The 56794-nt window shown below is 69.6% G+C and carries 52 protein-coding genes and 1 riboswitch (2 of these 53 only partly in view); of the genes, 29 read left to right on the forward strand and 23 right to left on the reverse strand.

All coding sequences use genetic code 11. The annotated features are described in order from the left end of the window. The 3 genes in view from cydD to AB0A69_RS21415 are tightly spaced (at most 45 nt apart) and all read right to left on the reverse strand, a layout consistent with a single transcriptional unit that may run on beyond the window. A protein-coding gene (cydD, locus tag AB0A69_RS21405; protein WP_361424063.1) for a thiol reductant ABC exporter subunit CydD crosses the window boundary here: on the reverse strand, positions 1 to 1445 show its beginning. The gene continues 2155 nt to the left of window position 1, outside the view; the window shows 1445 of its 3600 coding nt (coding positions 1-1445); it begins with the start codon at positions 1443 to 1445; its stop codon lies beyond the left edge, outside the window. A 45-nt stretch (positions 1446 to 1490) separates the two neighbouring features. Then, a complete protein-coding gene (gene cydB, locus AB0A69_RS21410; RefSeq protein WP_361424066.1) occupies positions 1491 to 2495 on the reverse strand; it encodes a cytochrome d ubiquinol oxidase subunit II in 1005 nt (334 codons plus the stop codon). A 32-nt stretch (positions 2496 to 2527) separates the two neighbouring features. After that, positions 2528 to 4045 (reverse strand): cytochrome ubiquinol oxidase subunit I, encoded by a 1518-nt coding sequence (locus tag AB0A69_RS21415; protein WP_361424069.1) that lies wholly within the window; start codon positions 4043 to 4045, stop codon positions 2528 to 2530. Between the two features lie 197 nt (positions 4046 to 4242). Here AB0A69_RS21415 and AB0A69_RS21420 point away from each other — a divergent pair, with 197 nt between their 5' ends. Further along, a complete protein-coding gene (locus tag AB0A69_RS21420; RefSeq protein ID WP_361424072.1) occupies positions 4243 to 4617 on the forward strand; it encodes a cyclophilin-like fold protein in 375 nt (124 codons plus the stop codon). A 20-nt stretch (positions 4618 to 4637) separates the two neighbouring features. Here AB0A69_RS21420 and hisC read toward each other — a convergent pair whose 3' ends face one another. Next, positions 4638 to 5756, reverse strand: coding sequence for a histidinol-phosphate transaminase (hisC, locus tag AB0A69_RS21425; protein WP_361424075.1), 1119 nt, complete (start codon positions 5754 to 5756; stop codon positions 4638 to 4640). Between the two features lie 392 nt (positions 5757 to 6148). Between hisC and AB0A69_RS21430 the strand changes: the two genes are divergently transcribed. From AB0A69_RS21430 to AB0A69_RS21440, 3 genes are all read left to right on the forward strand, one after another. After that, the gene (locus AB0A69_RS21430; RefSeq protein WP_361424078.1) at positions 6149 to 7255 is read left to right on the forward strand and encodes a LacI family DNA-binding transcriptional regulator; all 1107 of its coding nucleotides are present in this window, start codon (positions 6149 to 6151) and stop codon (positions 7253 to 7255) included. A gap of 208 nt (positions 7256 to 7463) precedes the next feature. Further along, positions 7464 to 8540: a metallophosphoesterase gene (locus AB0A69_RS21435; RefSeq protein WP_361424081.1), complete on the forward strand. Its 1077-nt coding sequence runs from the start codon at positions 7464 to 7466 to the stop codon at positions 8538 to 8540. Positions 8541 to 8699: 159 nt separating this feature from the next. Beyond that, positions 8700 to 9554 (forward strand): hypothetical protein, encoded by an 855-nt coding sequence (locus tag AB0A69_RS21440; protein WP_361424084.1) that lies wholly within the window; start codon positions 8700 to 8702, stop codon positions 9552 to 9554. Between the two features lie 69 nt (positions 9555 to 9623). Here the strand turns inward: AB0A69_RS21440 and thiC are convergent, their stop codons facing one another. Then, positions 9624 to 11405: a phosphomethylpyrimidine synthase ThiC gene (thiC, locus tag AB0A69_RS21445; RefSeq protein WP_361424087.1), complete on the reverse strand. Its 1782-nt coding sequence runs from the start codon at positions 11403 to 11405 to the stop codon at positions 9624 to 9626. Next, a riboswitch (TPP riboswitch) is annotated at positions 11399 to 11533 on the reverse strand. (Overlaps the previous gene by 7 nt.) A 71-nt stretch (positions 11534 to 11604) precedes the next feature. Between thiC and AB0A69_RS21450 the strand changes: the two genes are divergently transcribed. Further along, the gene (locus AB0A69_RS21450) at positions 11605 to 12960 is read left to right on the forward strand and encodes a YibE/F family protein (RefSeq protein ID WP_361424090.1); all 1356 of its coding nucleotides are present in this window, start codon (positions 11605 to 11607) and stop codon (positions 12958 to 12960) included. Between the two features lie 30 nt (positions 12961 to 12990). Here the strand turns inward: AB0A69_RS21450 and AB0A69_RS21455 are convergent, their stop codons facing one another. From AB0A69_RS21455 to AB0A69_RS21465, 3 genes are all read right to left on the reverse strand, one after another. After that, positions 12991 to 13425, reverse strand: a complete 435-nt coding sequence (locus AB0A69_RS21455) for an SsgA family sporulation/cell division regulator (RefSeq protein ID WP_361424341.1) — start codon at positions 13423 to 13425, stop codon at positions 12991 to 12993. A 290-nt stretch (positions 13426 to 13715) separates the two neighbouring features. Further along, positions 13716 to 13943, reverse strand: coding sequence for a DUF5326 family protein (locus tag AB0A69_RS21460; protein ID WP_361424093.1), 228 nt, complete (start codon positions 13941 to 13943; stop codon positions 13716 to 13718). Positions 13944 to 14068: 125 nt separating this feature from the next. Beyond that, complete coding sequence (locus AB0A69_RS21465; RefSeq protein WP_361424096.1) at positions 14069 to 14386, reverse strand: cupin domain-containing protein; 318 nt, start codon at positions 14384 to 14386, stop codon at positions 14069 to 14071. 53 nt (positions 14387 to 14439) lie between these two features. On the opposite strand from AB0A69_RS21465, the gene AB0A69_RS21470 reads away from it, so the two are divergent. From AB0A69_RS21470 to AB0A69_RS21485, 4 genes are all read left to right on the forward strand, one after another. Next, a complete protein-coding gene (locus AB0A69_RS21470) occupies positions 14440 to 14820 on the forward strand; it encodes a phage holin family protein (protein ID WP_361424099.1) in 381 nt (126 codons plus the stop codon). Then, positions 14820 to 15968, forward strand: a complete 1149-nt coding sequence (locus AB0A69_RS21475; protein ID WP_361424102.1) for a cystathionine gamma-lyase — start codon at positions 14820 to 14822, stop codon at positions 15966 to 15968. The genes AB0A69_RS21470 and AB0A69_RS21475 overlap by 1 nt, the downstream gene beginning before the upstream one ends. A gap of 227 nt (positions 15969 to 16195) precedes the next feature. Next, positions 16196 to 17092: a LysR family transcriptional regulator gene (locus AB0A69_RS21480; protein ID WP_361424105.1), complete on the forward strand. Its 897-nt coding sequence runs from the start codon at positions 16196 to 16198 to the stop codon at positions 17090 to 17092. A 42-nt stretch (positions 17093 to 17134) separates the two neighbouring features. Next, complete coding sequence (locus tag AB0A69_RS21485) at positions 17135 to 17614, forward strand: NUDIX hydrolase (protein WP_361424108.1); 480 nt, start codon at positions 17135 to 17137, stop codon at positions 17612 to 17614. Between the two features lie 15 nt (positions 17615 to 17629). Here the strand turns inward: AB0A69_RS21485 and AB0A69_RS21490 are convergent, their stop codons facing one another. Together AB0A69_RS21490 and AB0A69_RS21495 are read right to left on the reverse strand one after the other, a co-directional pair. Continuing rightward, on the reverse strand, positions 17630 to 19177 hold the full coding sequence (locus tag AB0A69_RS21490; RefSeq protein WP_361424112.1) for a globin domain-containing protein: 1548 nt from the start codon (positions 19175 to 19177) through the stop codon (positions 17630 to 17632). Between the two features lie 484 nt (positions 19178 to 19661). Next, positions 19662 to 20876 carry an MFS transporter gene (locus tag AB0A69_RS21495; protein WP_361424115.1) on the reverse strand — a complete coding sequence of 405 codons (1215 nt, stop codon included), beginning with the start codon at positions 20874 to 20876 and terminating at the stop codon, positions 19662 to 19664. A 141-nt stretch (positions 20877 to 21017) separates the two neighbouring features. Between AB0A69_RS21495 and AB0A69_RS21500 the strand changes: the two genes are divergently transcribed. Continuing rightward, positions 21018 to 21485, forward strand: a complete 468-nt coding sequence (locus AB0A69_RS21500) for a MarR family transcriptional regulator (RefSeq protein WP_361424118.1) — start codon at positions 21018 to 21020, stop codon at positions 21483 to 21485. 10 nt (positions 21486 to 21495) lie between these two features. Beyond that, positions 21496 to 21948 carry a GNAT family N-acetyltransferase gene (locus AB0A69_RS21505; RefSeq protein WP_361424121.1) on the forward strand — a complete coding sequence of 151 codons (453 nt, stop codon included), beginning with the start codon at positions 21496 to 21498 and terminating at the stop codon, positions 21946 to 21948. A 42-nt stretch (positions 21949 to 21990) separates the two neighbouring features. Here AB0A69_RS21505 and AB0A69_RS21510 read toward each other — a convergent pair whose 3' ends face one another. Continuing rightward, positions 21991 to 23367: a serine hydrolase domain-containing protein gene (locus AB0A69_RS21510; protein ID WP_361424124.1), complete on the reverse strand. Its 1377-nt coding sequence runs from the start codon at positions 23365 to 23367 to the stop codon at positions 21991 to 21993. Between the two features lie 159 nt (positions 23368 to 23526). On the opposite strand from AB0A69_RS21510, the gene AB0A69_RS21515 reads away from it, so the two are divergent. The 3 genes from AB0A69_RS21515 to AB0A69_RS21525 all read left to right on the forward strand — a co-directional run bounded on the left by AB0A69_RS21515 (position 23527) and on the right by AB0A69_RS21525 (position 25939). Continuing rightward, positions 23527 to 24198 carry a HEAT repeat domain-containing protein gene (locus AB0A69_RS21515; protein ID WP_361424127.1) on the forward strand — a complete coding sequence of 224 codons (672 nt, stop codon included), beginning with the start codon at positions 23527 to 23529 and terminating at the stop codon, positions 24196 to 24198. Positions 24199 to 24201: 3 nt separating this feature from the next. Next, positions 24202 to 25206 carry a MerR family transcriptional regulator gene (locus AB0A69_RS21520; RefSeq protein WP_361424130.1) on the forward strand — a complete coding sequence of 335 codons (1005 nt, stop codon included), beginning with the start codon at positions 24202 to 24204 and terminating at the stop codon, positions 25204 to 25206. A 292-nt stretch (positions 25207 to 25498) separates the two neighbouring features. Then, positions 25499 to 25939: a pyridoxamine 5'-phosphate oxidase family protein gene (locus AB0A69_RS21525; protein WP_361424133.1), complete on the forward strand. Its 441-nt coding sequence runs from the start codon at positions 25499 to 25501 to the stop codon at positions 25937 to 25939. Between the two features lie 75 nt (positions 25940 to 26014). Here the strand turns inward: AB0A69_RS21525 and dnaB are convergent, their stop codons facing one another. Further along, the gene (gene dnaB, locus AB0A69_RS21530; RefSeq protein ID WP_361424136.1) at positions 26015 to 27505 is read right to left on the reverse strand and encodes a replicative DNA helicase; all 1491 of its coding nucleotides are present in this window, start codon (positions 27503 to 27505) and stop codon (positions 26015 to 26017) included. A 423-nt stretch (positions 27506 to 27928) separates the two neighbouring features. Here dnaB and AB0A69_RS21535 point away from each other — a divergent pair, with 423 nt between their 5' ends. Next, positions 27929 to 29266, forward strand: coding sequence for an MATE family efflux transporter (locus tag AB0A69_RS21535; RefSeq protein ID WP_361424139.1), 1338 nt, complete (start codon positions 27929 to 27931; stop codon positions 29264 to 29266). Positions 29267 to 29359: 93 nt separating this feature from the next. Here AB0A69_RS21535 and rplI read toward each other — a convergent pair whose 3' ends face one another. The 4 genes from rplI to rpsF form a co-directional block, all read right to left on the reverse strand. Next, positions 29360 to 29806, reverse strand: a complete 447-nt coding sequence (rplI, locus tag AB0A69_RS21540; RefSeq protein ID WP_361424142.1) for a 50S ribosomal protein L9 — start codon at positions 29804 to 29806, stop codon at positions 29360 to 29362. Positions 29807 to 29824: 18 nt separating this feature from the next. Continuing rightward, positions 29825 to 30061 (reverse strand): 30S ribosomal protein S18, encoded by a 237-nt coding sequence (gene rpsR / locus AB0A69_RS21545; RefSeq protein WP_005315025.1) that lies wholly within the window; start codon positions 30059 to 30061, stop codon positions 29825 to 29827. Positions 30062 to 30139: 78 nt separating this feature from the next. Beyond that, positions 30140 to 30715, reverse strand: coding sequence for a single-stranded DNA-binding protein (locus tag AB0A69_RS21550; protein WP_361424145.1), 576 nt, complete (start codon positions 30713 to 30715; stop codon positions 30140 to 30142). 71 nt (positions 30716 to 30786) lie between these two features. Then, positions 30787 to 31077: a 30S ribosomal protein S6 gene (gene rpsF / locus AB0A69_RS21555; protein WP_003956532.1), complete on the reverse strand. Its 291-nt coding sequence runs from the start codon at positions 31075 to 31077 to the stop codon at positions 30787 to 30789. A 271-nt stretch (positions 31078 to 31348) separates the two neighbouring features. Between rpsF and AB0A69_RS21560 the strand changes: the two genes are divergently transcribed. From AB0A69_RS21560 to AB0A69_RS21570, 3 genes are all read left to right on the forward strand, one after another. Continuing rightward, positions 31349 to 31663 carry a hypothetical protein gene (locus tag AB0A69_RS21560; protein ID WP_361424148.1) on the forward strand — a complete coding sequence of 105 codons (315 nt, stop codon included), beginning with the start codon at positions 31349 to 31351 and terminating at the stop codon, positions 31661 to 31663. 152 nt (positions 31664 to 31815) lie between these two features. Then, the gene (locus AB0A69_RS21565; protein WP_361424151.1) at positions 31816 to 32934 is read left to right on the forward strand and encodes a peptidoglycan bridge formation glycyltransferase FemA/FemB family protein; all 1119 of its coding nucleotides are present in this window, start codon (positions 31816 to 31818) and stop codon (positions 32932 to 32934) included. Positions 32935 to 33006: 72 nt separating this feature from the next. Next, on the forward strand, positions 33007 to 34038 hold the full coding sequence (locus AB0A69_RS21570; protein ID WP_361424154.1) for an alanine racemase: 1032 nt from the start codon (positions 33007 to 33009) through the stop codon (positions 34036 to 34038). A 74-nt stretch (positions 34039 to 34112) separates the two neighbouring features. Here the strand turns inward: AB0A69_RS21570 and AB0A69_RS21575 are convergent, their stop codons facing one another. Both AB0A69_RS21575 and AB0A69_RS21580 read right to left on the reverse strand, forming a co-directional pair. Further along, positions 34113 to 35621, reverse strand: a complete 1509-nt coding sequence (locus tag AB0A69_RS21575; RefSeq protein WP_361424157.1) for a glycosyltransferase 87 family protein — start codon at positions 35619 to 35621, stop codon at positions 34113 to 34115. A 149-nt stretch (positions 35622 to 35770) separates the two neighbouring features. After that, positions 35771 to 38143: a transglycosylase domain-containing protein gene (locus AB0A69_RS21580; protein ID WP_361424160.1), complete on the reverse strand. Its 2373-nt coding sequence runs from the start codon at positions 38141 to 38143 to the stop codon at positions 35771 to 35773. A 42-nt stretch (positions 38144 to 38185) separates the two neighbouring features. Here AB0A69_RS21580 and AB0A69_RS21585 point away from each other — a divergent pair, with 42 nt between their 5' ends. The 4 genes from AB0A69_RS21585 to AB0A69_RS21600 all read left to right on the forward strand — a co-directional run bounded on the left by AB0A69_RS21585 (position 38186) and on the right by AB0A69_RS21600 (position 42035). Beyond that, entirely contained in the window at positions 38186 to 38341 is a 156-nt protein-coding gene (locus tag AB0A69_RS21585) for a hypothetical protein (RefSeq protein WP_361424163.1), read from the forward strand. A gap of 510 nt (positions 38342 to 38851) precedes the next feature. Continuing rightward, positions 38852 to 39544, forward strand: a complete 693-nt coding sequence (locus tag AB0A69_RS21590) for a helix-turn-helix transcriptional regulator (protein ID WP_361424166.1) — start codon at positions 38852 to 38854, stop codon at positions 39542 to 39544. Positions 39545 to 39594: 50 nt separating this feature from the next. Continuing rightward, complete coding sequence (locus AB0A69_RS21595; RefSeq protein WP_361424169.1) at positions 39595 to 40677, forward strand: inositol-3-phosphate synthase; 1083 nt, start codon at positions 39595 to 39597, stop codon at positions 40675 to 40677. 89 nt (positions 40678 to 40766) lie between these two features. After that, the gene (locus AB0A69_RS21600) at positions 40767 to 42035 is read left to right on the forward strand and encodes an MFS transporter (RefSeq protein WP_361424172.1); all 1269 of its coding nucleotides are present in this window, start codon (positions 40767 to 40769) and stop codon (positions 42033 to 42035) included. A 100-nt stretch (positions 42036 to 42135) separates the two neighbouring features. Here the strand turns inward: AB0A69_RS21600 and AB0A69_RS21605 are convergent, their stop codons facing one another. Beyond that, the gene (locus tag AB0A69_RS21605) at positions 42136 to 43617 is read right to left on the reverse strand and encodes a CCA tRNA nucleotidyltransferase (RefSeq protein WP_361424175.1); all 1482 of its coding nucleotides are present in this window, start codon (positions 43615 to 43617) and stop codon (positions 42136 to 42138) included. A gap of 162 nt (positions 43618 to 43779) precedes the next feature. Between AB0A69_RS21605 and AB0A69_RS21610 the strand changes: the two genes are divergently transcribed. The 7 genes from AB0A69_RS21610 (at position 43780) to trxA (ending at position 53359) form a co-directional block, all read left to right on the forward strand. Further along, the gene (locus AB0A69_RS21610) at positions 43780 to 46086 is read left to right on the forward strand and encodes a DUF6049 family protein (RefSeq protein WP_361424178.1); all 2307 of its coding nucleotides are present in this window, start codon (positions 43780 to 43782) and stop codon (positions 46084 to 46086) included. Positions 46087 to 46132: 46 nt separating this feature from the next. Beyond that, positions 46133 to 48358 carry a murein biosynthesis integral membrane protein MurJ gene (gene murJ, locus AB0A69_RS21615; RefSeq protein WP_361424181.1) on the forward strand — a complete coding sequence of 742 codons (2226 nt, stop codon included), beginning with the start codon at positions 46133 to 46135 and terminating at the stop codon, positions 48356 to 48358. 129 nt (positions 48359 to 48487) lie between these two features. Beyond that, on the forward strand, positions 48488 to 50221 hold the full coding sequence (locus AB0A69_RS21620; protein WP_361424184.1) for a protein kinase family protein: 1734 nt from the start codon (positions 48488 to 48490) through the stop codon (positions 50219 to 50221). A gap of 27 nt (positions 50222 to 50248) precedes the next feature. Continuing rightward, positions 50249 to 50956: an RNA polymerase sigma factor SigM gene (gene sigM / locus AB0A69_RS21625; RefSeq protein WP_361424187.1), complete on the forward strand. Its 708-nt coding sequence runs from the start codon at positions 50249 to 50251 to the stop codon at positions 50954 to 50956. Beyond that, positions 50953 to 51861: a hypothetical protein gene (locus tag AB0A69_RS21630; RefSeq protein ID WP_361424190.1), complete on the forward strand. Its 909-nt coding sequence runs from the start codon at positions 50953 to 50955 to the stop codon at positions 51859 to 51861. Before sigM ends, AB0A69_RS21630 begins: the two co-directional genes overlap by 4 nt. Before the next feature lie 126 nt (positions 51862 to 51987). Continuing rightward, on the forward strand, positions 51988 to 52962 hold the full coding sequence (trxB, locus tag AB0A69_RS21635) for a thioredoxin-disulfide reductase (RefSeq protein WP_361424193.1): 975 nt from the start codon (positions 51988 to 51990) through the stop codon (positions 52960 to 52962). Positions 52963 to 53011: 49 nt separating this feature from the next. After that, positions 53012 to 53359 (forward strand): thioredoxin, encoded by a 348-nt coding sequence (trxA, locus tag AB0A69_RS21640; protein ID WP_361424196.1) that lies wholly within the window; start codon positions 53012 to 53014, stop codon positions 53357 to 53359. Positions 53360 to 53425: 66 nt separating this feature from the next. Here the strand turns inward: trxA and AB0A69_RS21645 are convergent, their stop codons facing one another. The 4 genes from AB0A69_RS21645 to rsmG form a co-directional block, all read right to left on the reverse strand. Continuing rightward, positions 53426 to 54043: a GNAT family N-acetyltransferase gene (locus tag AB0A69_RS21645; protein ID WP_361424199.1), complete on the reverse strand. Its 618-nt coding sequence runs from the start codon at positions 54041 to 54043 to the stop codon at positions 53426 to 53428. Positions 54044 to 54347: 304 nt separating this feature from the next. Then, positions 54348 to 55454: a ParB/RepB/Spo0J family partition protein gene (locus AB0A69_RS21650; RefSeq protein ID WP_361424202.1), complete on the reverse strand. Its 1107-nt coding sequence runs from the start codon at positions 55452 to 55454 to the stop codon at positions 54348 to 54350. Further along, entirely contained in the window at positions 55451 to 56527 is a 1077-nt protein-coding gene (locus AB0A69_RS21655; protein WP_361424344.1) for a ParA family protein, read from the reverse strand. Before AB0A69_RS21655 ends, AB0A69_RS21650 begins: the two co-directional genes overlap by 4 nt. A 254-nt stretch (positions 56528 to 56781) precedes the next feature. After that, positions 56782 to 56794 carry the end of a 16S rRNA (guanine(527)-N(7))-methyltransferase RsmG gene (rsmG, locus tag AB0A69_RS21660; RefSeq protein ID WP_355352183.1) on the reverse strand. The gene runs 698 nt beyond the window's last position, so only the last 13 of its 711 coding nucleotides appear in the window; its start codon lies off the right edge, out of view — the gene reads right to left on this strand; the stop codon is at positions 56782 to 56784.

The following is a 56794-nucleotide window of genomic DNA, read 5'->3' on the forward strand; positions in this document are numbered from 1 at the left end:
AGCCGCTGCCGCTGCCCCGCCGACAGCCCGGCGCCGTCCTCGCCCAGCACGGTCCCGGCCCCCGCCGGCAGCGCGTCGACGAACTCCGCCGCTCCGGCGTCCCGCAGCGCCCGCGCGACCGCCGCGTCGTCCGCGTCAGGCCGGGCCAGGCGCACGTTCTCCGCGACGGTCCCGGCGAACAGGTACGGCCGCTGCGGCACCCACGCCACCTGCTCCCGCCACCGCTCCAGGTCCAGCGACCCGAGCTCGACGCCCCCGACCAGAACGCGGCCGCCATCGGCCACCGGCTCCGCGAAGCCCAGCACCACATCCAGCAGCGTCGACTTCCCGACCCCGCTCGGCCCGACGAGGGCCACGGTCTCGCCCTCCTCCACGACCAGGGACGCCGCGTCGAGCGAGGGCTCGGCGCGCCCGGCGTGGCGTACGGTCACGGCGTCCAGCTCAAGGCGCACCCGCCCGGCGGGCACGGTGCCTGTACCCCCCGCCCGCACCGGGGTCTCCAGGACGTCGAAGATCTCCTCCGCGGCCGAAAGCCCCTCCGCCGCCGCGTGGTACTGCGCCCCCACCTGCCGCAGCGGCAGATACGCCTCGGGCGCCAGGACCAGGATCACGAGCCCCGTGTAGAGGTCCAGGTCCCCGTGGACCAGGCGCATGCCGACACCGACGGCCACCAGCGCCACCGACAGCGTCGACAGCAGTTCCAGGGCGAACGACGACAGGAAGGCGATCCGCAGGGTCCGCACGGTCGCCTGCCGGTACTCCGACGTGATCGTCCGGATCGACTCGGCCTGCGCCTTCGCCCGCCCGAAGACCTTCAGGGTCGGCAGCCCCGCCACCACGTCCAGGAAGTGCCCGGACAGCCGGGACAGCAGCTTCCACTGCCGGTCCATCCGGGCCTGGGTGGCCCAGCCGATGAGCACCATGAAGATCGGAATCAGCGGCAGCGTCCCTACGATGATCGCCGCGGACACCCAGTCCTCGGTGACGATCCGCGCGAGGACGGCCACCGGGACGACCACGGCCAGCCCGAGCTGCGGCAGGTACCGGGCGAAGTAGTCGTCGAGGGCGTCCACGCCCCGGGTGGCCAGGGCCACCAGCGATCCGACGCGCTGCCCGCTCAGCCACCCCGGCCCCAGCTCGGCCGCCCGCTCCAGCAGCCTCCCCCGCAGCTCGGACTTGACCGCCGCGCTGGCCCGATGGGCGGCGAGCTCGGTCAGCCAGGACACGAGCCCCCGCCCTGCCGCGACCGCCGCCAGCAGCAGGATCGGCGTCGTCAGGTCGGACGCCCCCAGCCCACGCTGGAAGGCGCCCACCACCACCTCGGCGATGAGCATCGCCTGGGCGACGACCAGACCCGCGCCGAGCAGACCGAGCACCACCACCGCCGCCAGGAAGAGGCGAGTGGCGCGGGCGTACCGGAGCAGGCGCGGGTCGATCGGTTTCACGTGAAACATTCCCTACGAGCGACTAGTGAGCGGCGTCACGAGCGACTAGTGAGCGGCGTCGGCGATGTGCTGCGTACCGATGCGCTTGCGGAACACCCAGTACGTCCAGCCCTGGTACAGCAGCACCAGCGGCGTGGCGATCGCCGCACACCAGCTCATGATCTTGAGCGTGTACGGGCTGGACGCCGCATTGGTGACCGTGAGGCTCCACCGCGGGTCCAGCGAGGACGGCATGACGTTCGGGAAGAGGGTCAGGAAGAGCATCGCGACCGCGGCCGCGATCGTGACGCCGGACAGCGCGAACGACCAGCCCTCGCGCCCCGCCTTGATGGCCACGACCGCACCGATGAGCGACACCACGGCGACGACCATCACCACCAGGCTCGACCCGTCACCCCGCGAGGCCTGCGTCCAGCTCAGGAAGGCCAGAGCGAGGGCGGCGGTGATCAGCCCGAGCGTCAGCGCCAGCTTGCGCGCCCGCACCCGGATGTCCCCCACCGTCTTCAGCGCGGTGAAGACCGTGCCGTGGAAGGTGAACAGGGTGAGGGTGACGAGCCCGCCCAGAAGAGCGTACGGGTTGAACAGGTCCGCGAGCGTGCCCACGTACTCCTTGGTGGCGTCGATCTTCACCCCGCGCACGATGTTCCCGAAGGCCACGCCCCACAGGAAGGCGGGGATCAACGAGGTCCAGAAGATCGCCTGCTCCCAGTTGTGCTGCCACCGCTCCTCCGGCCGCTTGGCGCGGTACTCGAAGGCCACGCCGCGCACGATCAGGCACACCAGGATGAGCAGCAGCGGCAGGTAGAAGCCGGAGAAGAGCGTGGCGTACCAGTCCGGGAAGGCGGCGAAGGTCGCACCGGCGGCGGTGAGCAGCCACACCTCGTTGCCGTCCCAGACGGGTCCGATGGTGTTGATCAGCACGCGCTTCTCGACCCGGTTGCGGGCGAGCAGCTTGGTGAGGACACCGACTCCGAAGTCGAATCCCTCCAGGAAGAAGTAGCCCGTCCACAGGACGGCGATGACGACGAACCAAACGTCGTGGAGTTCCATGCCTCAGCTCCCAGTCCTTGAGTGAAGGGCCATCAGTACGAGAAGGCCATCGGCCGGTCGGCGTCCTGACCGGCGCTCCGGTCGTGGCCGCCGATCTTCGTGGGCGGGTTCAGGTCCGCCTCGGTGAGCTCGGGCGGCCCGGCCTTGACGTACTTGACCAGCAGCTTGACCTCGACCACGGCGAGCACCGCGTACAGGGCGGTGAAGACGATCATCGAAATGAGGATCTCGGCCTGGGAGACACCGGGGGAGACGGCGTCGCGGGTGCGCAGCACGCCGTAGACCGCCCAGGGCTGGCGGCCCATCTCGGTGAAGATCCAGCCCCAGGAGTTGGCGATCAGCGGGAAGGCCAGCGTCCACAGGGCGACGAGCCAGTACAGCTTGGCGAACTTCGCGCTCAGCGGCTTGCGGAAGAGGACCAGGTTCGGCACCTCGTCGTCGCCGGTCCGCAGCCGCTCGGGCAGCAGGAACCGCTTCCGGGTCAGCCACAGCCCGAGGAGGCCGAGCGAGAAGGACGCCATGCCGAAGCCGATCATCCAGCGGAAGCCCCAGTAGGCGACGGGGATGTTGGGCCGGTAGTCGCCGGGACCGTACTTCTCCTGCAGCGCCTCCTGGGTGTCGTTGATCCCGGGGACGTACGACTCGAAGTCGCTGTGGGCGAGGAAGGACAGCAGGCCCGGGACCTCGATGGCGACCTTGTTGTGGCCCTTGTCGACGTCTCCGTACGCGAAGACCGAGAAGGGCGCGGGGCTCTCGCCGTCCCACAGGGCCTCGGCCGCGGCCATCTTCATCGGCTGCTGCTCGTACATGACCTTGCCGAGGAAGTCACCGCTGATCGCGGTGAACATGCCGCCGATCACGACGGTGACCAGGCCCAGCCGCAGCGAGGTGCGCATCACCGGAACGTGCTTCTTGCGGGCCAGGTGGAAGGCGGCGATGCCGACCATGAACGCGCCGCCGGTGAGGAAGGCCGCGGACATGGTGTGGAAGACCTGCGTGAGGGTGGTGTTCTGGGTGAGCACCAGCCAGAAGTCGGTGAGCTCGGCCCGCCCGGTGGCGGTGTTGATCTTGTACCCGACGGGGTGCTGCATCCAGGAGTTGGCCGCCAGGATGAAGTAGGCCGACAGGATCGTGCCGATCGACACCATCCATATGCAGGCCAGGTGGATCCGCTTCGGCAGCTTGTCCCAGCCGAAGATCCACAGGCCGATGAAGGTCGACTCGAAGAAGAAGGCGATCAGCGCCTCGAAGGCGAGCGGGGCGCCGAAGACGTCACCGACGAAGCGCGAGTAGTCGGACCAGTTCATGCCGAACTGGAACTCCTGCACGATGCCGGTGACGACACCCATCGCGATATTGATCAGGAAGAGCTTCCCCCAGAACTTCGTCGCCCTGAGGTACTTCTCCTTCTCGGTCCGCACCCAGGCGGTCTGAAGACCGGCGGTGAGGGCGGCGAGGGAGATCGTCAGCGGAACGAAGAGAAAGTGGTAGACGGTAGTGATACCGAACTGCCACCGCGCCAGGGTCTCTGGCGCCAGAGCCAGGTCCACGACATCTTCTCCTTACGGCCTTGCATCTACGGTCTGTCCGCCCTCACCGCCCTCTGATTCCGGTGGATCACGGGAGGAACCAGGCGAGCTTGTGAATGCGTTCACAATCACAAGCAATTATGACTCACACGAAATCCGTAGCACTACCCGGGGGTCCCTCTTCCCTAGAACTTCAACATATTGTTGAATTTCTCGGTATGAAGATCCGCATCTCCTGGCCCGCCGGCCACACCACCGCGACCATCGAAGAAACCCCCACGAGCAAGGCGCTCGCAGGGGTTCTCCCGATCACCTCCACCGCCCGTACCTGGGGCGAGGAGGTCTACTTCGACACGCCCGTCTCCACGTCACCGGAGCCCGACGCCCGCCAGGTGGTGGAGCCGGGCACCGTCGCCTTCTGGACCGAGGGCGACGCGCTGGCCCTCCCGTATGGACCCACGCCGATCTCGCGCGGCGACGAGTGCCGCCTCGCGAGCCCGTGCAACGTGCTCGGCAGCCTCGACGGCGACCCCCGCGTCCTCGCCACCGTCCGCGACGGCGACCCGATCCGCGTGGAACTCGCCGGCGACTAGGGCCTGTCGTAGAGGTCCCGTCAGAACCTCTCCTTGCGGAACGACTCCGCCACCCGCAGGAAGACGTCGTTCCCCTCGCTCTCGCCGATCGTCACCCGCACACCCTCGCCGGGGAACGGCCGCACGACCACGCCCGCCTCGTCGCAGGCCTCCGCGAAGGCCACGGTCGCCTCACCCAGGCGCAGCCAGACGAAGTTCGCCTGCGTCTCGGGCACGGTCCACCCCTGGGCCACCAGCCCCTCGTACACCCGCGTGCGCTCGCACACCAGCGAGCCCACCCGCCCCAGCAGCTCGTCCTCGGCGCGCAGCGAGGCCACCGCCGCGTCCTGCGCCAGCTGGCTGACGCAGAAGGGCAGCGCCGTCTTACGCAGCGCCGCGGCGACCGGCTCGTGGGCGATGGCGAAGCCCACCCGCAGACCGGCCAGGCCGTACGCCTTCGAGAACGTCCGCAGCACGCAGACGTTCGGCCGGTCGCGGTAGATCTCGATGCCGTCGGGCACGTCGCTGTCGCGGATGAACTCGCGGTACGCCTCGTCCAGCACCACCAGCACATCGGACGGCACCCGGTCCAGGAACCGCTCCAGCTCCGCCCGCCGCACCACCGTGCCGGTGGGGTTGTTGGGGTTGCAGACGAAGATCAACCGCGTCCGGTCGGTGATCGCGTCCGCCATCGCGTCCAGGTCGTGCACATCGCCATCGGTGAGCGGGACCTGCACCGGCGTGGCACCGCTGATCCGGGCGATGATCGGGTACGCCTCGAAGGAGCGCCACGCGTACATCACCTCGTCGCCGGGGCCGGCGGTCGCCTGCACCAGCTGCTGGGCCACGCCCACCGAGCCGGTGCCCGTGGCCAGGTGGGACACGGGAACCCCGAAGCGCTCGGAGATCTCGGCCATCAGGCCGGCGCACGCCGCGTCCGGGTAGCGGTTGAAACCGGACGCGGCGGCGACCGCGGCCTCCATCACGCCCGGCAGCGGGGGGTACGGGTTCTCGTTCGAGGACAGCTTGTACGCGACCGGGCCACCCGCGCCGGGCGCCGCGGCGGGCTTGCCCGGCTTGTAGGTGGGGATGTCGTCCAGCGCGGCCCGCAGCCTCGGGCCCGTAACGCTCGCGCCGCTCGTCCCGCTCGTCTCGCTCACCGTGGTCCTCCTCGACCGTCCGTACCACCAATACTGCTCACCTTATGAGGATTCCGCCGCCCTGCGAATGCCCTGCGGGCAACGGTCACGACACGCGGGCGTAGGCGCGACGGGAGAGGCGGCGGCACAGGCGGGGGCGCGCGGCAGGGTGGCGCGCGCCGGTGGCTCACGCCGTGGCGCGCATCCCCCGTAGTGGTGAGTTGAGCCCTCTCCGAGACCTCGGGCATATGGCATGCGCGTACGCGCCGACAAGTTGCGGAGCCCTGCCCATCCGCTGAACGACCTGTGTTTTTAAGGTCGTTGGGGGTCGGACACCATGCAGAAACGTCCCTGTCAACGGATGAATACGCGACCGGCTCAACCTGCCGCCCTCGCCCTACTATCGGCACGCCATGACAGCAGCAGGGAAGCACCAGGTGAGCCGGGCACAGACCCGGGGAAGCCGGCAGGGTCGAGCGGGCATCCGGGACGTGGCCGCCGCAGCCGGGGTCTCCATCACGACTGTCTCCGACGCGCTCAACGGCAAGGGCCGGCTCCCGGACGCCACCCGCCGCCATGTCCGCGAGGTCGCCGACCGACTGGGCTACCGCCCGTCCGCCGCGGCCCGCACGCTCCGTACCGGCAAGTCCGGCCTCATCGGCCTGACCGTGACGACCTACGGGGATGAACCTTTCACCTTCACCGAATTCGCGTACTTCGCCGAGATGGCCAGGGCCGCCACCTCCGCCGCGCTCGCCCGCGGCTACGCCCTGGTCATCCTGCCCGCCACCTCCCGCCATGACGTCTGGTCGAACGTCGCCCTCGACGGCACCGTCGTCATCGACCCCTCCGATCACGACCCGGTCGTCACCGAGCTCGTCCGCCAGGGCCTGCCCGTCGTCTCCGACGGCCGCCCGGCCGACACCCTCCCGGTGACCGCCTGGGTCGACAACGACCACGAAGCCGCCGTCCTCGACCTGCTCGACCACCTCGCCGCCGCCGGCGCCCGCCGGATCGGTCTGCTCACCGGCACCAGCACCGACACCTACACCCGCCTCTCCACCACCGCGTACCTCAACTGGTGCGAGCGGGTCGGACAGGACCCGGTCTACGAGGCGTACCCGGCCCACGACCCGTGCGCCGGCGCCGTCGCGGCCGACCGGCTGCTGGCCCGCCCGGACCGCCCGGACGCCGTCTACGGCCTTTTCGACCCCAACGGCACCGACCTGCTCGCGGCAGCGCGGCGCTACGGGCTGCGCGTCCCCGACGACCTGCTCCTGGTGTGCTGCAGCGAGTCCACCGTGTACGCCGCCACCCAGCCGCCCATCACCACGCTCTCCCTCAAGCCGCGCCGGATCGGCACCGCGGTCGTCCAGCTCCTCATCGACGCCATCGAGGGCATCGACTCGGACCGGCCGGTCGAGCAGGTCATACCGACCGAGCTGATCGTGCGGACGTCGTCCCAGCGGCGCTCCACCCGTACGACCGTCAGCCCTCCCCGATCGCCCTCCCAGGAGTGAAAGCGGACCCGCCCCGCGCCATGACCAGGGGCAGATCTTCCCAATTGGGGCGAAACAACCAGTAGCCCAGGGGTGGACCCGGATTCACCACCCCTGGTGCGTCACACAGCTGGGGCCTCATTCCTATGATGGGCGGACGACACCGCGGGCCGCCCCGACCAGGCCGGTCTGCCAGGTGTAGGGCGTCGCGACGGTGGTGGAGGGGTCGATGACTCAGGGGGCCGGTCAAGGACCCGTGGTGCGGACGGCGACGTTGCGTGACTTCCGCGTACCGCCGTACGCGCAGGTTCCGGTGCAGGGTCACGCCGGGCACCCCGGCAACGCGTTCCCGGAGGGGGAGTTCCCCGAGGGGTACACGCCCACCGAGCGCGACCTCCCGGTGATCAACAGAGGCGACACCGTGCAGGTCGCCACCGCCCCGCCGCCGGCTCCGGCACCCCTCACCGAGCCCGCCCCCGTACCGGGCCCCGGCCCGCTCTACGTGGTCGGGGACGTCCACGGGTACCTCGAGGAGCTGGTCGCCGCCCTGCGCGAGCAGGGCCTCATCGACGCCGACGGTCACTGGGCCGCGGGCAACGCCCGCCTCTGGTTCCTCGGCGACTTCACCGACCGGGGCCCCGACGGGATCGGCGTCATCGACCTCGTCATGCGGCTCTCCGCCGAGGCCGCGGCGGCCGGCGGCTACTGCAAGGCCCTGATGGGCAACCACGAGCTGCTGCTGATCGGCGCCAAGCGGTTCGGTGACACCCCGGTCAACTCCGGCGCGGGCACCGCCACCTTCCAGGCCGCCTGGCTCCTCAACGGCGGACAGAAGAGCGACATGGACCGGCTCCAGGACGTCCACCTGCAGTGGATGTCCCGGCTGGACGCGATCGTCGAGGAGGACGGCCATCTGCTGCTGCACTCCGACACCACCGCCTACCTGGAGTACGGCTCCACCATCGAGGACGTCAACGACACCGTCCACGAGATCCTCACCCGCAACGACGCGGACGAGTGCTGGGACCTGTTCCGCAAACTCACCAAGCGCTTCGCCTTCCGTGACGAGGGCGGCCACCTGGCCGTAGGCGAGTTGCTGGCGGCCTACGGTGGACAACGCATCGTGCACGGCCACAGCCCGATCCCGTACCTGCTCGGCGAAGTGGGCTCCGAGGACGGCGAGGACGGCGGCGGCCCGTCCGTCGAAGGGCCGCACGTGTACGCGGACGGGCTCGCGATCGCCATGGACGGCGGTGTGACCATGGCCGGAAAGCTGCTGGTCGTGCAACTCCCCTTGTACAACTGAGCCCTGCCTCGTCGCGAGCCGGTCAGGCGATTTCCGGAATTCCCCTGTCACCTCCTGCCATAACCGCTCTACCATCGGGCTATCCGTAGCAGGCTCTCCTCCGTTTCCGCCCACCTGCCCGTTCTACGCGGGCAAACCGGCCCTACGGAGCATCGGGGGATGCACATGAACAGCGCTCCGCACCTGCTGACCGAGGACCGCTCCGAGTACGAGCGCCTCCTCGACGAGGCACTGCGCAACGCGCAGGAACGTCCGGAACTCGCCGCGATCGGGCAGCGGCTCAACGCCGAACAGCTGCGCACCATGGCCCTGAACGCGACGGCGCTCATCACCGGGGCCGCCGCCGCCGAGTACGACCACTTCGTGAAGGTGCGCGAGGAGTCGCGCAAGCCCACGCGCCTGTCCGCCCTCGACTCCGTGCTGTCCGGCTCCGACGACGGGACGGTGAGCGGCCCGGGCGCCGGTCTCGGCGTCGTCGTCACCGTGCTCGCGCCGGTGCTCGCCGGCACCGCCGCGCTCATCTTCCTGCTCGTCGGCTATCTGCTCATGGCCCTCGATCCGGCGCCGTCCTTCGCGAAGCCGCTGCTCACCGCCGGGTGGTTCTTCGCCGGCGTGACGGCTCTGAGCATCCTGGCCGCCGCCATCGGCCTGCTCATCGCCGCCCTGCGCAACAGCTCGACGCAGGTGCCCGCCCAGGAGCCCGGCGGTGAACTGCCGGATGAGATAGCGCGGGCACGCGAGGCCTGGCGGCATGCGCTGCTGGAGCGGGGCATCGTCCCGTTCCTGCGCGACGCCCTGGCCGACCCGGGCGCCGATCCGGACTCGAGCACCCCGCCGCGCCCGCTCGGGCGGATGCCGAAGGTCGGTTACAGCGGCCCGGACTTCTCCAGCCCGAGCGAGGGCGGTTCGGCGTCGCGGCCGGCCTTCACCAGCCCGGACTTCACCAGCCCCGACTTCGCCGGTCCGGAGTTCGGGAGCCGGGACTTCGGCGGCCCCGAGCACCGGTCGGAATGACCGGTGCTTCGGGGCGCGTGTTTCACGTGAAACATCCGTTCGGCACCGCGAGAGCGGATGGCCGCCGGGTCAGTCCGCCAGCGGCAGGTAGACCCGGTTTCCGGCAGCGGCGAACTCCGCGGACTTCTCCGCCATCCCGGCCTCGATCTCGTCCTGCTTGAGATCGCCGCCGTGCTCCCGCCGGATGTCCTGCGAGATCTTCATCGAGCAGAACTTCGGACCGCACATGGAGCAGAAGTGCGCCGTCTTCGCCGGCTCCGCGGGCAGCGTCTCGTCGTGGAACTCCCGCGCGGTGTCCGGGTCGAGAGCCAGGTTGAACTGGTCCTCCCACCGGAACTCGAACCGCGCGTCCGACAGCGCGTCGTCCCACTCCTGCGCGCCCGGGTGCCCCTTGGCCAGGTCCGCCGCGTGCGCAGCGATCTTGTACGTGATGACACCGGTCTTCACGTCGTCCCGGTTCGGCAGGCCGAGGTGCTCCTTCGGCGTGACGTAGCAGAGCATCGCGGTGCCCCACCAGGCGATCATCGCCGCGCCGATACCGGAGGTGATGTGGTCGTAGGCCGGGGCCACATCCGTGGTGAGCGGGCCGAGCGTGTAGAACGGCGCCTCCTCGCAGATCTCCTGCTGGAGGTCGATGTTCTCCTTGATCTTGTGCATCGGGACGTGACCCGGGCCCTCGATCATCGTCTGCACGTTGTGCCGCTTGGCGATCTGGTTCAGCTCGCCGAGCGTACGCAGCTCCGCGAACTGCGCCTCGTCGTTGGCGTCCGCGATCGAGCCGGGCCGCAGACCGTCACCGAGCGAGAACGTCACGTCGTACGCGGCGAGGATCTCGCAGAGCTCCTCGAAGTTCTCGTACAGGAACGACTCCTTGTGGTGCGCCAGGCACCACGCGGCCATGATGGAGCCGCCGCGGGAGACGATGCCGGTCTTGCGGCGCGCCGTCAGCGGCACGTAGCGCAGGAGCACACCGGCGTGGACCGTCATGTAGTCGACGCCCTGCTCGGCCTGCTCGATGACCGTGTCCTTGTAGATCTCCCAGGTGAGCTCCTCGGCCCTGCCGTCGACCTTCTCCAGCGCCTGGTAGAGCGGCACGGTGCCGATCGGCACGGGCGAGTTGCGCAGCACCCACTCGCGGGTGGTGTGGATGTTCCGGCCGGTGGAAAGGTCCATGACCGTGTCGGCGCCCCAGCGGGTGGCCCAGGTCATCTTCTCCACCTCCTCCTCGATGGACGAGGTGACCGCGGAGTTGCCGATGTTGGCGTTGACCTTCACCAGGAACCGCTTGCCGATGATCATCGGCTCGATCTCCGGGTGGTTGACGTTCGCCGGCAGCACCGCGCGGCCCGCCGCGATCTCCTCGCGGACGACCTCCGGGGAGACGTTCTCGCGCAGCGCGACGTACTCCATCTCCGGCGTGATCTCGCCGCGGCGGGCGTACGCCAGCTGCGTCACCGCCTGTCCGTCCCGGCCCCGGCGGGGCTGGCGCGGACGGCCCGGGAAGACGGCGTCGAGGTTGCGCAGCCCGCCGCGCGGCGAGGTGTGCTTGATCCCGTCGTCCTCGGGGCGGACCGGGCGGCCGGCGTATTCCTCGGTGTCGCCGCGTCCGATGATCCAGTTCTCCCGCAGCGGCGGCAGGCCGCGGCGTACGTCGGTCTCGACATTCGGATCGGTGTACGGCCCTGACGTGTCGTACAGCGTCACGTCCTTGCCGTTGGTGAGGTGCACCTTGCGGACCGGCACACGGAGGTCGGGGCGCGAGCCCTCGAGGTACCCCTTGTGCCATCCGATGGACTTCCCGGCCTCGTCGTTCTGGTTCGAGGCAGGCGTGCGTGCGTCCTGAACGGTCATCGTGACCTACTCCCTACGCCGGCATTACCCGGTAACAGGTTCGGCGGTCGACGCAGCGGTTCCCGTACGTCTCGTACGGAGATCAGCGCCCTCTCAGCCCGGTGCTCCGAGCTCCCGCGTGTGCAAAGGTGTCACCACGCTAGCGTCCTTGCGGCCGCGCTGAACAGAGGGGGCCCCACGTTCTTGCGATGATCGGTCCGTGACTTCCTCGCACGAGACTCCCGAGCCGGACCGGCACACACTCGGTCATGCGCACGGCCATGCGCACAGCCACGGCCCCGCCGCGCCGGTCTCCCGGCATCTGCGCAAGGTCATCGCGGCCGTACTGATTCCCTTCGCCACGGCGGTCGTCGTCGGACTGGCCATCCTGTGGCCGGGCGGCGCCCCGGCGCACGAGCGCACCGGCGTGGGCTTCGACCGGCAGACCGAGCAGGGCACGGTCGTCCGCGTCGAGCGGGTGGACTGCAAGGACGTGAACGCCGCCCAGGTTCCGCCGACCGGCGACACGACGACGCCCCAGGGGCGCGAGGCGGTCAACGCGCAGCAGGGCAAGTGCGCGAAGGCGACGGTCGAGGTCACCACGGGCAAGGACAAGGGCCGCAGGTTCGTGGAGGTGGTCCAGCCGGACTCGCCCCGCCAACTCGACGAAGGCCAGGGCGTCGTGGTGGCGTTCGCGCCCGACGCACCCCGCGATCTGCAGTACTCCGTCACGGACGTGGACCGCAGGATCCCGGTGGCGCTCCTCGCCGGTGTCTTCGCGCTGGCGGTGGTGGCCGTCGGCCGGATGCGCGGCCTGATGGCGCTGACCGCCCTCGCCCTGAGCTTCCTCGTCCTGACGCTCTTCATCCTCCCGGCGATCCTGCAGGGGTCCAACCCGCTGGTCGTGGCGGTGGTGGGGTCGAGCGCGATCATGCTGATGGCGCTCTACCTGTGCCATGGCCTGACCGCCCGCACATCGGTGGCGGTGCTGGGCACGCTCATCTCGCTGCTGCTGATCGGCCTGCTCGGCTCCGCGTTCATCGGCTGGGCGTCGCTCACCGGCAACACCGACGACTACACCGGCCTGATCCACGGGCTCTACCCGAACATCGACATGTCCGGTCTGCTGCTGGCCGGCGTGATCATCGGCTCGCTCGGCGTGCTGGACGATGTGACGGTGACCCAGACGTCGGCCGTGTGGGAACTGCACCAGGCCGACCCGAAGATGGGCCCACGGGCGCTGTACCGGGCCGGCATCCGCATCGGCCGCGACCACATCGCCTCGGTGGTCAACACGCTGGTGCTGGCCTACGCGGGCGCGGCCCTCCCGCTGCTGCTGCTCTTCTCCATCGCGGAGAGCAGCGTGGGGACGGTCGCCAACAGCGAGATCGTGGCCCAGGAGATCGTACGGACGCTGGTCGGCTCGATCGGGCTGGTCGCCTCGGTACCGGTCACCACCGCGCTGGCCGCACTCGTCGTCTCCGCCGACCGCCCGGGCGCCACCGGAGTGCCCGGTCCCGCCGCCGCGACGGCGACGGCGGGACGGGGCGGCCGGGGCCGGCGGCGCAAGAGGTGACGGGTTCGGGGAGGTGGCCGGTCCGGAGGGTCAGCCGGCGTTCTCCTCGGCGAGGATCCGGCCGAGCGCATCCTCCAAGTCCTGCTCGAAATCACCGAGCGTGAGCTCCTGGCCCAGCGGCACCAGCTTGTCGGTGCGGTCCAGGAACGCCACCAACGGCGGCGCGCTCGCCCGGAACAGCGCCCGGTCGGCGCCGACCTGCAGGCGGATGCTGACGTCCGACAGGTCCTCCGGCCCGGTCGGCGCGATGTGCACATCGCCCTCGCCGCTCGGCGCGTTGATCCCGTCCAGCAGCAGTTCCCGGCCGAACGTCCAGGTCACCGGCGCGTCTCCGGGCAGGTGGAAGGTCATCCGGACCGCGAAGGGATCCTTTGTCTCGTAGCCGAGCTCGACCGGAATCCTGAAGCAGAGCTCCTCGGAAACGATGAAACTCATCAGGACCTCGGCCTGAACGGACTCGCGCATCATGTACCCCGCAGTGGATGAAGCAGTGGTGAACAACGCCCTCTTGGTTTAATCGTCATCGTCCGGGAGGGACTGGAGGATCACAAGGAGTGAGTTTTCAGGTACTGCGGGCGACTCGATCTTGCTGCGACGATTCTGCACAGCCGCGCCGCGTCGCCGAGGAAGGAAGGCTGCCACTCTAGTGGCAGCCTTCTGCGGGGGTGAGGTTTCGCGGGGACCGTTCCCCCGCCCGGGCTAACGCCCGTTCTGGTGGCCGGAAACGTGAAGGGGCGAAGGGCAGACCGCCGCCGTCACCAGTCGTCGCGGGACGACGAGGACGACGAGGACGACGTGAACTTCCGTACGACGTAGATCAGTCCGCCGACGAGCGCGACGAAGACCAGCACCTTGAACAGCAGCCCGACCAGCATCATGACCGCGCTCGTGATCAGACCACCGAAGACCAGCACCGCGATGAGGGGTATGGCAACCCACTTCACCCACCACGGCAGCCCCGCCAGAAGCTCCTTCACCGCCATCGTCCCTGCCTCGTCTCTCTGCGCCGCCGGATCTGTGGACCTTGACGTCTTCGATGCTAGGCGCGCGCGGGCGGCCGGCGGGGACTCCGCACCCCTCGCTCTTCCCTGATCCTTCCCCTAGGGAGTCAGCTCTCGGGGGGAGAGAACACCACCAGGACCCGCAGGTCCTCGGTGATGTGGTGGAACTTGTGCGCCACGCCGGCCGGGACGTACACCACGCTGCCCCGCCCCACCTGTGTCGTCTCCAGCCCCACCGTGATCGACGCCCGGCCGCTGACGATGACGTACACCTCGTCCTCGTTGTGCGGCTTCTGCGGGTCGAGTTCGCCGGCGTCGAGCGCGTACAGGCCGACCGACATGTTCCGCTCGCGCAGGAACTGCAGATACGCGCCGTCGTTGGCGGCGCGTTCCGCCTCCAGCTCGTCCAGTCGGAATGCCTTCATCGCCGTGTCCCGCCCCTGCGCTCGCTCCGGTCCTGTCTGCCACGATCAGACACATGATGAATTTCGTAGTCAAGACGATCGCGAACGCGGCCGCCCTGGCGGTGGCGATCTGGCTGCTCCAGGACATCACGCTCACCGGTGACAGCACGGGCAAAAAGGCGCTGACGCTGGTCCTGGTCGCCCTGGTCTTCGGCGTGGTGAACTTCCTCGTCAAGCCGGTGGTGAAGCTGCTCACCCTGCCGCTGTTCATCCTGACGCTCGGCCTGTTCACGCTGGTCGTGAACGCGCTGATGCTGCTGCTCACGTCCTGGCTCGCCGACGAGCTCGACCTGAGCTTCCACGTCGAGGGCTTCTGGACCGCCGTCCTGGGCGGCCTGATCATCTCGATCGTGTCGTGGGCCCTCAACGTCATCCTTCCCGACGGCAGGGACTGATGGACGACACCCGCCATGGAGAGGGCACCAGAGCGGTACGGGCCGGGCTGCCCGAGCCGCGCAAGTACGAGCCCACCCTGCCCGGTCCGGTGTTCGCCGCCCACTACCACCTCCCGGGCGAGCCGACCGGCCCGTACACGTACGGGCGGGACGAGAACCCGACCTGGACACGGCTGGAGCAGGCCATCGGGGAACTCGAGGCGCCCGAGGAACCGGACGGCGTCGAGACCGTGACCTTCGCCTCCGGCATGGCGGCCATCTCGGCGGTGTTGTTCTCGCAGCTCAAGGCCGGGGACGCGGTCGTCCTGCCGGCCGACGGCTACCAGGCGCTGCCCCTGGTGCGCGAGCAGCTGGAGGCGTACGGGATCGAGGTGCGCACCGCACCGACCGGCGGCGACGGGCAGCTGACCGTCCTGGAGGGCGCGCGGCTGCTGTGGATCGAGACGCCGTCCAACCCGGGCCTGGACGTGTGCGACGTCCGGCGGCTGGTACGAGCGGCGCACGCCGGGGGCGCGCTCGTCGCGGTCGACAACACCCTCGCCACCCCGCTCGGACAGCGCCCGCTGGAGCTCGGCGCGGACTTCTCCGTGGCCAGCGACACCAAGGGCATGACCGGCCACGGCGACATCCTGCTCGGCCACGTCACCTGCCGCGACGCACGGCTGGCCGCCTCGGTACGACGCTGGCGCAAGATCGTCGGAGCGATTCCGGGCCCCATGGAGGCCTGGCTCGCGCACCGTTCCCTGGCCACGCTGGCGCTGCGCGTCGACCGCCAGTGCGCGAACGCGCTGGCACTCGCCGAGGCCCTGGACGGCCGCGACGACGTCACCGGACTGCGCTACCCCGGGCTGCCGGGAGACCCGTCCCATACGGTGGCCGCGGGTCAGATGAGGCGCTTCGGGTCGGTCGTCTCCTTCGTCCTGCCCGACCGGGCGTGGGCCGAGCGCTTCCTCGACGCGCTGCGGCTCGTGGACGACGCCACCAGCTTCGGTGGCGTGCGCTCCACGGCGGAGCGCCGCGCGCGATGGGGCGGGGACGCGGTGCCGGAGGGCTTCGTCCGCTTCTCCGTCGGCGCCGAGGACACCCGCGACCTGGTGGCGGACGTGCTGCGGGCGCTGGACGAGGCGGCGTCGGCTCAGCCGGGATGACCGGGGACGGTACGCGGACAGGGCGGTCCGAGCCTCCCCCCTCGTGGCTCGGACCGCCCCGCTTGACGCGCGGAGACTCCGCGTGAACAAGGCTAGTTGACTCAGCGTCAGTGTCCAATCACAGTAGCGACAGCGACCTATCGACTTATTTATAGTTGGACGGTCCTGAGGAGCCGTCAGGCAAGCGCTGTCCTGCCGACGCGACGGGAAGGTGGGAGGGGTCGGGCATGGACCTTGCCCTGCTGCGCACGTTCGTCGCGGTGCACCGGGCCGGCTCCTTCACCCGCGCCGCCGCCCTGCTGGGCCTCTCCCAGCCCGCCGTGACGAGCCAGATCCGCACCCTGGAGCGGCAGCTGGGGCGTCCACTGTTCCTGCGCCAGGCTCGCGGCGTCACGCCCACCACCATCGGCGACGAGCTCGCCCACCGGGCGGCCCCGCACCTGGACGCACTGGTCGAGATCGTGGAGACGGGACTCGACGAACAGACCGGCGTCCGCACGCTCCACCTCGCCGGGCCGCCGGAGTTCACCGCCGTACGCGCCCTGCCCGCCCTCACGCCACTGATCTCGCAAGGGCTCACACTGCGGACGTCCCTGGCCGGGGCCACGGAGGAGCTCCTGGAAGGGCTGGCCGCCGGGCACCACGACCTCGCCCTCACCACGGCCCGGCCCCGCGGCGGCCTGCTCACCGCCACCCCGCTCTGCGACGAGGAGCACGTACTGGTCGCCTCCCCGCGCTGGGCCGCCCGGCTCGGGCCCGGCGTCCTGCTCCGCAAAGGCGCGGTCGTCCTGGAGCAGCTGCCCGTGGTCGAGGTCCACGAATCGCTCCCGTTCGTCACCCGCTACTGGGCCGCGGTCTTCGACTCCAAGCCGGCCGCCGCGGCCACCGTCATCGCCCCGGACCTTCGCGCCGTCCTGGAGTCGGCCGCCTCGGGCGCGGGACTCGCCGTACTGCCCCGCTATCTGTGCGAGGACGACCTGGAGCGGGGCCGGCTGGTGGCGCTGCTCGACCCGCCCGTGCCACCGCTGCGTACGTACTTCCTCGTCGTGCGCACCGGCACGCTGGGCCTGCCGTACATCGCGCGGGCGCACGAGTCGCTGCTGCGGGCCGCCGCCGACTGGTGACGAAGGAGTTTCAGGAGGGGCGATGCGGGCCATTTTGAAGCCATGACCGAACGTCCAGTGGTCAAGCGCACCGCACGCGCCATCCTCCTCGACGGCGACGACCTGATCCTGATCAAGCGTACGAAGCCCGGTATGGATCCGTACTGGCTGACGCCGGGCGGCGGAGTCGAGCCGGATGACGCCACGGTCGTCGACGCGCTGCACCGGGAGGTCCACGAGGAGCTCGGCGCCAAGATCACCGATGTGGTGCCCTGCTTCGTCGACACCGTCGAGCACATCGTCGACGGCGGTGTCTCGGGTGTGAAGGTGCAGCACTTCTTCGTCTGCCGGCTGGAGTCCATGGACCCGGCCCAGCGGCACGGCCCCGAGGTGGACGAGCCACAGGGCGAGTACGAGGTCGTGCGGGTGCCCTTCAGCCGCGTCGGTATCGCCGCCGTCAACCTCGTACCGCTGTCGCTGCGGCACTACCTGGACGGCAACATCGAGGGCGTGCGCGCGATGCACGCCCCCGACCTGGGGTAACCGGGCCGCCGTCGATCAGCCCGCCGCGGCGACCAGCTCCTCGAGCGAGTCGTGCCGGATGCGCTCGTACGGCATGCCGACGCCCCGCAGCGCGTCGACGCCGCTGCGGATCATGCCGGGCGGACCGGAGAGGTACGCGTCGTACTCGTTCCACGGCCCGTACTCGCGCACCATGTCGGGCAGCTGCGTCTTGCCGTCGATGACGGCTCGTACCTCCAGCCACGGGTGCGACTGCTGGAGCCGCAGCATCGTGTCGATCTCGTACAGGTCGTGGTCGGAGCGTGCGCCGTAGAAGACCTCGACGGGGCGTCGCGCACCGTGCTCGGCGACGTCCTCGACCAGCGCCTTGATGGGCGCGATGCCGGTGCCGCCGCCCACGCAGAGCAGGCCGCTGTCGGTGGTGTGGTCGACGGTCATCGAGCCGGCGGGCGGGCCCAGGCGCAGGACGTCGCCGGGTCGGGCGTGCTGGACCAGCGCGTTGGACACCCAGCCGGCGGGGACGGCTTTGACGTGGAAGGTGAGCAGGCCGTCCGGGCGCGGCGCGGAGGCGAACGAGTAGTTCCGCCAGATCCGCGGCCACCACGGCGTCTCGACGCTCGTGTACTGCCCGGCGAGGAAGGGGTACGGCTGGTCGGGACGGACCGTGATGACCGCGATGTCCGGCGTTCTCAGATCGTGCGAGACCACCTCGGCGTGCCACCAGGCGGGGGCGTGCTTCTCGTTCTCGGCGGCGGCGTCGATCATGATCTGGGAGATGGTGGTGTACGTACGGACCCAGGCGGCCTCGGTCTCGTCGTCCCAGGTCGTCGTCGCGTACCGGCTCAGCGCGCCGAGGAGGGCCTCGCCGACGGCCGGGTAGTGCGACGCCTCGGTGCCGTACTTGCGGTGGCCGCGGCCCAGATGCTGGAGGTACCCGGTGAGGACGGCGGGGTCGTCCATGTGCTCGGCGGCGGTCAGCAGCGCCTTGAGGAGCCGGTCGCGCTGGGCGTCCATGGCGGCGGGGAAGAGGGACCGCAGCTCGGGGTGGCGGGTGAAGAGCAGGGCGTAGAAGTACGAGGTGACCTTGTCGGCCACGGGGGCCACCTCGGCGAGCGTGCGCCGTACGCGTCGGGCGTCGGGAGAGCCGGTCTCCGGGGCTTCGGGCCGGGGAGCTTCGGACCGGGCGCCCTCGGACGCCTGGGAACTGGTCTGGGGCGCTGCGGCGGGTGCTGTGGTGGGTGCCGCCGCGGCCGCGGCGGACTCCGGCGCCGCGTGGTCCTCGGCGGCGGGGTGCTCGGCGGCACGGCCCTGACCCGGCCAGTCCCCGGGAGCGGCGGGCTCGTCGGCCGGGTGCCCGGCGGGCGGGGGTGTGCGGGTCGCGTTGTCGCGCACCATCCGTATCGACGTCAGAGGGCGGCGGGGGGCGCCTATTCGCTCCTGGGGCGCCCCCTCCTCCCGTCCCGGCTCGGCGTCGGAAGGGGCCGGGGCGACCGTGACGGGTTTGCGCGGCGTGAACCAGCCGCTGCCCCCGCCGCTGTCACCGGAAGTGGCGTTGTCGGCCGACGTGGTGGTCGGAGCGTCCATAGAGTGCCTCGCCTCGAACATCTTTCGGTCGGTGTCCGGACTTCCATGGGCCCGGAACGTGGCTCACATACCCGCTCTGCCCATGTCATCTCATCGCTGCCCGCCGCCACAGTAGCCTCGGCGCGCTGCGGGCCTGGATGAGCGTCATCCTTTGTGACGTTGACCGCAGCTGGTTTGTCGCAGCATGGCACCAGTCACCGGTTCGCCGGAGTGAGTGTGGAAAGCCCGGATTTTCGCACCCGCTTCCCGTTAGGCTCCTTTGCCTCCATGTCCTGCCGACCGAATCTCCGCGTCGGACATGGAATCACCGAATGCAACACACTCGTCCAGCTCCACCTCCAACTCTGCACAGAGCTGGTGCCTGATCTTCACGTCTACGAGGGGCACGGACGATGTTTCACGTGAAACCACCCACACGCACGTCCTCCCGGCCCGGGTAGCGCCCGGGCCGGGAGGACGGAGGCGAAGGAAGCCGCCCGACGTCTCACACGGCCGCCGTCTTGGTGGCCGGCTCCTGGGTCGTCGCACCGGCGACGACCCGGCTTGTGCGGCGGCCGGCCCGGCGCTCCAGGGCGCTGGACAGGACGGCCAGAGCGAGCGCGGAGGCGGCGAGCACGGCGCCGACCCAGTTCGGAGCGGTGAAGCCGAAGCCGGCCGCGATCACGATGCCGCCGAGCCAGGCGGAAAGCGCGTTGCCGAGGTTGAAGGCGCCGATGTTGACGGCGGAGGCGAGGGTGGGCGCGCCGGAGGCCTGGTCCAAGACCCTCTTCTGCAGCGGCGGTACGGTCGCGAAGCCGAGGGCGCCGATCAGGAAGATCGTGACCGCGGCAGCGATCTGCTGGTGTGCGGTCACCGTGAAGAGGGCGAGCACCAGGGCGAGGGCGCCCAGCGACCCGTACAGCAGCGGCATGAGCGCCCGGTCGGCCAGCCTGCCGCCGATCAGGTTGCCGCCGACCATGCCGAGGCCCAACAGGACGAGCAGCCAGGTGACGGAGGACTCCGCGAAACCGGCCGCCTCGGTCATCATCGGCGTGATGTAGGTGATCGCGGCGAAGACGCCACCGAAGCCGAGCACGGTCATCGCCATGGCGAGCAGCACCTGCACGTTGCGGAACGCCGCGAGCTCATGGCGCAGCCGTACGCCTTCGGGCCTGGGCTGTTCGGGCACCAGCTTGGCGACGCCCAGCAGGCCGAGCACGCCGAGGGCCGCGACGACGAAGAAGGTCGCCCGCCAGCCGACGGTCTGACCGATGAACGTGCCGGCCGGTACGCCGACGACATTGGCCACGGTCAGACCGGTGAACATCATCGCGATTGCGCCGGCCTTCTTCTCCGGGGCGACCAGGTCGGCCGCGACGACCGAGCCGATGCCGAAGAAGGCGCCGTGGGCGAGCGAGGCGACGACCCGGCCGAGGAGCATCAGGCCGAAGGCGGGCGCGATGGCGGACAGGAGATTGCCGACGATGAACAGCCCCATGAGCAGCATCAGCATGCGTTTGCGGGAGACCCGGGTGCCCAGGACGGTCATCACCGGGGCACCGAGGACGACGCCGAGGGCGTAGCCGGTGACGAGGTAACCGGCTGTAGGGATCGACACTCCGTAGTCACCGGCGACCTGGGGCAGCAGTCCCATGATCACGAACTCAGTGGTTCCGATACCGAACGCCCCGATGGCCAGGGCGAGGAGCGCTAGCGGCATGGGTTCTGCCTCCAAGACGATTGCGTGTGCGCCTTACAAGCGTTGACAATAATTGCAAACGCCGGTTAATTGCAAGCGCGGGCTATTGCAGAAGTCGTCTATCCTGGTGGGCAAGCCGCTCCGGGACGGAGGAGAGACCCCATGACAGCGACAGACCCGGCCCTCACCGCCCTCTCGCAGGGCTGGTGCGCACTCTCCCTCCTGCACGGGAAGATCGAGGCCCATATCGAGCGGGCGCTCGAGGGACAGCACGGCCTGAGCGTGCGTGAGTACTCCCTGCTCGACGTCCTCAGCCGCCAGCACAACGGTCCGGGCGGCCATCTCCAGATGAAGCAGGTGGCCGACGCCGTCGTCCTGAGCCAGAGCGCGACCACCCGCCTGGTCACGCGCCTCGAGGACCGCGGCCTGCTCACGCGGTATCTGTGTGACACCGACCGGCGGGGCATCTACACGGACGTCACGCCGGCCGGCCTGGCCCTCCTCGAGAAGGCCCGGCCCACCAACGACGCCGCACTGCGCGAGGCGCTCGACGAGGCCGCGAAGAATCCAGACCTCGCCCCCCTCGTCAAGGCGGTGGAAGAGCTGCGCGCTCCCGCCACCCTCCCCTAACGTGCGGGCCATGAACGATCTTCACATCAGGCCCGCACGCTCCGCCGATCTCCCCGCGATCGTGGCGATGCTCGCCGACGACCCCCTGGGAGCCCAGCGCGAATCGCCCGACGACCTCTCCCCTTACACAGCCGCCTTCGAGCGGCTGTCCAGCGACCCCAACCAGCAGCTGGTCGTCGCCGTACGCGACGACCAGGTGGTCGGAACGCTGCAGCTGACGATCATCCCGGGGCTTACTCTGCGCGGCTCCACCCGGTCGGTCATCGAGGGAGTACGGATACACGCCGACGAGCGGGGCCATGGACTCGGCACACAGCTCATCGAATGGGCGGTCGAGGAATCACGGCGCCAGAACGTCCAACTGGTCCAGTTGACGTCCAATGCCTCGCGCACCGATGCCCACCGCTTCTACGAGCGGCTCGGCTTCACGGCATCGCACGTCGGATTCAAGATGGCCCTCTAGAGAGCCGCTCCTGTGTTTCACGTGAAACACAGGAGCGGAGCCTCACAGGCCACGCCAGCCGCCCTCGTCCACGCCACCGGGCACGGCGTCGCCGGCCTCGTACGGCTCCCGAGTGAACGCGAACGACCCCAGGTCGAGATGGCTCACCGAGCCGTCCTCCCGCCGCACCACCCGCAGCGTCTCTCCCGCGTAATAGCCGTCGAGGCCGATCCAGGTGGACTCGCTCTCCGCCAGGAAGCGCGACGCTCGCCCTTGACCCCGCAGCGGGCGCAGTTCCACTCCTCCGTCGGCCACCACCGCCAGACCGTAGGCGTACGTCCCCCAGTACCAAGGGCCGGTCAGCTCCAGCAGCGCCGGATCGACGCCGGGCAGCGGCCGCCACGGCTCGGGGATGCGCGGCTCGGCCTCCGCCACGATCCGTACGAGATCGGCGGCGACGGCGCCGGGCAACAGTCCGGAGGTGGCGTTGGCGAGCACCACGGCCGCCAGTCCGTCCGCCACGCTCACCCACAGCCCGGCGAGGAAACCCGGCAGTGAGCCGCTGTGCCCGATGAGTGTGCGGCCGTCCCTGCGGACCAGCTGTAGTCCGAGGCCGTACCCGCTGTCCCAGTCGCCGCTCTCCGGCGGCGCGGCAGGCGTACGCATCTCCCGTACCGACTCCGCGCGCAGCACACGGTCGTCGCCCTCGGCGAGAAAGACCGCAAACCGGCAGAGGTCACCGGCCGTCGACCAGAGCTGCCCGGCCGGCGCCATCAACCCGAGATCCTCCACCGGTTCCGGCAGCATGACGTCCGCCCAGGGATGCACCGCCCAGCCGCCGGCGTGCGGCGCCACGGGCTGCGTGCTCGTACGGTGCAGCCCCAACGGCTCCAGGATCTCGGTGCGCAGCGCCTCTTCCCACGGCACCCCGCGCACTGCCTCCACGAGCGATCCGAGGAGCGTGTAACCGGTGTTGGAGTAGTGGTGCCGTCGGCCCGACGGGTGCAGACGTGGGCGCTCCCCGAGCACGTCGGCGAGCTCAGGCCGCAGCGCCCCCGGCGTCCGCTCCCACCAGGGGGCGGGTGACTCGGCGGCGAGTCCTGCGGTGTGACCGAGCAGCTGAGCGATCGTCACCTCACCCACTCCCGTACCCGGCAGGTGCTTCTCCAGCGGGTCCGCCAGGTCGAGCAGCCCCTCATCCCGCAGCCTCAGCACCAGCACGGCCGTGAACGTCTTGGTGATGGAGCCCACGCGGTACTGCGTATCGGCGTCCGGCGCATGCCCGTCCACACAGCTGCGCGAGCCCGTCCACACCACCTCGCCGTCCCGGACGACGGCACCGACGAGGGAGGGCGTACGGCCCTCGGCCTGGGCGGTGGCCACCCGGTGCAGGAGGGCCCGTTCGGTGCTGGGCAGCAGAGCTTCGAAGGTTGAGGTCATGCCCCAGGTGTATCGGCCGGGGCCGCTGGGCGTCGACCGGCTTTCCGTCCCCCGGAAAATCCCTCAGCTCCCCCAGTCCTCGGAAAATCCGAGTTTCGGATCCAGCTTGACCTTGACACGGTGGCAGGCCCTTCACTGCTTGCCGAGGAGGTGGTCACGATGACGACCACACAACGGGAAGCGGACACCGTAGGAACGCTCCAGGGGTTGGAGGACGGCCGTTCGTCCACGCGGCTGCGGGCAGCTCTGGCAGTCGGCACGACGCCTGAACCGCGCTTCGTCGACAAGCTCGTCGAACGGTGCGCGATCGAGCCGGAGTTCTTCGTCCGCGACATGCTGACCTGGGCGCTGGCCCGCCACCCGGTGTCCGTGACGCTTCCCCGACTGCTCCGCGAAACCCGCTCGGAGCGGGCGCAGGCACGGAGCCAGGCGCTGCACACGCTGTCCAAGATCGGTGATCGGCGGGCATGGCCGGCGATCACCAGGACACTCCTGACCGACGCCGACGAGGAGGTGGCGCGAAGCGCCTGGCGGGCCGCGGTCGTGCTCGTGCCGGAAGGCGAAGAGGCCGCTTTGGCCACGGTACTGGCGACACAGCTCGGGCGCGGTGAACGGGAGACTCAGCTGAGCCTCAGCCGGGCGCTGGTCGCGCTGGGTGATGTGATGGTGCCGACGCTGCTTGCCGCAACGGCGGCCCCCGACCCGCGCGTGCGCGTGCACGCGCTCGCCACACAACGACTGCTGCGCGACCCGGACACCGGGTTCGAGTTCGCGATCGAGGAGGCGAAACGGGTCGTGGCTCTCGGCGGGTCCGGACAGGAGGGACTGTAGGACGTGTTGATCGGCGAGGTGGCGCGACGGTCCGGGGTCAGTGCCCGCATGCTCCGGCACTACGAGTCACTCGGTCTGGTGCGCCCTTCCGGTCGTACCGACTCGGGCTATCGGCAGTACTCGGGGGAGGACATCCAGCGGATCTTCCATATCGAGACCCTGCGGTCGCTGGGGCTGTCACTGCGGGAGATCGGGCGTGCGTTCGTCGATCCCGGCTTCACACCCTCGGCCCTCGTCGACGACCTCATCCAGCAGACGCGGGAGCGCATCGCGGCGGAGACCGAACTGCTCACGCGGCTGCGCCGGATCGATGCCGCGGACCCCGCCGGCTGGGAGGACGTCCTCCAGGTCGTCGCACTCCTCCAGGCCCTGGCGTCGAAGAGCCCCAGCGCGCGTCAGCGCGCGGCCATGTCCTCGGTCGACGAGGTTCCGCCGCCGACGGAGGCCCTGGTCGAGGCGGCACTGAACGAGACGGACCCGAACGTCGCCGGGGCCCTTCGATGGGCGCTGGCGAGATCGGGTGACCACGCCTCGGCGCTGCTGGCCCAGGGCCTCGGCTCGCCCGTGGCCGCGGTGCGGGAACGTGCCGTTCGCTCCCTCGCCGAGATGCCCGGCGGCGGAGCGACCGCGCATCTGCGGGATGCCCTCGCCCACCCCGACGTCGTGGTCCGCGGGCATGCGGCTGTGGCGCTCGGAACGCATGGGATGACCGACACGCTCCCGACGCTCATCGAGATGATCGTGGAGGGCAGAAACGACACCGACGCGGCCGATGCGCTGAGCGTGCTGGCCGGCGACGCCACGACGGCGGACCGGATCGCGACCACACTCGTCGACCACCTCGCCCGTGACACGACTGCGGCGCCCGCACGCGGACGACTGACGCAGGCGCTGGCGGGCATTCCCGGGACGAGAGCGTCACATGCCCTCGCGGAGCTGGCGCACGACGCGGACCCTTCCGTGGCGCTGACCGCCGCGTACCTTCTTCAGCTGCGCGACGCGGGCTGACTGTCGGGTCTCGTCGCGCGTGGCATAGGCAGCGCTCGCTGACCAGAGGCTCTTCCGCCGTCCCAGATCGACGGCACCAGCCCCTCAGTCTCACCAACGAGCGATCCGGTCCAGTAGGCCCGCAAGCGGAACCTTAAAAAGAGACCGAACCAAATAGTCTGCAACAAAACTATCTGCTACGGTCTTCTTTGTTGCGGCAGCCGGCCGGGTTAGGCCACACGCTGGCCGCGCAGCCGACTGACCTGCCCGCCCATCGACCCGCCTCACCCAGACCACCGAAAGGCTGACCGCCTTGACCGAGCTGACCGCCACCGGGACCACCGCCAGTACCACCCAGAACGACGGCCCGGCCCCCCGAGGGCTCAGCGCCCAGGAGCTCTCCCAGCTATTGAGCCGGCAGCAGTTCGGCGTACTCGCGAGCGTCAGGAGCACCGGCCACCCGCACCTGTCGACCGTCCTCTACGACTGGAACGCCGAGGAGCGCGTACTGCGGGTCTCCTCCACCGCCGACCGCCTCAAGGTCCGCCAGTTGCGCCGCGATCCGCACGCCTCGCTGCACGTCAGCGGCCCGGACGTCTGGTCGTTCGCCGTGGCGGAGGGAGAGGCGGAAATAGTGGACCCGGCCGACGGGGCGGCCCCCGGCGCGCAGCCGCTGCCTGACCGGCGCGTGACCATCCTGCTCCGGGTCTCGCGCCTGTACGGGACCGCCCTGGACGTCCCCGCCCAGGACTGAGGAACCCTCGCCGGAAACCTCATGTACGGGGCTGAGACTGCGCCACGAGCGATGAGACCCTGCACAACTGACGGCTCACGTCTGCGCCATGTCGACGAAGCGGGAGTAGTGGCCCTGGAAGGCCACCGTGATCGTCGCCGTCGGACCGTTACGGTGCTTCGCCACGATCAGATCGGCCTCGCCCGCACGCGGTGACTCCTTCTCGTAGGCGTCCTCACGGTGCAGCAGGATCACCATGTCCGCGTCCTGCTCGATCGAACCCGACTCACGGAGGTCCGAGACCATCGGCTTCTTGTCGGTGCGCTGCTCGGGCCCACGGTTCAGCTGGGAGAGGGCGATGACCGGGAGCTCCAGCTCCTTCGCCAGCAGCTTCAGGTTTCGCGACATGTCCGAGACCTCCTGCTGGCGGCTCTCGGCGCGCTTGGAGCCGCCCGACTGCATCAGCTGGAGGTAGTCGATGACGACGAGCTTCAGATTGTTGCGCTGCTTCAGGCGCCGGCACTTGGCCCGGATCTCCATCATCGACAGGTTCGGCGAGTCGTCGATGTAGAGCGGCGCCTGGGAGACGTCCGGCATGCGGCGCGCCAGGCGGGTCCAGTCCTCGTCCGTCATCGTGCCGGAACGCATGTGGTGCAGCGCCACGCGCGCCTCCGCGGAGAGCAGACGCATGGCGATCTCGTTACGGCCCATTTCGAGCGAGAAGATCACGCTCGGCAGGTTGTGCTTGATCGAACACGCGCGGGCGAAGTCGAGGGCGAGCGTCGACTTACCCATGGCGGGACGGGCCGCGATCACGATCATCTGGCCGGGATGGAGGCCGTTCGTCAGGGCGTCGAAGTCGGTGAAACCGGTGGGAACGCCGGTCATCTCGCCGCTGCGCGAGCCGATCGCCTCGATCTCGTCGAGCGCGCCCTCCATGATGTCGCCGAGGGGGAGGTAGTCCTCGCTGGTGCGCTGCTCGGTGACGGCGTAGATCTCCGCCTGGGCCTGGTTGACGATCTCGTCGACGTCCCCGTCGGCCGCGTATCCCATCTGCGTGATCTTCGTGCCCGCCTGCACGAGGCGGCGCAGCACCGCGCGCTCGTGGACGATCTCCGCGTAGTACGACGCGTTGGCCGCGGTCGGGACCGACTGGACCAGGGTGTGCAGGTAGGGGGCGCCGCCGACACGGTTGATCTCGCCGCGCTTGGTCAGCTCGGCACCGACCGTGATGGGGTCGGCGGGCTCGCCCTTGGCGTAGAGGTCGAGGATCGCGGTGTAGATGGTCTCGTGGGCCGGCTTGTAGAAGTCGTGGCCCTTGATGATCTCCACGACGTCCGCGATGGCGTCCTTGGAGAGCAGCATGCCGCCGAGCACCGACTGCTCGGCGTCCAGGTCCTGCGGCGGCACCCGCTCGAAGCCGCCGGCACCGCTGTCCCACGGGCCGTCTTCGCTGCCGCGCTCGTGCTGCTCCTCGCGACTCCGGGCACGGCCGCGGGCATCGCTGCCGCGCTGGCGGGTGACGGGCAGACGGTCACCGGGACCGGCGTCGGCCCAGGGGTCGTCCAAGGGCTCGGGGATGTTCACCGGCCCACCTCCTCCCGTCCGCTCCGCGGACCTCGCCGTGCCACTCTTTCTACGGCACGGCACTGACAAAACGAGGCGCTCGACTCCGCTTTTCGCGTGCCGAGCGCCGGACCACGTTAGGCCCGCGGGCACCGTCAGCCAATCTGGTTATCCACAGGGCCTGTGGGTGAAGAGCCAGATGCTGTGGAGAACCCCACAGAACCTGTGCACGGAGCGGGGGACAGCCGTGTGGACAAACTCATAGCCACGCCTCGACACCGCCGCTGACCTGGAGTTTTTCCATCCACCGGCTGTGGGGGAGAAAAACTTTCCCCACGCCGACAAGATCAGAACAAACGGCCCACAGCCGAAGCGACCACACCATCACAGGTAAGGATCAGTAAGCCATTGTGTCTCTTACCTGTGGACGGTTAGATTAAAACCATGACCCAGGCCCCCGCGCCCCCCGGCAGCTCCCGCCGCCGACACGACCGCGAGATCATCGCGCTCGCCGTCCCCGCGTTCGGAGCGCTCGTCGCCGAACCGCTCTTCCTGATGGTCGACAGCGCCATCGTCGGCCACCTCGGCACCCCCCAGCTCGCCGGCCTCGGCATCGCGGCCGCCCTGCTGGCGACCGCCGTGAGCGTCTTCGTCTTCCTCGCGTACGCCACCACGGCCGCCGTCGCCCGCCGCGTCGGCGCGGGAGACCTCCCGGCCGCCATCCGCCAGGGCATGGACGGCATCTGGCTCGCGCTCTTCCTGGGCATCGCCGTCATCGCCGTCACCCTGCCGATGGCACCCGGGCTGGTCGACGTCTTCGGCGCGTCCGACACCGCGGCTCCCTACGCCGTCACCTATCTGCGCATATCCAGCCTCGGCATACCGGCCATGCTTGTCGTGCTGGCCGCCACCGGCGTCCTGCGCGGCCTCCAGGACACTAGGACACCGCTGTACGTGGCCATCGGCGGATTCGCCGCCAACGCGGCCCTGAACGCGGCCCTGGTCTACGGCGCCGGCCTCGGCATCGCGGGCTCCGCCTGGGGCACGGTGATCGCCCAGTGCGGCATGGCCGTCGCCTATCTCGTCGTCGTCGTACGCGGAGCACGACGCCATGGCGCCTCCCTGCGGCCCGACGCCGCCGGCATACGCGCCAGCGCCCAGGCCGGAGTCCCGCTGCTGGTCCGTACGCTGTCGCTGCGCGCGATCCTGATGATCGCCACGGCCGTCGCGGCACGCCTCGGCGACGTCGAGGTCGCCGCTCACCAGATCATCCTCTCCCTGTGGAGCCTGACAGCCTTCGCCCTGGACGCGATCGCCATCGCCGGGCAGGCCATCATCGGGCGCTACCTCGGCGCCGGCGACACCGAAGGGGCCCGCCAGGTATGCCGGCGCATGGTCCAGTGGGGCATCGCCTCCGGCCTGGTCCTCGGCGCGCTGATCGTGCTGGCGCGACCGCTGTTCATCCCGCTGTTCACGGGCGACGAGACCGTGCAGGACACGCTGCTGCCCGCGCTGCTCGTGGTGGCGCTGTCCCAGCCGGTCTCCGGAGTGGTCTTCATCCTCGACGGCGTCCTCATGGGCGCGGGCGACGGACCGTATCTGGCGGGCGCGATGGTGGTGACACTGGCCGTCTTCGCGCCGGTCGCCCTGCTGGTTCCCGCCCTCGGCGGCGGCCTGACAGCCCTGTGGTGGGCCATGGCGCTGATGATGACCGTCCGCATGCTGACGCTCTGGCTGCGCACCCGCTCAGGGCGCTGGCTGGTCACCGGTGCCACCCGCTGAAACGGCATGTTTCACGTGAAACACGACAGAAGGGCCGCACCCTGCTGGGTGCGGCCCTTCTGCACTGCTGAGCGCAGAACGCGAACGCGTCGCTTAGGCGGCGACGATCTCCACGTTGAGCTTCGCGACGACCTCGGCGTGCAGACGCACGGAGACCTGGTGCGAGCCCAGCGTCTTGATCGGCGAGCCGAGCTCGACACGGCGCTTGTCGACGTCCGGGCCACCGGCAGCCTTGATCGCCGAGGCGATGTCGGCCGGAGTCACGGAGCCGAAGAGACGACCGGAGTCACCGGCGCGCACGGCGTGACGCACCTTGACGCCCTCGAGCTGGGCCTTGACCTCGTTGGCCTGCTCGATGGTCGCGATCTCGTGGATCTTGCGGGCGCGGCGGATCTGCGCCACGTCCTTCTCGCCACCCTTGGTCCAGCGGATCGCGAAACCACGCGGGACCAGGTAGTTGCGAGCGTAGCCGTCCTTGACCTCGACGACATCGCCGGCGGTGCCGAGACCGGACACCTCGTGCTTGAGGATGATCTTCATGATTCGGTCACCCTCTCCTTAGCGCGCGGTGGACGTGTAGGGCAGCAGCGCCATCTCACGGCTGTTCTTGACGGCCGTGGCGACGTCACGCTGGTGCTGCGTGCAGTTGCCGGTCACGCGGCGGGCACGGATCTTGCCACGGTCGGAAATGAACTTCCGCAGCATGTTCGTGTCCTTGTAGTCCACGTAAGCGGTCTTGTCCTTGCAGAATGCGCAGACCTTCTTCTTCGGCTTGCGCACAGGCGGCTTCGCCATGATGTATCTCCTGTGTGATCAAGAAGTTGTGGTGCGAGCCATGGCCCGTGAAGGCCTGACCCCACAAGGCCCTGAGGCCTAGAAGGGGGGCTCGTCCGAGTAGCCGCCGCCGGAGCTTCCGCCCCAGCTGCCACCGCCGCCGGCACCCTGCTGGCCGCCACCGGCCGGCGCGCTGGTCGCCCAGGGGTCGTCGGCGGGAGCGCCGCCACCCTGCTGGCCACCAGCCGGGGCTCCGCCCCAGTTGCCGCCGCCCTGCTGGCCGCCACCGTAGCCACCCTGGCCACCGCGACCGGTGGTCTTGGTGACCTTGGCCGTGGCGTTCTTGAGGCTGGGGCCGACTTCCTCGACGTCCAGCTCAAAGACCGTGCGCTTGACGCCCTCGCGGTCCTCGTAGGACCGCTGCTTCAGCCGGCCCTGCACGACGACGCGCATGCCGCGCTGGAGCGACTCGGCGACGTTCTCCGCCGCCTGGCGCCAGACCGAGCAGGTGAGGAAGAGGCTTTCGCCGTCCTTCCACTCATTGGTCTGACGATCGAAGGTGCGGGGAGTGGACGCGACACGGAACTTCGCGACCGCCGCACCGGACGGGGTGAAGCGCAGCTCGGGGTCGTCGACAAGATTGCCGACGACCGTGATGACGGTCTCGCCTGCCATGGGGAACCTCTCGGCGGGATTGCTTCTGGCTGCTTGCTGCTACTCGAACCCGACGACCTCTGAGCGGAAGCTCAGTGGGTCTCGGGACGGAGGACCTTGGTCCGGAGGACCGACTCGTTCAGGTTCATCTGGCGGTCGAGCTCCTTGACGACCGCAGGCTCGGCCTGCAGGTCGATGACCGAGTAGATGCCCTCGGGCTTCTTCTTGATCTCGTAAGCGAGACGACGACGGCCCCAGGTGTCGACCTTCTCCACCTTTCCGTTGCCCTCACGGACGACGGAGAGGAAGTTCTCGATCAGGGGGGCGACAGCGCGCTCCTCCAGATCGGGGTCGAGGATGACCATCACCTCGTAGTGACGCATGTGGAACCCACCTCCTTTGGACTCAGCGGCCACGGTCGTTCCGTGGCAGGAGGGTCGTGATGCGTAAGCAACGGTATCGGCCGCCACTGACAATCGCCCTCAGTGAGTGAGAGCTCGTGATCAGGGCATGGGCAGACACCGGCGCAGACCGTACAGAGTACCCGCAAGGCGGCTTCCGGTTGAAATCCCGTGGTGAGGGGACGCAATCTGTACACATCGGGTGCGTGCGGCGCTACGATGCGCCGCCTTCGGCACAGCCAGGAGGTACCTCATGGCTCAGGCATTTCACCGTCATCCCTCCTCGTCCCTCTTCGCCACGGACGGCAAGCCCCATCCGGTCCAGGACACGCTGATGGTCGTGACCCTGGTCCTGGGCGCTCTCGCCTTCATCACCGCGCAGTTCCACAGCCTCCACCTGGTGAGCTCCTGGGCGGGGCTGGTGGGCATCCTCACCGGCGCCTACGGCCAGTACATCTCCGAGACGACCCGTGAACGGACGCTGCTGATCATCGGTCTGGGAGCGTCGGCGGTCGGCTTCTTCCTCGGGATGGCGCGCGGAGGCCTGTTCGGCGGTGTCCTCGGCTAGCGCCGAACCGCCCGCGCACACACGCTGATCCAGCCGTACAGCGCACACTCCACCTCCACCAATACGGGGCGCTCCCCGGTGCCAGTAGGCTTCGGCGCGAGAGCCGGAGCCCCTGATCCCATGGGGACACACCTGCCGAGGAGCGCCCCGCAATGAGCCTGACCCTGAGGACCATCAGCCGTGAGCAGCATCTGGCGTACATCCAGAGCCTGCCGTCGGCGAGTCACTGCCAGGTCCCTGCGTGGGCGGACGTGAAGACGGAGTGGCGCTCGGAGAACCTGGGCTGGTTCGACGCGAGCGGCCAGCTCGTCGGCGCCGGCCTGGTGCTGTACCGCCAGCTCCCGAAGATCAAGCGGTACCTCGCGTACCTCCCCGAGGGTCCGGTGATCAACTGGTACGCGCCGAACCTGGACGACTGGCTGCAGCCGATGCTGGCGCACCTGAAGAACCAGGGCGCCTTCTCGGTGAAGATGGGCCCGCCGGTCGTCATCCGCCGCTGGGACGCGGGCGCGATCAAGTCCGGCATCCAGGACCCGGACGTCAAGCGCCTGCGCGACGTCGAGGCCACCCACATCGAGCCGCGCGCCTTCGAGGTGTCGGACCGGCTCCGCAAGATGGGCTGGCAGCAGGGCGAGGACGGCGGCGCCGGCTTCGGTGACGTACAGCCCCGCTACGTCTTCCAGGTCCCGCTGGCGAACCGTTCGCTCGACGACGTCCTCAAGGGCTTCAACCAGCTGTGGCGGCGCAACATCAAGAAGGCCGAGAAGGCCGGCGTCGAGGTCGTCCAGGGCGGTTACCACGACCTGGAGGAGTGGCAGCGGCTGTACGAGATCACCGCCGTCCGTGACCGCTTCCGCCCGCGGCCCCTCTCCTACTTCCAGCGCATGTGGACCGTCCTCAACAACGAGGACCCCAACCGCATGCGGCTGTACTTCGCCCGCCACAACGGCGTGAACCTGTCGGCCGCGACCATGCTCGTCGTCGGCGGGCACGTCTGGTACTCCTACGGCGCCTCCGACAACATCGGCCGTGAGTTCCGGCCGTCGAACGCGATGCAGTGGCGCATGCTGCGCGACGCCTACGCGATGGGCGCGACCGTCTACGACCTGCGCGGCATCTCCGACTCGCTCGACGAGACCGACCACCTCTTCGGCCTGATCCAGTTCAAGGTGGGCACCGGCGGCGAGGCCGTCGAGTACATCGGTGAATGGGACTTCCCGCTGAACAAGCTGCTGCACAAGGCGCTCGACATCTACATGTCGCGTCGCTGAGGCCCGCGTAGTCTCGTAAGCCTCGTACACACCGTCGATACACCGCAGCCACAGAAAGGTTCCGGGCCGGCCATGGCGCTCTCCCTCTACGTCGACACCGCTCGCTGGCGGGCGCACCAGAAGACCGTGATCGACCAGTTCCCAGGTCTGGTCCCGGTCTGCAAGGGCAACGGCTACGGCTTCGGCCACGAGCGGCTGTCGGACGAGGCGTCCCGCTTCGGCGCCGACATGCTCGCCGTGGGCACGACGTACGAGGCGGCGCGCATCAAGGACTGGTTCGGCGGGGACCTGCTGGTCCTGACGCCGTTCCGGCGCGGTGAGGAGCCGGTGCCGTTGCCGGACCGGGTGATCCGGTCGGTGTCGTCGGTGGACGGCGTGCACGCGCTGGTCGGCGCCCGGGTCGTCATCGAGTGCATGAGCTCGATGAAGCGGCACGGCATCGGCGAGCACGAGCTGGGCCTGCTGCAGAGCGCCATCGAGGACGTACGCCTGGAGGGCTTCGCGCTCCACCTCCCGCTGGACCGTACGGACGGCACCGACGCCGTCGAGGAGGTCATCGGCTGGATGGACCGGCTGCGGGCGGCCCGGCTGCCGCTGCACACCATGTTCGTCAGCCACCTGAAGGCCGAGGAGCAGGCGCGGCTCCAGCAGCAGTTCCCGCAGACCCGGTTCCGCGCGCGGATCGGTACGCGGCTGTGGCTCGGCGACCACGAGGCGACGCAGTACCGGGGCGCCGTCCTGGACGTGACGCGCGTGTCGAAGGGCGACCGCTTCGGCTACCGCCAGCAGAAGGCGGCGTCGGACGGCTGGCTCGTCGTCGTCGCGGGCGGTACGTCGCACGGAGTGGGCCTGGAGGCCCCCAAGGCGATGCACGGCGTGATGCCGCGCGCCAAGGGCGTGGCCCGCGCCGGTCTGGCGACGGTCAACCGCAACCTCTCGCCGTTCGTCTGGGCGGGCAAGCAGCGCTGGTTCGCGGAGCCGCCGCACATGCAGGTGTCGATCCTGTTCGTCCCGTCCGACGCGCAGGAGCCGAAGGTCGGCGACGAGCTGGTGGCCCACCTGCGGCACACCACGACGCAGTTCGACCGCCTGGTCGACCGCTAGGGCCTGACCCGGAAGACAGGCCCTGGGGCCACCAGGCCCCGCGCACGGCCCCGCCCGGCCCTCGGCGCGGGGCCTCAGTCGCGTACGGCGTCCCGCCGGACGTCCCGTCCCACGCCCCACTCCACACGCGGTCCCTCGACCGCGTGTGCCGCGTGCTGCGGGGGATGCGCACCGCGCCCCAGCGCGAAGACGTCCTCCGCGCCGTCCAGGACGCCGCCGGACGGATCGTCGCTTCCGTCGCGGCGTACCGGGTCCCGCTCCGGCAGCAGGATGTCGCGTACGACCATGGCGCACAGGAACAGCGTCCCGACGAGATGCAGGACGATCGCGAACTGGTAGCCCTCGGTCGGCAGCCCCTGCTTGTTGCCGCTCGACGTGTACGCCAGGTACATCCAGATCCCGAGGAAGTACATGACCTCGCAGCCCTGCCAGATCAGGAAGTCCCGCCAGCGCGGGCGGGCGAGGGCGGCGAGCGGGATCAGCCACAGCACGTACTGCGGCGAGTAGACCTTGTTGGTGAGGATGAACGCCGCGACCACGAGGAACGCCAGCTGCGCGAAACGCGGGCGGCGCGGCGCGGCGAGGGCCAGCGCGGCGATTCCGGCGCAGGCCAGCACCATCAGCAGGATCGCGTACGTGTTGACGGCCTCGACGTCGATGTCCACGCCCGTGCGCTGCGTGATGATCAGCCAGAAGGAGCCGAAGTCGATGCGGCGCTCCTGGCTGAAGGAGTAGAACTTCTTCCAGCCCTCGGGGGCCATCACCATCACCGGCAGGTTGACCGCCAGCCAGGAGGCGGCCGTGCCCAGCAGGGCGGCCCCGAACTGCCGCCACCTCCAGGCCCGCCAGCACAGCAGGAACAGCGGCCCGAGCAGGAGGAACGGGTAGAACTTGGCGGCCGTGGCGAGTCCGAGGAGCAGCCCGCACGCGAACGCCCGCCCCCTGGACCACATCAGCATGGCGGCGGCGGTGAGGGCGACGGCGAGCAGGTCCCAGTTGATGGTGGCGGTCAGCGCGAGCGCCGGCGCCAGGGCGACGAGCAGCGCGTCCCAGGGGCGACGGCGGTGCGTGCGCGCGACGCAGACGGCGAGCACGGCGGCGCAGACCATCAGCATGCCGGCGTTGACCATCCAGTACGCCTGCTCGCGTGACTGGACGTCTCCTCCGAAGGGACCGGTGATCCACGCGGCGACCTGCATGAACAGTCCGGTCAGGATGGGGTACTCGAGGTACTCCATGTCGCCGCCGAGCCGGTCGAAGTAGGGGATCAGGCCGTCGGCGAACCCACGCGCCAGGAACAGGTGCGGGATGTCGGAGTAGCAGGCGTGGGTGTACTGCGAGCTGGTGCCCCGGAACCAGGCCCAGTTGTAGCAGGGCAGCTTCTGGACCATCCCCAGCGCGAACATCCCGATCGCGACGAGTGCGACGACCCGCACGGGTGTGAGCGGACCGCCACCGGACCGCGCCCAGCGGCCGAACGGTCCGCCGATCAGCTCGCTGCCGGCGGCCGCGACCTCGTCCCGCCGCGTCGGGGGCACGACGGGCAGGTCCGGGTGCACGTGCGTCTCCTGTGGGCTCGGCATGGGGGACATCCTGCCGTACACCTCTGTGGATCCGTGCGGCCTGTGGACAACCCCGGGCAACGGCGAGGGCCGCCGCACCCGCCCGCGTACGTCGTGTACGCGGCAGGTGCGGCGGCCCTCGTCCGGCTCGTCCGCGGGTTGGTCCGGCGCTAGCCGTCCACCCCGCCGAACCAGCCTCCTCCGTTGCCTTCACCGCCGTTGCCGTTGCCACCGTTGCCGTTGGTGCCGCCGCCTGTCGGCGGTGTCGGTGTGGGTGTCAGGCCTCCGGTGGTACCGGCGTCGGTCGTTCCGCCGGTGTCCGTATCGCCGCCGCCGGTGTCCGTATCGCCGCCGCCGGTCTGGCCGCCGTTCTGCCCCTTGCAGTCCCAGTCGAGCGGGCCGCAGGAGTCGGAAGGCGTGGGGCTCGGGGACGGCGTGGTCTCCGACGGGGACGGGGACGGCGTCTCCGACGGGCTCGCCGACGGCGTCGGGGACGGCGTGGGCTTCGGGCTCTCGGCCCCGCCGCCCCACACGGGCTCGGCGCCCAGGTCCTCGGGCTGCGGGAACCTCAGGACCTTCTCGCCCTTGAGCGCCGCGGACATGTACTTCTGCCAGATCTCGGACGGGAACGACGAGCCGTGGATCTTGTCTTGACCACCTGTGCCGAACATCTTCTCGAACTCGCGGTTCTTGTTCGACGCGTTGTCGTCCATCCGGTACATGTCGATGGCGGTGGACAGCTGCGGGGTGTACCCCACGAACCAGGCCGACCGGTTGCCGTCGGTCGTACCCGTCTTGCCGGCGACATGACGGCCCGGGATGGCGGCGTTGTTACCGGTGCCATCCGGGTGCTCCACGACGTCCCGCAGCACATCGGTGACGTTGCTCGCGACGGCGGAGGAGAACTTCCTGGAGGCCTTGTCCTCGTGCTTGTAGACGGTGCGGCCGCTCTTCTTCACTTCCTCGACGGAGTACGGCTCGCGCTGCTCGCCGTTGGCCGCGAAGGTCGCGTACGCACCTGCCATGCGGATGGCACTCGGGTCGGAGATACCGATCGAGAAGGACGGCACATTGCCCTTGGCGAGGCTCTCCGGGCGCAGACCGGCGTCGATGGCCGCCTGCCGCACCTGCGGAATGCCGACGTCCATGCCGAGCTGCACGAAGGGCGAGTTGGCGGAGTGGATCATGGCCTTGCGGAGGTTGATGTCGCCGTAGCTCTCATCCCCGTCGTTGACCTGCAGCCACTCCTTGCCCTCTTCGTTCTGCCAGACGGTGCCGTCGTAGTCCCTAATCTTGAGCTTGTTGTCGCCGTTGTAGATCGCGGTGTCCGGGTCGATGATCCGGCGCTCGCTCGGGCCCTGCTCGGCACCGAGTTCGGGGTTGCGGACGCCGTCGCGCATCGCCGCCGCCAGGACGAACGGCTTGAAGGTCGATCCGACCTGGGCACCGGTCTGGTCGGCGTTGTTGGTGAAGTGCTTGGTGGCGTCGGCACCGCCGTAGATGGCGACGATCGCACCCGTCTTCGGGTCGACCGAAGCGCCGCCGAACTGGACGTGCGTGTCCGTCTTCGGGCGCTTCTCGGGGTCGATGTGCTTGTCGTAGACGCTCTTCACGGCGTCTTCGAGCTGCTTGACCTTCTTCTTGTCGAAGGTCGTGTGGATCTCGTAGCCGCCCTCGGCCAGCTTCTGAGCCGTGATGTTCTGGTCGTTGTTGTTGATGAAGTAGGCCTTCGCCAGGTCGACCAGGTAACCGGTCTGGCCGCTCAGCGTCGCGCTCTTCTTCGGCGGCTCGATCTGGGGAAGCTCGGTGTACTTCGCACGCTCCGAGGCGTCGAGGTGCCCGTCCTTGACCATCTCGTCGAGGATCCACCTCCACCGCTTGGTGGCGCGCTCGGTGTTGTCCTTCGCGTTGGCGGCCGGGTCGATCTCGGGGGCGCCGGCAGGGTCGTAGTACGTGGAGCCCTTCAGGAGCGCGGCGAGGAACGCGCACTGGTCGGGCTTCAGTTCCTTCGCGTCCGTGTCGAAGTACGTCCGGGCCGCGGCCTGGATGCCGTACGCCCCGCGGCCGTAGTACGAGGTGTTCAGGTAGCCCGCCATGATCTTGGGCTTTTCGACCTCGTTGCCGACCTTCATCGAGATGAACAGCTCCTTGGCCTTGCGGCTCAGGGTCTGGGACTGGTCGTTGAGCATGGCGTTCTTGACGTACTGCTGGGTGATGGTCGAGCCACCCTGCGTCTGCCCACCCATCGCCATGTTGACCACGGCGCGGCCGATACCCCTCGGGTCGATGCCCGAGTCGGTCCAGAAGGTCTTGTTCTCCGCCGAGATCACCGCGTTCCGCATGGCCTCGGGGATCTGGTCGTACGCGATGATCTGCCGGTTGATCTCACCACCGGTCGCGGCCATCTGCGTGCCGTCGGACCAGTAGTAGACGTTGTTCTGCGCCTTGGCGATCTTGTCCTCGTCAGGCAGATCGACCCACGCGTACGCGATCGTCGCCGCGCCCATCAGCGCGCCCGCGAACCCGAGGAACAGCCCTGCCATGAGCTTCCAGGACGGCATCCAGCGGCGCCACCCGTACTTGTCGTGGCGGGGGTAGTCGATCAGGCGCTTCTTACCGGGCTGCCCACCGGCGCCACGACCTCCGCCCCCGCCGCGGCCCCGCCCGCCGCCACCGCGCTGGGCGGCGCGGCGGGCTTCGGCGCGGCCGCCGTACTGGGGCTCCGTACCGTACGCGTCTGAGGGGGACCCGTGGCCGGCTCCCCGTGCTTGAGCCGCCCGGCGGCCTGAGGGCTGCTGGGCGGCTCGCCTGGCCGCGGCACGCCCGCCACCCTGTGGCTGCGGCGGTTTGCGACGGTGCTCGCTCATCGAACGACTACTCCTCGGGCAGGCGAGTACGCCTGGAAGCGGCAGTGAGTTCCGGTCCCCCCGAAATGACGACGGACCAGCCCTGGCTCGGGCTCATCCGCCATGCACAGAGTGCACTCAGGACGAGGACGCCCCCTGACGCCGCTTGGTTCCCGGTGCTGTGCATGCCGCACAGACTACGCACGGCCAAAACCCACCTAGAGGCGAAGTTCACCCCAAATCAGGCAACTCGTGTGCTGTGAATCAGCGATGTGACGCCGCTCACTATGGCCTCACTTGTCCCGAGGAGATCACCGTTCTATCGTCTGGATGTATCGAGTCGATACATCAGCACGGCATAAGCAACGGCTTGAGCAAGCGCGACGGTGACGGAGGAGGCGACGCATGAGCAGGCGCTCCGGCATCCTCGAGTTCGCCGTCCTGGGCCTGCTCCGCGAGGCGCCGATGCACGGGTACGAGCTGCGCAAGCGGCTCAACACCTCGCTGGGGATCTTCCGGGCGTTCAGTTACGGGACGCTTTACCCCTGCCTCAAGACGCTGGTCGCAAACGGCTGGCTGATCGAGGAGCCGGGCAGCGCGCCCGAGGACGCCCTCGCCGCTTCGCTCGCGGGGCGCCGCGCGAAGATCGTCTACCGGCTAACAGCCGAGGGGAAGGAGCACTTCGAGGAGCTCCTCTCCCACACCGGTCCGGACACGTGGGAGGACGAGCACTTCGCGGCACGCTTCGCCTTCTTCGGGCAGACCGAGCGCGAGGTGCGGATGCGCGTGCTGGAGGGGCGCCGCAGCCGCCTGGAGGAGCGTCTGGAGAAGATGCGCGCCTCCCTGGCCCGTACGCGCGAGCGCCTGGACGACTACACGCTTGAGCTGCAGCGCCACGGCATGGAGTCCGTGGAGCGCGAAGTGCGCTGGCTGAACGAGCTCATCGAGAGCGAGCGGGCGGGGCGGGATCAGAGACGATCCGGCCCGGAAGCCCCGGGGGACGCCGCTCAGCAGGACAACACATCTGGAGAGACGGGCGGCCTGCCCCGGCACGGGGGCAGTACCCGGCCGGATCCGTCCGACGACACCGCTAAGTGAGGCCCTGCGACTTGCAGGGCCTCGTCGAGAACACACAGGGAGCAACCGGAATGGGTTCGGTTCGCGTAGCCATCGTCGGCGTGGGCAACTGCGCCGCCTCGCTGGTGCAGGGCGTCGAGTACTACAAGGACGCCGACCCGGCGGCCAAGGTGCCGGGTCTGATGCACGTCCAGTTCGGCGAGTACCACGTCCGGGACGTCGAGTTCGTGGCCGCGTTCGACGTGGACGCGAAGAAGGTGGGTCTTGACCTCGCGGACGCCATCGGCGCCAGCGAGAACAACACCATCAAGATCTGCGACGTGCCGTCGACGGGCGTGACCGTCCAGCGCGGCCACACCCTGGACGGTCTGGGCAAGTACTACCGCCAGACCATCGAGGAGTCCTCCGAGGCCCCGGTCGACGTCGTCCAGGTCCTCAAGGACAAGCAGGTCGACGTCCTCGTCTGCTACCTGCCGGTCGGCTCCGAGGACGCGGCGAAGTTCTACGCCCAGTGCGCCATCGACGCCAAGGTCGCCTTCGTCAACGCCCTCCCGGTCTTCATCGCCGGCACCAAGGAGTGGGCCGACAAGTTCACCGAGGCCGGTGTCCCGATCGTCGGTGACGACATCAAGTCCCAGGTCGGCGCCACCATCACGCACCGCGTCATGGCCAAGCTCTTCGAGGACCGGGGTGTCATCCTGGACCGCACGATGCAGCTGAACGTCGGCGGCAACATGGACTTCAAGAACATGCTCGAGCGCGAGCGCCTGGAGTCCAAGAAGATCTCCAAGACGCAGGCCGTCACCTCCCAGATCCCCGACCGGGACCTCGGCGAGAACAACGTCCACATCGGCCCGTCCGACTACGTGGCCTGGCTCGACGACCGCAAGTGGGCGTACGTCCGCCTCGAGGGCCGCGCGTTCGGTGACGTCCCGCTGAACCTGGAGTACAAGCTCGAGGTGTGGGACTCCCCGAACTCCGCGGGTGTCATCATTGACGCCCTGCGCGCCGCGAAGATCGCCAAGGACCGCGGCATCGGCGGCCCGATCCTCTCGGCGTCCTCGTACTTCATGAAGTCCCCGCCGGTCCAGTACTTCGACGACGTGGCCCGTGAGAACGTCGAGAAGTTCATCCGTGGCGAGGTCGAGCGCTGAGGCGACGCCGAGCGCTGAGCGGCACCCGCTCTGTCGAAGGTCCCCGTGGCATCTGCCCGGGGGCCTTCGCCGTATGTGACCCTTGGGCCATGCCCGTCGTACGTGATCTACGCGTGCTCCTCCGCCTCGCGGACTTCCGCCGCCTGCTCGCCGTACGACTGCTCTCCCAGTGCGCCGATGGTGTCTACCAGGTCGCCCTCGCCACGTACGTCGTCTTCTCGCCCGAGAAGCAGACCTCACCCGCGGCGATCGCCTCCGCCATGGCGGTGCTGCTGCTGCCCTACTCCCTCGTCGGCCCGTTCGCCGGCGTCCTGCTCGACCGCTGGCGGCGGCGCCAGGTCCTGCTGTACGGGAACCTCCTGCGGGCGGTGCTCGCCGTCGGAACCGCGTTTCTGGTCCTCGCCTCCGTGCCGGACTGGCTCTTCTACGCCTCCGCGCTCTCGGTCACGGCCGTCAACCGCTTCGTCCTGGCCGGGCTCTCCGCCGCGCTGCCCCGGGTCGTCGACGCGGAGCGGCTGGTGGTGGCCAACTCCCTGTCGCCCACCGCGGGGACCCTGGCCGCGACCGCGGGTGGTGGCCTCGCCTTCGCCGTACGGCTGCTCATCGCCGACTCCGACGCCGCGGTGGTCGTGCTCGGCGCGCTGCTCTACCTGTCCGCAGCGCTCGCTTCCCTGCGCATGGGGCGTGAGCTGCTCGGCCCCGACCCCGAGGTGGTGCAGCCGCGGCTCGGGGCAGCAGTCGCCTCGACCGTGCGCGGCCTGGCGAGCGGGCTGCGGCATCTGGCGGAGCGCCGGGACGCGGCACGGGCGCTGGCCGCGATGACCGTCATGCGCTTCTGCTACGGCGCGCTGACGGTGATGGTGCTCATGCTGTGCCGCTACGCCTGGGCCGCGACCGAGAAGGAAGGGCTCGTCCTGCTGGGGCTGGCCGTCGGGATCTCGGGCGCCGGGTTCTTCGCCGCGGCGGTGTGTACGCCGTGGGCGATCGGCCGGGTGGGTCAGTACGGCTGGATGGCGGTGTGCGCCGGGTCGGCCGCGGTGCTGGAGCCTGCGCTGGCACTGCCCTTCGCGCTGGTACCGATGCTGATCGCCGCCTTCGTGCTCGGGCTCACTACACAGGGGACGAAGATCGCCACCGACACGGTGGTCCAGAAGACGGTGGACGACGCCTATCGGGGGCGGGTCTTCTCCCTCTATGACGTGCTCTTCAACGTCGCCTTCGTCGGCGCCGCGGGCATGGCCGCCCTGATGCTGCCTGCCGACGGCCGGTCCGCCGCACTGGTGACCATGGTCGCCGCTCTGTACGCGAGCCTGGCCGCCCTGCTGCTGCGGTGGAAACGCGCGGGCGCCGCGCGCTGAGGTCCCCGCCTCCTCCGGAACGAGGGCGATGTTTCACGTGAAACATCGCCCTCGGCTGTTGGTCGCGGTCGCCATGTTTCACGTGAAACATGGCGTGCGGTCACGTGCGAGCGGTCTCGTCCTGATCCGCCCACCACTCCTTGAGTGCCGCTACGGCGGCGTCGTGCTCCATCGGGCCGTTCTCCAGGCGCAGCTCCAGCAGGAACTTGTACGCCTGTCCCACGGCCGGCCCCGGACCGATCCCCAGGACGTCCTGGATCTGGTTGCCATCCAGGTCGGGCCGGATCGCGTCCAGCTCCTCCTGCTCCTGGAGCTTGGCGATGCGCTCTTCGAGCCCGTCGTACGCCCGGGAGAGAGCAGCCGCCTTGCGCTTGTTCCGTGTCGTGCAGTCGGACCGGGTCAGCTTGTGCAGCCGGCTCAGCAGCGGCCCCGCGTCGCGCACGTACCGGCGTACGGCCGAGTCGGTCCACTCGCCGGTCCCGTAGCCATGGAAGCGCAGGTGAAGCTCCACCAGACGTGCGACGTCCTTGACCATGTCGTTGGAGTACTTCAACGCGGTCATGCGCTTCTTGACCATCTTGGCGCCGACCACCTCGTGGTGGTGGAACGAGACCCGCCCGTCGGGCTCGAAGCGCCGCGTCCGCGGCTTGCCGATGTCGTGCAGCAGCGCAGCCAGCCGCAGAACCAGGTCGGGCCCGTCCTCTTCGAGGTCGATGGCCTGCTCCAGCACGATCAGCGAGTGGTCGTAGACGTCCTTGTGCCGGTGGTGTTCGTCACTCTCCAGCCGCAGCGCGGGCAGCTCGGGCAGCACCCGGTCGGCGAGACCGGTCATGACCAGCAGGCCCAGGCCCTTGCGCGGGTGCGCCGAGAGGATGAGCTTGTTGAGCTCGTCCCGCACCCGCTCGGCGGAGACGATGTCGATGCGCTCCGCCATCTCGGTCATCGCGGTGATGACCTCGGTCGCCACTTCGAAGTCGAGCTGCGCGGCGAACCGTGCGGCGCGCATCATCCGCAGCGGGTCGTCCGAGAAGGACTCCTCCGGTGTGCCGGGTGTCCGCAGGACACGCGCGGAGAGGTCCTGAAGACCGCCGTGGGGGTCGATGAACTCCTTCTCCGGCAGCGCGACCGCCATCGCGTTCACCGTGAAGTCGCGACGCACGAGGTCTTCCTCGATGGAGTCGCCGTAGGAGACCTCTGGCTTGCGGGAGGTCCGGTCGTACGCCTCGGAGCGGTAGGTCGTGATCTCGATCTGGAACTGCTGGTCGGCGTCCCCGACGCGGGCGCTCTTCTGCGCCCCCACCGTGCCGAAGGCGATCCCGACGTCCCAGACGGACTCCGCCCACGGCCTCACGATCTTCAGCACGTCCTGCGGACGGGCGTCCGTGGTGAAATCCAGGTCGTTGCCGAGCCGACCGAGCAGCGCGTCCCGCACCGAGCCGCCGACGAGGGCAAGGCTGAACCCGGCCTCCTTGAAGCGGCGGGCGAGATCGTCGGCGACGGGGGACACGCGCAGTAGTTCACTGACCGCGCGGCGTTGCGCCTGGCTCAGGGCGGTCGGGTTCTCTTCGTTGGGGTTCGGCACAGCAGAAAAGGTTACGTGCCCTGGCCCGCCGGGGCGTCCCCGTTTCGGCCCGGGCATGTGGAGCACTCCGCGGCACTTAGCCCCAGCCGGTCTCGTTACCATGCGTGGACGCAGAATCCGACAACCACCAACGGCAACCAGACGACGAGGGACGGGCAGCGCGTGGCCGAGGCGGCAGACTTCCAGGGCACCCGCCCCTCCCCTGCCCGCCGGTGGCTGCGGCGTTCGGCCTCGGTGGTCGCTGCTCTGCCGCTGTTCGCCACCCTGCTGTACGGCCCCCTGGCCTCCTCCGCGCATGCCGACGAGAAGGCTCCAGGATCACGAACCGTGGATGTGTCCCTGGACACGTTGGTCCCGAGCACGCCCACGGAGGGAGACACCCTCACCATCACCGGCTCGGTGACCAACCAGGGCAAGCAGACGGTCAACGGGGCGACGGTGGATCTGCGGGTGGGGTCCGCGCTGCCCAACCGGGGCACGATCGACGAGGTGGCCCAGCGCAAGGGCTTCACGCCCAGCAGTGACGGCACCGCGGTCGCCCCCGCCTACGCGTACCCGATCCCGACGCTCCCGGCGGGGACCACCCAGGACTTCCGTCTCTCCGTGCCGGTCGACAAGCTCGGCCTCGGCAAGGCGGGCGTGTACCAGCTCGGGGTGTCGCTGACGGGACGGACGCCCAGCGACCCCTACAACCAGGTGCTCGGCATCGAGCGCACCTTCCTTCCCTGGCAGCCGGAAGACACCGAGAAGAAGACCCAGCTCACCTATCTCTGGCCGCTGATCTCCTCGACGCGGCTGTCCGCGGAGACCGGCTCGGACGATCAGCAGACCCCGGTCTTCGAGAACGACGACCTGGCCGCCGAGCTCGCCCCCGGCGGGCGGCTGGAGCGTCTCGTCTCCCTCGGCTCCGAGCTCCCGGTCACCTGGGTCATCGACCCCGACCTGCTCGCCACCGTGGAGGCGATGACCCGGAACTACCAGGTCAAGGACGGGGACACCGACGTCCCGGGCCGCAACCAGGCCGTCGCCAAGCAGTGGCTGAACTCCCTGGAGAAGGCGGTGGAGGGCGGCAAGGTGGTCGCGCTTCCCTACGCCGACCCCGACCTGGCGTCGCTCGCCCACCGCGGCAAGGACGTCTCCGGCTCCCTCAGCCATCTCCAGCCGGCCACCGAGCTCGCCGAGACCACCGTGGAGACGATCCTCCACGTGAAGCCGTCCGTCGACTTCGCCTGGCCGGTCGACGGAGCGCTCGACCCGTCCATCGTCGACATCGCCACCTCCGCCGGCGCCGACAAGGTCATCGCGCGCAGCGACAGCGTGCGCGACACCCTCCCGTACACGCCGACGGCCGCCCGGCCCATCGGTGGCGGCACCACGGCCGTGGTGGCCGACGAGGCGCTGTCCACCGCCTTCCACGGCGACATGACCAGGGCGGAGAACTCCACGCTGGCGGTCCAGCGGTTCCTCGCCCACACCCTGACCGTGACGCAGCAGCAGCCGGAGAAGCAGCGCAGCGTCGTCGTCGCGCCGCAGCGCATGCCGACCGCCGCCCAGGCCCAGTCGATGGCGAGCGCGCTGCGGGGCCTGTCCGCCCAGCGCTGGACGCTCCCCGCCGACCTGATCACCGCGGCGGCCGCCGAGCCCGACCCGCGCGCCACCACCCAGGTCCCCAACACGTCCCGCTACCCGCAGAAGCTGCGCCGCCATGAGCTTCCTGTGCAGGCCTTCCAGGACATGAAGGCCACGCGGGAGACGCTGGACAACTTCAAGGTGATCCTCACCGCGGCCTACCGGGTGGTGACACCGGTGGGCAACGCGATCAACCGTGAGATGTCGACCTCCTGGCGGGGGCGGCCGGACGCGGCGGCGTACCGCAGCGGCGTGCTGACGCATCTGAAGAGCCTGACCACCGAGGTCAAGCTGATCGAGAAGTCCGACCTGACCCTCTCCGGCCGCAGCGCCACGATCCCGGTGACCGTGCAGAACAAGCTGCTGCAGGGCGTCGACCACCTGGTGCTGCGGCTGACGTCCTCCAAGCCGACCCGCCTGAAGCTCAACGGAAGCGACACCGTCTCCGAGCAGCCGGTGAGGATCGACGGCGGGCACAGCCAGTCGGTGAAGTTCACCGCCTCCGCCAACGCCAACGGCCCGGTCCCCATGACGGCGCAGCTGTACACGGAGGACGGCAGGCCGTACGGCAAGCCGATGCACTTCACCGTCAAGGTCTCCGAGATCACGCCGACGGTGATGCTCGTCATCGCGGGTGGTGTACTGCTGCTGGTCCTCGCCGGCGTCAGGATGTACACCCAGCGCAAGCGCGCCGCCGCCCGGGAGGCCTCCGCGGAGGAGGCCGCCGCAGAGGAGGCCGCTGCGGAAGAGGCCGATCCGCAGCAGCCGAGTGACCCTACGCCGGACACCCGGGCGCAAAGCACCGAGCCGTCCGGCCCGGGTGAGAAAGTGGACCGTTGAGCGATGTCGTGGCCGGCCGGCCGGGGACGATGAGGTGGGGTTATCCATGAACGCGCCGTACGACGGTGACCGCGGCCAGGGCGCGGGTGGCGGCGGTACGCCTCCCGGCGGGACGCACGCGGCGCCCCCGGCGGGCCAGGTACCGCCACCGGCGTCACCGCCTGCCCCGGATCCGTACGTCCCGGACCCCTACGTCCAGGACGCCTACGACCACGACCCGTACCGGTCGCACGACCTCTCCGCGCAGGACCCGGTGGGCGAGGCTCTCTACGACCGCGCCGCACACCCGCCGCCTCCGCCCGGTACGTATCCGGAGCCGCAGCCTCTCTACCAGCAGCCCGCCGCTCCCGAGCACGCTCCCAATCCCCACGTCTGGGCACAGACCCCGCCGCCCGAGCCCGACGGCCCTTCCCGCCACCTTCCGTACGGTGACGATCCGCGGACCGTTCAGTACACCGGCGTCGACGACCTCGTCACCCGGGCCGGTGAGGAGGAGCCCGCGCCGGACGCCTTCGCCCACCTCTACCGGGACCAGCAGGCCCACGGCCGCCCGCCCACCGCAGGCAATCCCGGCCCCGGTGAGCCCGAGCCCGAGCCGGTGCCCGCGGCGGTGCCGGCCCCCACCGCGCCGAAGAAGTCCGGCGGCCGCGCCTCCGGCCTGCTGAAGTCCAGCGCCGTGATGGCCGCCGGCACGCTCGTCTCCCGCCTGACCGGATTCGTCCGCAGCCTGGTCATCACCGGAGCACTGGGCGCCGCCCTGCTCGGTGACGCCTACACCGTCGCGGCGACCCTGCCGACGATGATCTACATCCTCACCGTCGGCGGCGGTCTGAACTCGGTCTTCGTCCCGCAGCTCGTCCGCTCGATGAAGGACGACGAGGACGGCGGCGAGGCCTACGCCAACCGGCTGCTGACCCTGGTCATGGTCGCCCTCGGCGTGATCGTCGCCCTCGCGGTGTTCGGCGCCCCGCTGCTGGTCCGCGCGATGTCGGACACCATCGCCGGGGACGCGGCCGCCAACAGCGTCGCGGTCACCTTCGCCCGCTTCTGCCTGCCCACGATCTTCTTCATGGGCGTGCACGTGGTCATGGGGCAGATCCTCAACGCGCGCGGCAAGTTCGGCGCCATGATGTGGACCCCGGTTCTGAACAACATCGTCGTGATCTTCACGTTCGGGATGTTCATCTGGGTCTACGGCACGTCCGCGGAGACCGGCATGCGTGTCGAGACGATCCCGGACGAGGGTGTCCGGCTGCTCGGCATCGGCACCCTGCTCGGCCTCGTCGTCCAGGCGTTGGCGATGATCCCGTACCTGCGTGAGGCGGGCTTCCGCTTCCGGCCCCGGTTCGACTGGAAGGGCCAAGGCCTCGGCAAGACGATCAAGCTCGCCAAGTGGACCGTTCTCTTCGTCCTCGCCAACCAGGCCGGTGTCGTCATCGTCACGCAGCTCGCCACGGCGGCCGGCAAGGCCTCCGGCAAGGACGGGGCGGGCATCCTCGCCTACTCCAACGCCCAGCTGATCTGGGGCATGCCGCAGGCCATCATCACCGTCTCCGTCATGGCCGCGCTGCTGCCGCGCATCTCCCGCGCCGCGCACGACAACGACCCGGGTGCCGTCCGCGACGACATCTCGCAGGGACTGCGGAACTCGGCCGTCGCGATCGTGCCGATCGCGTTCACCTTCCTCGCGCTCGGCCTGCCGATGTGCACGCTGCTCTTCGCGTCCGCCTCCGACGAGGCCGCGCGCGGCATGGGGTACATGCTCATGGCCTTCGGCCTCGGCCTGATCCCGTACTCGGTGCAGTACGTCGTGCTGCGCGGGTTCTACGCGTACGAGGACACGCGTACGCCCTTCTACAACACCGTCATCGTGGCGGCCGTCAACGCGGCCGCGTCCGGGGTCTGCTACGTGGTGCTGCCGTCCCGGTGGGCCGTCGTCGGCATGGCCGCCTCGTACGGGCTCGCCTACGCCGTCGGGGTCGGGGTCGCGTGGCGTCGGCTGCGCAAGCGGCTCGGCGGCGATCTGGACGGCTCGCACGTCGTACGGACCTACGCGCGGCTGTGCATGGCGTCCATCCCGGCGGCGATGGCCGGTGGCGCCGTCGGTCTCCTCCTGCTGAGGACGCTGGGCGCGGGTGCCCTCGGCTCTCTGGCGGCGCTCGTCGCCGGTGGGGTGGTCCTGCTCGGCGTCTTCTTCGTAGCGGCGCGGAAGATGCGGATTCAGGAGCTCAACGCCATGGTGGGCATGGTCCGCGGCCGTCTGGGCCGCTGACGATCCGGCACGAGCGGGCCACCGGGGCAACCATCGTGGGCCACCGCGTGTCGTGCATGGCAGCGGACTGTGGGCACAATTGGCATGGCTGTTGGATATGGCGCAACGGATGGGGAGGCAGGAACGACGGTGGCGGAACGTAGCACGGCCGCCGTCGACGTGGCCGACAACAGCGGTGACGACCCGCTGACCGCGAAGGCGGACAAGGCCGCGGCCGACGGGGTGGCGGAAGCGCAGGACACGGCGGACGGATCCGCCGACAACACCGACGGCGAGCGGCGGACCGGCGGTCAGCCCTCCCGTGTGACACCCGAGCTGCACAGCGGCCACAAGCTGGCCAAACGCTACCGGCTCGAGGAGTGCGTCACCCGTCTGGACGGCTTCAGCAGCTGGCGTGCCGTCGACGAGAAGCTGCGTCGCGCCGTGGGGGTGCACGTGCTCCCCGCGAACCATCCCAGGGCCCGCTCGGTGCTGGCTGCGGCACGTTCCTCGGCGCTGCTCGGCGACCCCCGGTTCGTCCAGGTCCTGGACGCGGTCGAGGAGAACGAGCTCGTCTACGTCGTCCACGAATGGCTGCCGGACGCCACCGAGCTCACCGCCCTCCTCGCGGCCGGGCCGCTGGAGCCGCATGACGCGTACCAGCTCGTCAGCCAGGTCTCCCAGGCCATGGCCGCCGCCCACCGCGAGGGCCTCGCCCATCTCCGCCTCACCCCCGGCGCCGTCCTGCGCACCTCCAGCGGCCAGTGGCGCATCCGCGGGCTCGCCGTCAACGCCGCCCTGCGGGGCATCAGCGCCGAGCGCCCGCAGCGCACCGACACGGAGGCGATCGGCGCCCTGCTGTACGCGGCGCTGACCCAGCGCTGGCCGTACGAGGACGACGCACACGGTCTGTCCGGGCTGCCCAAGGGTGTCGGGCTCATCGCACCCGACCAGGTCCGGGCGGGGGTGCACCGCGGCCTCTCCGAGATCGCCATGCGCGCCCTCGCCAACGACGGGGCGACGGCCTCCCGCCAGGAACCCGCCTGCACCACCCCCGACGAGCTCGCCAAGGCCGTGGCGGCGATGCCCCGCATCCGCCCGCCGGAGCCGGAGTTCCCCGCCCCGCCGGACTACCAGCGCACGACCTACCAGCAGGGCACCTACGGCCGGCCCAAGCCGCGACCGGCCGCCACGGCCACCCAGCCGACGCCCATGCCGCCGCCCCCGCTGCAGAGCCGTACGGGCAAGGCACTCAAGTGGGCCGTGTCGGCACTCCTCATCGCCGCACTGGGCCTCGGCAGCTGGCAGGTGGCCGACAAGCTGCTCGACCAGCCCAAGGCCGCCGAGGACCCGAAGCCAAGGCAGACCACCTCCACATCCGGTGGTGGAGGTCAGCAGAAGACGAGGGTCCCCGTCCCGCTGAAGATCCAGGAAGCCAGGGAGTACGCCCCCGACGGCTCCCCGCAGAACGTCAATGACGTCCAGAAGACCTACGACAACGACAGCGGCAGCTACTGGCGGACGAACTACTTCCTCGACGGCCCGGAACTCGAGCCCTCGATCAAGCAGGGCGTCGGCATCGTGTACGACCTCGGCGCGGACAAGGACGTCTCGGGCGTCTCCATAGGGTTGCGCTACGGCGGACCGCACACGACCATCACGCTCTACGCCGCCGATTCGCTGTCGCCGTCCGGCTCCGTGGACACCATGAAGAAGATCGCTTCCGGACAGAGCAGCGGTACGAGCCTGCAGGTGTCCACCAAGGAGCCGGTGAAGAGCCGGTACGTGCTGCTGTGGATGACCGCGATGCCCTACTCGGCGCAGGACGGCTACAGCGGCGCGGGATACAAGCAGGCCATCACGGACGTGAAGTTCACCGGCTGACAGAGAGACGCGGGAGGGGGCGCACCGTTGGACGATGCCGAACTGGGCGGCACGAGCGACCAGGAACTACTGGCTCGCCATGTCAGCGGTGACCCTGACGCCTTCGGCGAGCTCGTGCGCCGCCACCGCGACCGGCTCTGGGCCGTCGCCCTGCGGACGCTGGGGGACAGGGAGGAGGCCGCCGACGCCGTCCAGGACGCCCTCGTCTCCGCCTTTCGGTCCGCCCATACCTTCCGCGGCCAGTCCGCCGTGACGACATGGCTGCACCGCATCACCGTGAACGCCTGCCTGGACCGGGCCCGTAAAGCCGCATCCCGCAAGACCTCGCCCGTGGAGGACACCGAGCGGCTGGAGCAGCTGCTGGAGCCCCATGAGTCGGCCGAGGCGCCTGCCGAGCGGCACGACCTTCACCGGGAGCTCCTGGCCGCGCTGGCGACATTGCCTGCCGATCAGCGCGCCGCGCTGGTGCTGGTCGATATGCAGGGTTACCCCGTCGCAGAGGCCGCCCGCATCCTCGACGTACCCACGGGAACGGTGAAGAGCCGCTGTGCCCGGGGCCGGGCGAGACTGCTCCCCCTGCTCACTCATCTGCGTGGTGACACCGTGGGTAAGGGTGGGTCTGAAGGGGGAAGGAACCGGACGCCAGGGACATCCGTCCCACCTGCGTCGGGAGCAAGCCGTGATGCAGGACCCCAGGATCCTGCTGCTGTGAAGGGCGGAGGTGGACGCGCGTGACATCCACGGCCGACACGACTCAGCATCCGGATGTCTCGGAGATCTCCGACCTCACCGAGGGGCTGCTCTCACCGTCGCGTACCGCCGATCTGCGACGGCATCTGAACGACTGCGCGCTGTGCGCCGATGTCCGTACCTCGCTGGAGGAGATCCGGGGGCTGCTCGGCACGCTTCCCGGTCCCGCCCGCATGCCGGCCGATATCGCCGGGCGCATCGATGCCGCGCTGGCCGCCGAAGCGCTCCTGGACGCCACCGCTCCCGCTGCGAGTGAGCACGTTTCACGTGAAACATCGCCCCCGTCGAAGCCGACCGAGCGGACTCCTGCGGACCGTCCGGCCGGGCCCTCCTCCGGGCGGCCCGCCGGCCGACCGAACACCGCCACGGGCCCCGGCCGCGCGGGTTCCGCGCGGCAGCGGCGTCGCAGGATGCTCCTCGGCACGGCCTTCGGCGCCGCGCTGGTCGCCCTGAGCGGGCTGCTCCTCCAGGGGATCCAGTCGTCGGGGGACAAGGACGGTAACGCCCGGAAGGCCGACAGCCCGGTCACTGCCGCCGATGCGGCGACCTTCTCCGGCGTCCCTCTCGACAACCATGTAGAGGCCCTGCTCGCCATGGAGACCTTCACCGCGACGCCCGAGAAGCAGGACCAGCGGAGCCTGGGGGCCAATACGGTGAAGCGCTCAGGTGACGTGGCCGTCCCGGACTGTGTCCAGGCGGGGACCGGTCGTACCGAGCAGGCTCTCGCCGCTGAGCTGGGGGAATACCAGGGCAGGAAGGCTTTTCTCGTGGTCCTGCCGCACTCCGCGGACGCCCGACGGGTCGATGCGTACATCGTCGACGCGTCCTGCACCACGACGAAGGCCTCCAAGGGAGACGTGCTGCTCACGCACTCCTACCCCCGTCCCTGACATCACGCTGCCGTGCCGCCTGGGCACTGCGGGAATGCGCGCCCCGTAGGATCCGTTGGGTGGGGTGAGAGTCCTTGACCCGGCCCCGTAGGCAGTAGGCAGTCTGCAGAGACGAGGAAGAAACCCGTGAGCGACGTCCGTAACGTGATCATTATCGGCTCCGGGCCCGCCGGCTACACGGCAGCGCTGTACACGGCGCGTGCCTCGCTGAAGCCGCTGGTCTTCGAAGGTGCCGTCACCGCCGGTGGTGCGCTCATGAACACGACCGAGGTGGAGAACTTCCCCGGTTTCCGTGACGGGATCATGGGCCCCGACCTCATGGACAACATGCGGGCCCAGGCCGAACGCTTCGGTGCCGAGCTCATCCCGGACGACGTCATCGCGGTGGACCTCACCGGTGACATCAAGACCGTGACGGACACCGCCGGGACCGTTCACCGCGCGAAGGCCGTCATCGTCACCACCGGCTCTCAGCACCGCAAGCTCGGCCTGCCGAACGAGGACGCGCTGTCCGGCCGGGGCGTCTCGTGGTGCGCCACCTGCGACGGCTTCTTCTTCAAGGACCAGGACATCGCCGTGGTGGGCGGCGGTGACACCGCGATGGAGGAGGCCACCTTCCTCTCCCGGTTCGCCAAGTCCGTCACCATCGTCCACCGCCGGGACACCCTGCGCGCCTCCAAGGCCATGCAGGAGCGTGCCTTCGCCGACCCGAAGATCAAGTTCGCCTGGGACAGCGAGGTCGCCCAGATCCACGGCGAGCAGAAGCTGTCCGGTCTGACCCTGCGCAACACCAAGACGGGTGAGACCTCCGAGCTGCCGGCGACCGGTCTGTTCATCGCCGTGGGCCACGACCCGCGCACCGAGCTCTTCAAGGGCCAGCTCGAGCTGGACGACGAGGGCTACCTCAAGGTGGAGGCTCCGTCCACGCGCACGAACATCACGGGCGTTTTCGCCGCCGGTGATGTGGTGGACCACACCTACCGCCAGGCGATCACCGCCGCCGGCACGGGCTGCTCCGCCGCCCTGGATGCCGAGCGCTACCTCGCCGCGCTCGGTGACAGCGAGAAGGCCGCCGAGCCGGAGAAGACCCCGGTCGTCTGACCGCACCCTGTTCCCCACTCCCACACCCCGTTGAAACAAGGAGGCTGCCGTGGCCGGCAACCTGCACGACGTGACCGACGACTCCTTCGAGGCCGAAGTCCTCAACAGCGAGAAGCCCGTACTCGTGGACTTCTGGGCCGCCTGGTGCGGTCCGTGCCGCCAGATCGCTCCGTCGCTGGAGGCCATCGCCGCTGAGCACAGCGAGGACATCAAGGTCGTCAAGCTGAACATCGACGAGAACCCGGCCACCGCTGCCAAGTACGGCGTCATGTCCATCCCGACGCTGAACGTCTACCAGAACGGCGAGGTCGTGAAGACGATCGTCGGCGCCAAGCCGAAGGCCGCGATCGTCCGCGACCTCGACCCCTTCATCGGTGGCGAGATCAGCAAGGCCTGACGCCTCCGTTTCACGTGAAACAGTGAGCGGCCCATCCCGGTCAGGGATGGGCCGCTCACTTTTGTGTCAGAGCGGGCGCAGCACCGGGTCCTTCTGGACCGCTCCTAGCAGGCGGTCGAGTGCCAGCTCGACATCTTCCTTCCAGGAGAGTGTGGTGCGCAGCTCCAGCCGCAGCCGCGGATGGACCGGGTGCGGTCGGACGGTCTTGAACCCCACCGCCAGAAGGTGGTCGGCGGGCAGCACGCAAGCCGGCTCCTTCCAGCGGGCGTCCCCGAAGGCCTCGATCGCCTTGAACCCGCGCCGGAGCAGGTCCTTCGCCACGGTCTGCACCATCACCCGGCCGAGCCCCTGGCCCTGGTACCCCGGCATGATCCAGGCCGTCATCAGCTGCACGGCGTCGGGCGAGAGGGGACTCGTCGGAAAGGCGGTCGAACGCGGCACATACGCGGGCGGCGCGTAGAGCACGAACCCGACCGGTACCTCGTCCACGTAGACGACGCGACCGCAGGATCCCCAGTCCAGCAGGACCGCGGAGATCCAGGCCTCCTTCTCCACGTCCGGAGTTCCGGCCTTTATCGCGGCCTCTCCGCTGACCGGGTCAAGTTCCCAGAAGACACACGCTCGGCAACGCTTGGGGAGATCCGGGAGGTTGTCCAGCGTGAGCGGTACGAGCCGACGCCCCATGAAGGCTGTTCCTCACTTCCTTCGCGTGCCGCCCCGAGAGCGGCTGCCAGCGCGCTCCGTTCCCGGAGCAGGCTGCCGATGAACCCACCGACCGCACCCAGTCCCAGGCCTGCTGTCACCAGTCGGCCGCGGCTCACCTCTCGCATGCCCGGTTCTCCCTCCATAGTGGGTCAGGGGGATGCGCATACCAGAACGCATCGTATCGATCGGGCGATGACACGCATACGGGAAGACGGCAAAGGGCGGGCCGTGTTCCGGTGAACACCGGTACACGGTCCGCCCTCCTGGCTGCGGTGAACGGGGGTCAGCCCTGGTCTTCCTGCTGCTCCTGCTCCGCGAGGCCCTGCGCCAGAACGCGTCCTTCGCCAGGGGCCAGGGTCGACAGGATCCGGTCGAGATCCTCCATCGAGGCGAACTCAACGACGATCTTCCCCTTCTTCTGCCCGAGGTCGACCTTCACCCGGGTCTCGAAGCGGTCCGACAGCCGGGTGGCGAGCTTGTTCAGCGCCGGCGACACCCGGGCACCGGCCCGCGGCCCCTTCGGCTTGGCCGGAGCACCGCTGGGCTCCGACTCCATCAGCTTCACGATCTCCTCGACCCCGCGCACCGAGAGGCCCTCGGCGACGATGCGGTACGCCAGCTTGTCCTGCGCCTCGGGGTCCTCCACCGACAGCAGCGCCCGGGCGTGCCCGGCCGACAGCACACCGGCGGCCACCCTGCGCTGAACGGGCGGCGACAGCCGCAGCAGCCGCAGCGTGTTGGAGACCTGGGGACGCGAGCGTCCGATCCGGTCGGCCAGCTGGTCGTGGGTGCAGTTGAAGTCCTTCAGAAGCTGGTCGTAGGCAGCGGCCTCCTCCAGCGGGTTCAGCTGCGCCCGGTGCAGGTTCTCCAGCAGGGCGTCCAGCAGCAGCTTCTCGTCCTCGGTCGCACGGACGATCGCGGGGATGCGCTCCAGCCCTGCCTCCCGGCAGGCCCGCCAGCGCCGCTCGCCCATGATCAGCTCGTAGCGCTCGGGGCCCAGCTGCCGTACGACCACCGGCTGGAGCAGCCCCACCTCCTTGATCGAGGTGACCAGCTCGGCCAGCGCGTCCTCGTCGAACACCTCACGCGGCTGGCGCGGGTTCGGCGTGATCGCGTCCAGCGGCAGCTCGGCGAAGTGCGCCCCGGCTGACGTCTCGCCCTCGGGTGCCGCCTCCGGCTCCGGCTGCGCTGAAAGCGCCGGTTCCACGGGCCCGGAGGCGTTCGGAAGCGTCGCGACCTTGGCGGCCGCCACCCCCCGCTCCGCCGTCAGTGCGGGAATGGCCCCCGGAGAGGTGGACCCGACTCCCACCGAAGGCGCCTGCCTCTCCTGGGGAGCAGCGGGGATCAGCGCACCGAGCCCACGCCCCAGTCCCCTACGTCGCTCGCTCACTGGATCCCCTCCGACATGCTGTGCTTGCTGATCTGGCTGCCCACGTGGGCGTGCTGCGGGTCGTAGTAGACACCAGCCCCCCGCAGGGCGATCTCGCGGGCCGCCTCCAAGTACGAGAGCGCACCGCTGGAGCCCGGGTCGTACGTCAGCACCGTCTGCCCATAGCTGGGTGCCTCCGAGATGCGGACGGACCGCGGAATGCTGGTCCGCAGCACCTCGTCACCGAAGTGGCTGCGCACCTCGTCGGCAACCTGCGAGGCGAGCCTGGTCCGGCCGTCGTACATGGTGAGCAGGATCGTCGAGACATGGAGCGTGGGGTTGAGGTGCCCGCGTACCAGCTCGACATTGCGCAGAAGCTGCCCCAGACCTTCCAGCGCGTAGTACTCGCACTGGATGGGGATCAGCACCTCCGCGCCCGCCACCATGGCGTTGACCGTCAGCAGACCCAGCGACGGAGGGCAGTCGATGAGGATGTAATCCAGCGGCTGCTCATACGCCTGGATCGCCCGCTGCAGTCGACTCTCCCGCGCCACGAGCGAGACCAGCTCGATCTCCGCACCGGCGAGATCGATGGTGGCCGGGGCGCAGAAGAGACCTTCGACGTCCATGACGGGCTGAACCACGTCGGAGAGCGGCTTGCTCTCCACCAGGACGTCGTAGATCGAAGGAACTTCGGCATGGTGGTCGATCCCGAGCGCCGTGGAGGCGTTGCCCTGCGGGTCCAAGTCGATGACCAGCACACGTGCGCCGTGCAGAGCCAGAGAGGCGGCGAGGTTGACCGTCGTGGTCGTCTTGCCTACCCCGCCCTTCTGGTTGGCGACCACCATGATGCGGGTCTGCTGAGGGCGGGGAAGCCCCTCACCGGCACGGCCCAGCGCCTCCACCGCCAGTTGGGCAGCATGACCAATGGGGGTGTCGTCCATCGGGGGCGGTGTTTCACGTGAAACATCCTCCCCCGCCGATTCGGTACGGGGACCGGGGACCGGATCGGTCATCGGTCCCGCGATGTTGGCGTCGGACCGCAAGGATTCACTCTCCTCGGCTTCAGGCTCGCGATGGGGAGAGCCTGCCATGCTTTCGGGGTCGTGAACCAGCGAGGCCCGTGGTTCTGTGGACAACTCCACCTCTGTGGACATCCCTGTAACCCCCACGGGGGGCTTACGGTCGCGCGGCGTGGCAGCCGCGCGACCGCGGCTGATGATTCCCTGCAGCAGTGAGCGACGTTTCACGTGAAACATTGATGCACTCGCCGCCCAGCGCGGGCATCACGACACTCCGAAATGCGTACGTATGAGGATCGACAGCAGGAAAACCCCGCACCGGGCCCTCAGCGACGACGA

The organism is Streptomyces sp. NPDC045431 (assembly GCF_040646655.1).
GTDB lineage: Bacteria > Actinomycetota > Actinomycetes > Streptomycetales > Streptomycetaceae > Streptomyces.

Bases quoted from the DNA above. Each gene is read 5' to 3' on its own strand.
- AB0A69_RS21565 (WP_361424151.1), top strand. From the start codon at position 31,816: ATGAGCCTGACCCTGAGGACCATCAGCCGTGAGCAGCATCTGGCGTAC.
- AB0A69_RS21575 (WP_361424157.1), bottom strand. From the start codon at position 35,621: ATGCCGAGCCCACAGGAGACGCACGTGCACCCGGACCTGCCCGTCGTG.
- AB0A69_RS21435 (WP_361424081.1), top strand. From the start codon at position 7,464: ATGACTCAGGGGGCCGGTCAAGGACCCGTGGTGCGGACGGCGACGTTG.
- AB0A69_RS21480 (WP_361424105.1), top strand. From the start codon at position 16,196: ATGGACCTTGCCCTGCTGCGCACGTTCGTCGCGGTGCACCGGGCCGGC.
- AB0A69_RS21460 (WP_361424093.1), bottom strand. From the start codon at position 13,943: ATGGCGGTGAAGGAGCTTCTGGCGGGGCTGCCGTGGTGGGTGAAGTGG.
- AB0A69_RS21505 (WP_361424121.1), top strand. From the start codon at position 21,496: ATGAACGATCTTCACATCAGGCCCGCACGCTCCGCCGATCTCCCCGCG.
- cydB (WP_361424066.1), bottom strand. From the start codon at position 2,495: ATGGAACTCCACGACGTTTGGTTCGTCGTCATCGCCGTCCTGTGGACG.
- AB0A69_RS21655 (WP_361424344.1), bottom strand. From the start codon at position 56,527: ATGGCAGGCTCTCCCCATCGCGAGCCTGAAGCCGAGGAGAGTGAATCC.
- AB0A69_RS21560 (WP_361424148.1), top strand. From the start codon at position 31,349: ATGGCTCAGGCATTTCACCGTCATCCCTCCTCGTCCCTCTTCGCCACG.
- AB0A69_RS21510 (WP_361424124.1), bottom strand. From the start codon at position 23,367: ATGACCTCAACCTTCGAAGCTCTGCTGCCCAGCACCGAACGGGCCCTC.
- rplI (WP_361424142.1), bottom strand. From the start codon at position 29,806: ATGAAGATCATCCTCAAGCACGAGGTGTCCGGTCTCGGCACCGCCGGC.
- AB0A69_RS21440 (WP_361424084.1), top strand. From the start codon at position 8,700: ATGCACATGAACAGCGCTCCGCACCTGCTGACCGAGGACCGCTCCGAG.
- thiC (WP_361424087.1), bottom strand. From the start codon at position 11,405: ATGACCGTTCAGGACGCACGCACGCCTGCCTCGAACCAGAACGACGAG.
- AB0A69_RS21485 (WP_361424108.1), top strand. From the start codon at position 17,135: ATGACCGAACGTCCAGTGGTCAAGCGCACCGCACGCGCCATCCTCCTC.
- AB0A69_RS21535 (WP_361424139.1), top strand. From the start codon at position 27,929: ATGACCCAGGCCCCCGCGCCCCCCGGCAGCTCCCGCCGCCGACACGAC.
- AB0A69_RS21420 (WP_361424072.1), top strand. From the start codon at position 4,243: ATGAAGATCCGCATCTCCTGGCCCGCCGGCCACACCACCGCGACCATC.
- AB0A69_RS21495 (WP_361424115.1), bottom strand. From the start codon at position 20,876: ATGCCGCTAGCGCTCCTCGCCCTGGCCATCGGGGCGTTCGGTATCGGA.
- AB0A69_RS21475 (WP_361424102.1), top strand. From the start codon at position 14,820: ATGGACGACACCCGCCATGGAGAGGGCACCAGAGCGGTACGGGCCGGG.
- AB0A69_RS21590 (WP_361424166.1), top strand. From the start codon at position 38,852: ATGAGCAGGCGCTCCGGCATCCTCGAGTTCGCCGTCCTGGGCCTGCTC.
- rpsF (WP_003956532.1), bottom strand. From the start codon at position 31,077: ATGCGTCACTACGAGGTGATGGTCATCCTCGACCCCGATCTGGAGGAG.
- AB0A69_RS21465 (WP_361424096.1), bottom strand. From the start codon at position 14,386: ATGAAGGCATTCCGACTGGACGAGCTGGAGGCGGAACGCGCCGCCAAC.
- AB0A69_RS21580 (WP_361424160.1), bottom strand. From the start codon at position 38,143: ATGGCAGGGCTGTTCCTCGGGTTCGCGGGCGCGCTGATGGGCGCGGCG.
- AB0A69_RS21455 (WP_361424341.1), bottom strand. From the start codon at position 13,425: ATGCGCGAGTCCGTTCAGGCCGAGGTCCTGATGAGTTTCATCGTTTCC.
- AB0A69_RS21645 (WP_361424199.1), bottom strand. From the start codon at position 54,043: ATGGGGCGTCGGCTCGTACCGCTCACGCTGGACAACCTCCCGGATCTC.
- AB0A69_RS21490 (WP_361424112.1), bottom strand. From the start codon at position 19,177: ATGGACGCTCCGACCACCACGTCGGCCGACAACGCCACTTCCGGTGAC.
- rpsR (WP_005315025.1), bottom strand. From the start codon at position 30,061: ATGGCGAAGCCGCCTGTGCGCAAGCCGAAGAAGAAGGTCTGCGCATTC.
- AB0A69_RS21570 (WP_361424154.1), top strand. From the start codon at position 33,007: ATGGCGCTCTCCCTCTACGTCGACACCGCTCGCTGGCGGGCGCACCAG.
- AB0A69_RS21600 (WP_361424172.1), top strand. From the start codon at position 40,767: ATGCCCGTCGTACGTGATCTACGCGTGCTCCTCCGCCTCGCGGACTTC.
- murJ (WP_361424181.1), top strand. From the start codon at position 46,133: ATGAACGCGCCGTACGACGGTGACCGCGGCCAGGGCGCGGGTGGCGGC.
- AB0A69_RS21470 (WP_361424099.1), top strand. From the start codon at position 14,440: ATGATGAATTTCGTAGTCAAGACGATCGCGAACGCGGCCGCCCTGGCG.
- AB0A69_RS21500 (WP_361424118.1), top strand. From the start codon at position 21,018: ATGACAGCGACAGACCCGGCCCTCACCGCCCTCTCGCAGGGCTGGTGC.
- AB0A69_RS21550 (WP_361424145.1), bottom strand. From the start codon at position 30,715: ATGGCAGGCGAGACCGTCATCACGGTCGTCGGCAATCTTGTCGACGAC.
- AB0A69_RS21430 (WP_361424078.1), top strand. From the start codon at position 6,149: ATGACAGCAGCAGGGAAGCACCAGGTGAGCCGGGCACAGACCCGGGGA.
- AB0A69_RS21515 (WP_361424127.1), top strand. From the start codon at position 23,527: ATGACGACCACACAACGGGAAGCGGACACCGTAGGAACGCTCCAGGGG.
- AB0A69_RS21595 (WP_361424169.1), top strand. From the start codon at position 39,595: ATGGGTTCGGTTCGCGTAGCCATCGTCGGCGTGGGCAACTGCGCCGCC.